Genomic DNA, 56,629 nt, shown 5'->3' on the forward strand with positions numbered 1-56,629 from the left:
GGGAGTGCCGGCGCGCTGGTCGTCGTGGTGGCGGTGGGCTCGACGTCCGTCCCCGACGGTTCTGCGCCCGCAACGCCGGCGACAGCGACGATCAGTGTCGCCCCGAAGAGTGCGGAGAGGATGCGTGAGGGTGCTCGCATGGTGGGTGCCTCCTTCGACGATCGAAAGGTGGGTACCCCGACATGGGTGTGGTCGGCCCCGCCGCCCTGCCCGTTAGCATCGCGAGCGACTCGAGACCGAGCTGTTGCCACTCCGACACCACGAAGTGTCTTGCAGTCGCCCACGATCTTGGGCGCGCCGAAGACGACCCGCGGAGCGGGTGCGGTTGCCTAAACTGGGCGGAGGCAACACGAGGAGCAGGTCGATGTCCGATCGCACCGCATCACGCACCCGGCAGACACCCGTCGCGGAAACGCCGGACGCCATTCGCAACGTCGCGCTGGTCGGATGCAGCGCCACGGGAAAGACGACACTCGCGGAATCGCTGGCCTTCGCATCGGGAGCGATCGGTCGCGCGGGGCGCGTGGTCGACGGCACCACGGTGTCCGACTACGAGGAGATCGAGCAACAGCACCGGCGCTCGGTGCAGCTGGCTGTGCTGCCCCTCGAACGGAAGGGCATCAAGATCAACTTGATCGACACGCCCGGCCACCCCGATTTCGATGCCGATCTCCGCGCTGGGCTGCACGCCGCCGACGCCGCGATCTTCGTCGTCTCGGCCACCGACCCCATCACTGCCGCGACGCGCGCATTGTGGCGCGAATGTGACGAAGAGAAGATTCCACGCGCGATCGTCGTGACCAAACTCGACATCGCACGGCACAGCTACGACGAACTGCTCGAGCAGTGCCACGATGCCTTCGGTCTCGGCCCCGACACGGTGCGCGCGTTGTTCTATCCGGTGTTCGACGGGGATCGTCCGGTCGGGTCGATGGGCCTGCTGACCGGCCGTAGCTACGGTGAACCCGGTCCGTGTCCGGTTTCCGACGCCGCACGCGAAAGCCTGGTCGAGGCGATCTCCGGTCAGGACGACACACTCATGGAACGGTTCGTCTCCGGCGAAGAGCTCGATCCGGATTCCTTGCAAGACGGCCTCACTCGCGAAATTCTCTCGTGCGCAATGCACCCCGCAATTCCCGCAACGGACACTGGCGTGGGCGCCGTCGAGCTGCTCGAATTGATCGTCACTGGATTCCCCGACCCCACCCACCGGCTGCGTGGAGCTCCCCCATGCAATCCCGACGCGCCACTCGTGTCTCAGGTCGTTCGGGTGACCGGAGATTCGTACGTGGGCAGGATCAGCCTGGTCCGCGTCTACGCGGGCACGTTGCGCCCGGACACGACGGCGACGCTGACAGGAAGCGACCACTCGGCTGAACGCATCCCCGCACTGACGAATCCGTTCGGCAAGCAGCAGCGCCCCGTCGGTGAGGCCGTGTCGGGTGATCTCGTGTGCGTGGGCAAGCTCGCGACCGCGCGCCCCGGTGACACGCTCCACGACCCCGATCACCCCGCCGACCTTGCGATGTGGCCGATACCCGAACCACTCCTCCCGCTGGCGATCGAGGCGCATTCACGCACCGACGACGACAAGCTGTCCCAGGCCCTGTCACGGTTGACGGCCGAAGATCCCGCGGTGCGTGTGGAACAGAATCCCGACACCAATCAGGTGGTGTTGTGGTGCACCGGGGAGGCACACGCCGAGCTGGTCGCCGACCGGCTCCGCAACAGACACGGAGTGCAGGTCGATATTGTCGAACATCGTGTTCCACTTCGCGAGACGTTCGCGGCTCCGGCCTCGGGGCACGGGCGCCTGGTGAAGCAGTCGGGAGGACATGGCCAGTACGCGGTGTGCGACCTCGAGATCGAGCCCCTCCCCGTGGGCAGCGGGGTCGTATTCGAGGAACGTGTCGTCGGAGGCGCGGTTCCGCGGCAGTTCATTCCGTCTGTGGAGAAAGGTGTGCGGGCGCAGACCGCCAAGGGGGTGGCGACAGGTAATCCGATGGTGGATGTGCGGGTCACACTCGTCGACGGCAAGGCCCACTCGGTGGATTCGTCCGACGCCGCATTCCAGGCAGCCGCCGGCCTGGCGCTACGCGATGCCGCATCCCACGGTGAGACCCGACTGCTCGAACCGGTCGCTGCGGTGCGGGTGACCGTGCCCGAGGAACATCTCGGGTCGGTGCTGAGCGATCTATCGGCACGCCGGGGCCGGGTGCTGGGAACCGAATCTCCCGGCCCGGGCGTCGCACTGCTGCGCGCGGAGGTGCCCGAGCTCGAACTCGGCCGCTACCCGATCGACCTGCGCGCGATCACTCAGGGCACCGCCGACTTCGCTCGGGGTTATCTGCGGCACGAGCCGATGCCCGCATCGCTCGCCGCACAGTTCCTCGATGGGAAAGCACCGACTCGTTCGTGAGAGGGGTTTCCCGGCGCACCGAGCCGGGTACCGTCGGACGCAAAGACCCGCACGACGAAAGGAAGACCATGTCCGACCCCGATCGACGTGCACACGACAACGATCTGACCGGCGACAACCTGTCTCGGCTCATCGACGACATGGAAGAGAACGTCAAGAAGGAACGAGACGAGGAGGGAGTTCCGGGGAATCCCACCGACCGCGAGCAGACCGAGAAGGTCGAACCCGATGACCAGGCCCCCTCCTGAACCGGATTCCTAGCCCGCCGTGTTCGCGGCCGTCTTCGACGCGAGTTCGATGAGTCCGTCGACGCGGTAGCCGGGCCATCCGTGAAGCATCTGCTTCCATCGTTCCGGCACCGCCGATGCGCCCCAGCGGGCGCCGAGGAGGCCGCCGGCGATTGCGGCGGTGGTGTCCGTGTCGCCACCCGCGCGCACCGCGGACTCGAGTGCGTCGGCGAGGTGATCCGGTCCTGAGTCATCGGTGTGGGTGATGGCCCACCACGCGACCTGCAGTGCGTGCACGACCCAGCCGTTCTTGTCGAATACTTGTGCAGTATCTGCCTTCTCGGCCTCGTCGAGGAGTCCTCCCCAGAAATCGGCCACCTCGTCGGATGCTCCGTCGAGATACAGTCGGGCACCGTCGAAGTTGCCGTGCAGCACGGCGTGACGGATCGCGTACGACCACAGGCGACACGCTTCGATGGCCTGAGGGTCGTTGTGGGTCAGGGCACTGATGTCGCCGGCCGCGGCGACACACGCGTCGACGTCGTGCAGGTAGGCAATGCCGACGGGCGCGGTGCGCATGAGCGACCCATTGCCCGCCTTGCGTCCCGGAAGTTCGAGGGCATACTGCCGCATCGCCGCGGCCGACCTCGGCCGCGCGGAGAGCACGGCCCGCGTCTGGTTGCCGATGTCCTTCGGGTGGGTGTCGTACCAGCGCACGAACTGCGCTGCGACGGCATCGAGCCCTTCGCCGTGCCCGATCGTTCGTCCCGAGGCGGATACCTCGGCAATGGCGAGGGTCATCCAGGTGTCGTCGGTCCACTCCCCCGGCGCAAACGGGCCCAGACCTCCGCCGATCATGTCGATCGCGAGGTCCGTTCGCGGATAGGTGAATTCGTATCCCGCGCCGAGCGCATCGCCTGCCGCTGTTGCCACGAGCACTCCCGCGACACGATCCGTCTGCTGCATATCCAGTTCCACAAGGCCCCCTTTGCTCAGTATTGCGCTAATGAAGTTAGCGCATGTTTGATTTAATGTCTACGTGAGCAAGAATCCCGGGTCACCGAGCAAGCCACTCACCGACTATCCGCGCCCCTCGGTCGCTGTGGACGTGGCCGTACTGACCGTCATCGATGAGACCGTGAAAGTGCTGGTGGTCGATCATCCGCGGGGACGCGCGCTACCCGGGACGTTCCTGCATCCCGGTGAGCGTCTCGCCGACGCCGCACGTCGTGCACTCCACGACAAAGCCGGATTCGACAGCGTGGAGTTCCACCAGATGGCAATGCTCGATGATCCCGAGCGCGACGACCGCGGCTGGGTCCTGTCGATGGCTCACAACGCAGTGGTGCCGTTCGAGCGCTTCCCCACCGGCGCACAGTCGGTAGCGGTGGCAGATACCGGGATACTCGCGTTCGACCACGCCGAGATCGTCACCCTCGCCGTCGACGATCTCCGTCGCCGCTATTCGACGGCGGTCGATCCGTCGGGGTTGATCGGAGACGAGTTCACCATCCTCGAACTGCGCCGCCTGTACGAGGTGATCTACGGGCGCCGATTCCCGAAGGACACCTTCCGACGCCACCTGTCACACGGCCTCGAAGCAACGGGCGAACTCAGCCGCGAAGGGGTGGGCAGACCTGCCGAGCTCTACCGGAAGACACACGCGCCGCTGCTTCCAGGTGCAGCGCCTTTCCTCTGGAACCGGTCCGGCTGATGGGCGAGCGCATCTACGTCGTCACCCATCCCGAGGCGACCCATCACGTCGACGGTCTCGTCGGCGGCTGGTACGACTCCGCACTCACCCGGCGTGGAGTGGTTCACGCGCACGCGATCGCGGCACGACTGTGGGACCTCGTTCCCCTCGGTTCGGTTCCGGCTTTGTACACGTCGGATCTCGCCCGCACGACCGAGACCGCCGGCCCCATCGCGGAAGTATTCGACGTCGAACCCACCCTCCTTTCGGACCTGCGGGAGAAGTCCTACGGAGTTGCGGGTGGGCGTCCGCAGGAGTGGCTCGACGCGCATTTCGTCGCTCCGCCTGCTGTCGGAGAACGCTTGGATCACGACGAAGGAATCGAAGGAGCGGAGACAAAGCTCGAATGTGTCACTCGCGTCTACCGAGCCATGGATCGAATCACCGCCGACAACACGGAACATCGCATTGTCGTCACCCACGGTGGTTCGCTCAGTTGGGTCATTGCCGCCTGGCAGCGACTTCCGATCAGCGCATGCGCGTATGTGGCCTATCGCGCCGGCCCTGGAAGCATCACGGTGCTCGAGCAGGACGACGTCTTCCACAACCGCACGCTGCACACTCTCGGAGATCTCGGCCACCTGACCTGACGCAGGGCAGCGGTGGCTGTCTTTATGATCTGGCGTGAACTAGGCGACCAACTCCGGTCTGTTCCCTGGTATCGGTGTCCGGAACAGATCGATGCTCGCGGGCGGAATGAACTGCGGCCGACGCTCTTCGGTCATCTCGACTTCCCAGTCGGTGTGATGCATCAACCGGTGATGATGTCCGCACAACAACACCAGATTGTCGAGGTCGGTATCACCACCATCGACCCAATGCCGCACATGATGCGCATCCGCCCACGCCGGTGGGGTGGTGCACCCCGGGAAAGCACATCCGCCATCTCTCACAGTCAACGCTCGGCGTTGCGCCCTCGTCGCGGAACGGTGCGTCCGGCCGTGCGCCAACGGCACGCCGTGTTCATCGAGCAGGATCCGAGTGACGTGGCAGTCGCAGGCGAGCATCCGGGCGGTGTCGATCGACAGTGGGCCGGCCCACGGTTCGGTGGCGTAGCCCTGTTCTGGGGAGTTCGCGAAGAGTTCTTTGATGGCGGTGTTCTTGGTCAGATCCGTGATCGACGCGGTGACCGTCACGTGCGGTTTCACACCGCCTTCGACGGGGACGAGTCCGGCGGCTTCGACGCACTGCAAGAGTTGCTCGAACGCATCGGCGGTGCGTTTGGATGCCGGTCGGTCGTCGGTGATGCCGTTCGTTTCGGGCCTCGGTGCCGACAGTGGTGAGAGCAGGTGCCGCAGGCGTGCTCCGGTGACGGCATCGAAGTCGCCTGTGATGACGACCCTGCCGTGCAGGGTGGTGGAGACGAACAGTTCGTTGCGGGTCGAATCTTCACCGGGTGGTGGACCATCGCCGGTGCCGTAGAGGTGTTCGAGGCGGCGGATCAGGGCGCGGACGGTGGCTTTGGTGGCGACTTTCTTGCTGGCGTGGTCGATGAGGATGGTGCGGGCTTTCTCGAAGTCGCAGGGGTTCATGGTGCGTGGGTAGTGCTGGCAGAAGTAGGCGATCTGGCGGGCTTTGTCTGCATCGAGCAGCCCCGAGTGGTATGCCTCACGCACTTCCGGTTCGAGCCGGAGGAGCTTCGCGAGTGATTCGATGCGGTGGCATTCACCGAGTTCGAGGTTCGTTGCTGCGGCGAGCCAGTGTGCGGGGCTGCGGTAGCCGTGGTCTTTGACGGTGTCGCGTTCGTACATCGCGATCATCAGATCCACGCGGTGCACCTGCGACGCATGGATTTCGGCGGAGACGGCGAGCGTCTCGGCCCTCAGTTGCTTGTTGTCGAGTTTCCAGAGTTCCCCACCCATGACCGAATTCTATCGAACTGACATTCGAGTTTCAAGATCAATGCGAATATTTGTTCGATATCTTGCCGAGCGCCGTACACATCAGTGCCGTGACCGTCATCGCCGCGATGCCGATCCATGCCGCAGCGGTGTAGGCGTCGTTTGTGGGAAACAGGTCACCGACAGGGGTGCCAGCGGCGAGCGTCAGGCCGCCTACCGCACACTGCCGAGTGAGAAGCCGATGCTGCGGACGACCTGATTGACGCTCATGGCGCTCGCGGTCTCGCGCTGAGGAGTGACTGCGAGGATGACAGCGGGCATAGCGGCCGAGAAGCTGCCGACACCGAAGCCGAGGATCGCCATCGCGACCAGTAGTTCGACGAAGTTCGAGCGTGCGCCGGCGAAGATTGCGAACGCGGCGAGAACGACGAGGGCGCCGGTCGCCAGGAGGGTCGGCGCACCGAACCATCGGCGCATGCGGGGGGTGGTTTTCCCAGCCACGAAGCCGAGCAGAGAAAACGGAATCAGCACGAGTCCGGCGACAAAGGTCGTCAGACCGAAGCCGTATCCAGCGTCGCCGGGAGTTTGGGCGTAGCGGGTGACGAGGGTGAGCAGCAGGTACATCCCGATACCGCCGACGAGCATGACGGCGTTGGCGCCTGCGACCGCAGGGTGCCGGAGGAGTCGCACATCGACCAGCGGCGCGGTGCAGCGTAGTTCAGTGTGAATCCAGACTGCGAGGAGAAGCACCGCGAGGACGGTAAGGAAGGCTGCCAGGCCCAGATGCCGGGTCCATAGTCCGGTTTCGCTGACCAGGAGCAGAACGAGGACAAGTCCTCCGGTCAGTAGGAGTGCGCCGGGCAGGTCGACTCGAGCCAATCGACCTGCGGGTGAGGTGGGGACGCTGCGCCAAGCCGCCAGAAACGCCATCGCGGTCACGACAGCGCCGAGACCGTAGGCAGTGCGGATGCCCCCGAGTTCGGTGAGCAGCCCGGCCAGTGGGTAGCCGATACCGATACCGATGGTTGACGCGACGGACAGCAGTGCGATGGTGGCTGCCGCGCGGCCTTCGGGCAGATGATCGCGCGCGACGCCCATCATCAGTGCGGTCAGGCCCAGGCCGATGCCTTGAGCGGCGCGGCCGACGAGTAGCCACGCGAACGGCAGTGGTGCCGCGGTGAGCAGGCTGCCGGCGGTGACGACCGCGAGTGTGGCGAGGACAGTGCTCCGTCGGTGGGCGCCCGCTCCGAGACGCCCGAGGATCGGGGTGGCAACAGCGCCCGCCAGCAGGGTGATCGTCAGGGTCCACTGCGCGCTGGCAAGGGAGACATCCAGTGTGGTGGCGACGCTGGTGATCAAGGGCGCACCGAGACTGCCGATCGCGGCGACGACGAGCGCGATGAACACCAAAGACGGGACCAGCAGTCGCGACTCGTGCGTCTCGGCCGCGCTCGCCGGTGTGTTCATTTGTTGTTCTCGTCGGTGATGTGGTCGAAGAGTCCGGCGTGGATATGGGTCGTGATCCCGGCGGCCCAGGGCGCGTCGACCTCGTGGGCTTGTAGAGCCGCTCCCGTGTTGAGGAGCATGCCGAAGGCGACGAACGACTTGACCGTGACCGGGTCGAGGCCGGTGGTGTCGGTCACGACCGACCACATCCGGGCGACGCTGGCACGGACAGCGTCGCGGACGTCTGGGTCGCCGCAGGCGGCGAAGCCCTGAAGTTGGAGCAGGAGGGATGTTCGGTCGGTGAGCATGTCGTTGTAACGGCTGCCCATGCGGGCGAGTGCCTCGCGTCCGGTCTCTTCTCCAGCGGCTTCCCTCATTCCGTCTGTCAGTCGGTCGAATGCTGTGACCATCACTTCTTCGAACAAGGCCTTCTTTGTCCCGAAGATTCGGAAGACGTAGGCCTGGGTGATCTCGGCTCGGCGAGCGATGTTATCCACCGAGGCCCCGTGCAGGCCTCCGCCTGCGAACTCGTCTGCGGCGATCCGAAGGATCTGCTGCCTGCGGTCTGGTCCGCTCATTCGTTGACGTCGAGTCATGGACATCAAGTTACTAGTAACTAACTACGTACTTAAGGGGGTCGGTCGGGCGCTGTGCGTCATGCAACGCGCAGGCTTGAGTGCGGTGCACATACTGAGCGCCGTCGACCGGTCGTTCCGGCGCCGGAGGCGACCTCCTTCCGTCAGGGTGTAGAGACGAGGGCTGTCGCGATCTCCGCAGCAACCTCGACATTCCCCAGATACACCGCAACGTTCGTGTCGAGCGTGGCGCCCCCTGTCCCGCGGTGCATGTGGTCGAGCAGGAACGGCGTCAGGCCTTTCCCTCTGACACCCGCGTCCGATGCTTCCCGCTCCGCGTCGGCCAGCACACGATCATGCAGGGCAGGATCCACCTGCTTGTCGACCGCGACCGGATTCGCGATGAGCACCGCCGACCGCAACGCCAGACCGTCGCGGGCACGAGCCACCGCAGCTGCTTCCTGTGGCGAGTCCACTGCGTCGACGACGCAGCCGCTGTCGCGCACATAGAAGCCCGGGAATCGGGTGGTGCGATATCCCAGCACGATCACGCCGAGCGTCTCGAGGCGTTCGAGGGTCGCGGGCACATCGAGGATGGATTTCACTCCTGCGCTCACGACGAGAACCGGAATAGACGACAGCGCAACAAGATCTGCACTCTCGTCGAAGGTCGACGATGCACCGCGATGGACTCCGCCGAGACCACCGGTCGCGAACACCCCGATCCCCGCACGATGCGCGAGCAAGGCAGTCGACGCCACCGTCGTTCCGCCGTGCAGCCTCTTCACCGCCGCTACGGGCAGGTCGCGGATCCCGGTCTTGACCGTCCCCGCATCCGCAGCCTCGATGATCTCGATCTGATCGTGCGACAAGCCCACGGTGGGGACGCCCGCGACCACGCCGATCGTCGCAGGGGTGACGCCCGCATCTCGCAGCAACCGTTCGGCGTCGAACGCCACCTCGAGATTGCGCGGACGAGTCAGCCCGTGTGTGAAGATCGTCGATTCGAGCGCCACCACGGGCCGCCCCGAAGCGACGGCAGCGCGCACCTCGTCGGCGATGGCGATCCGCTCGGTCATAGGCCGACGATAGGCGTCATCCGTCTACTCGACGTCCCAATCGAGCCAGGATCCGCGACTGCCGGTCGTCGGACGCGGCTTCCACCCCGGACTTGCAGACACCGTCCATGTAGAGGGAGTCGCCGAAGCTGTCCGCTCCGCCTTCCATCCGGTCCAGTTCGGCATCGGTGAAGGTCACCGGGATCCCTGCGCTCTGCCCGATGTCCCACCGATGTACGAGCAGATCGAAGATGTAGAACTGTTCGAACGTGGCCCCGAGTGTCGTGGGTCCGAAGTACCCCTCGTAGGGTGCACGGACGAGCTCGTCATCGGCCAGCACGGCTGCGACGCGAGCGGTGTGTTCGTGCCATGCGATGGCAGGATCGTCGAGATCAGGACGGTCGCCGACGTCGACTCCGCGACCGGCGAGGAAGTCGCGCTGGGTGTCGACGATGTGGGCGACGACGTCGCGCGTCGTCCATCCCTCGCACGGCGACTTCGCCTCCCAGGCGGTCGATTCGACCGCGTCGATCACGGCGGCGAGCGGATCGGTCGCTTCTTCGTGTCGGAGTGCTGTTGTATTGGTAGGGGCTGTAGTCATGACTTGACGGTATTTCTACGGAAGGGGCGGGGTATTGATGAAACCCGACACCGATCCGGTCGACGGCTCGGACCGTCAGCCGATCGAACGCGCCCATCTGAACGACCCGACGGACACCTCGAGCCGAGTCTTCCGATATCCCGCCTCGTCTGACCTTGCAGCATTGATGCGCCGATACTGGATTCCTGTGTGGTCGGTGCCCGAAGGCCAAGACTCCGTACAACGCGTTCTGCAGTACCCGGTGTGTCTGGCTGTCGTCGCGGAAGACTACGCACGCTTCTACGGCATCACCTCGGGACTGTCCCGCACCACTCTCGCAGGCGACGGATGGGCCGTCGGGGTGATGTTCACCCCGGCTGCAGGCCACCTGCTCACACGTACACCGGTCGCGGCGTTCACCGATCGGTTCGTCGACCTCAGCGAAGTCTTCGGCGATAGCAGCACACGCCTCGCCGGCAGCGTCCGCGCCGCGATGGCCGACGCCCCCCGATCCCCCGAGTCGCATCGTGTCTCCATGGATTTGTTCGACGACATGCTCCGTCCGTTCGCCACGATCGACGACGAAGGTCATCTGATCAACGAGGTGGTGGCCTTCGTCGAGGACAATCCCGACGTCCTGCGCGTCGAGCAGGTCCGCGACGAATTCGGATTGTCGGAGCGGGCGCTGCAGCGCCTCGTGCATCGACGGATCGGTTTGACGCCGAAGTGGTTGATCCAGCGTCGCCGGCTCCAGGAGGCGGCCGGCCGATTGCGCGAGCGCGCGACACCGCTCGCCGAGATGGCCGCGCTCCTCGGGTATGCCGATCAGCCGCATTTCGTGCGCGACTTCGCGAAGGTCGTCGGCATGACACCCGCGGTCTTCGCGCAGCGCTACGGACTCTGACGGTGCTGGTGGTCAGGCGGGTTCGCCGGTCGGGTCGTGCCCGGGCGCGCCCTGTTCGGTTCTTTCGTGTTCGGCGATCGCCTTCGCGCGGACATGGTCCGGATACCAATCGGTGAACTTGATCGCGCACACCATCGCTCCGGTCTGCAACACCCACCCGGTCCAGATGTTGTTGTTGTCGTCGAGAATCGCATCGCCGTACCAGCCTGCGGCCGCCGCAACAGCGAACGCCACCGCCCACGCCCCGGTGATGATGTAGTTGGTCTTCACGAACACTGGGGTATTCCAGTATTCCGGTTCGACCATGTCGCGCGCGTACTGAAGCGTGAAGGGCACCCGAAACAGGATCGATCCGATTGCAATGAGAACCAGAGTGATGTTCGCGATCTCACCGACCCACTTCTCCAACCACACTTGCCCGTCGACGGTCAAGAAGAAATGCAGAATGAACAGGCCCGCGAAGAAGAGGACGTCGACGGCCCCGAGTATCTTCAGCTGCTTGCCTCGGATCCTGTCGTACACGACGAAGAACAATGAGATGGCCAGCGCCACGGCGGAGACCCAGCCGGTACTTCCGGGCCCTTCGAATATTGCGAGAAAGATCCAGGGTGCAAGGCCTGTCAACGGTCCGTCGAATATCTTGTCGAGGGTCGACGCCGCCCGCCCCTGTCCCGGAGATCGAGCGGCCTTGTTCACGGAATTGTCAGCCATGGCTGCCTCATGTGTAGCGACATTGGGAACCCGACCCACACTCAGGGTAAACCTGTCATGATGGCCGAATGTCTCATTCGGTCACTTCGACTGCATGACGGTCATATTCGGTCCAAGTATCCTGACGCCATGGCAGCTGATGAGTCCACGCTCGAAGCCCTGTTCGGAGACACCGGAGTCGCCGCGCTTGTCACCCTCAAACGCGCGGGGAGACCACAGCTCTCGAACATCCTCTACCACTACGATCACCGAACCCACACGTTCTCCATCTCGATCACCGACACCCGCGCGAAGACGAGAAACATGCGCCGCGACTCCCGAGTGAGTCTGTTCAAGGACTCCGACGACGGCTGGTCTTACGCCGTCGCGGAAGGCAACGCCGAACTGTCCGACGTGGCGCGCACTCCGAACGATGACGCGACCGAACAACTCGTCGTGCTGTACCGGCAGGTCCAGGGTGAGCATCCTGATTGGGACGAGTTCCGCGCGGCGATGGTCGACGAACAACGATTGGTTCTGCGAGTGCGTGTCGATCGGTTCTACGGCGTCGCCAGGTAGCTACCCGGTTTCCACCATCTCCACCCGCACCCCCACCAGCCGCACCTGCCGCTCGTGATCGAAGCGTTCGAGCAGCGACACCGCTGCCGTCGAGATCACCGAAGGATCCAGTGTCGGATCCGGCAGCGCGCGGCTGGTGGTGCGCGTGAAGAACGGTGCATACCGGAGTTTGACTTCGACCCGTACGCCGGGCCGCTTCTCGGCCCGGATGTCTTCGGTTACCCGCTCGGCCAACCGCCGTACGTGCTCGGCGACCTCGCCCCAGTCGGTGACGTTGTGCTGGAACGTCGTTTCCCTGCTGTGCGACCGCGCCACCCACGGTTCGTCCGACACCTCCGCGCTCCCCGCGCCCATACCGAGGCCTACGAGCCACGGCCCGATCTTCGGTCCGAACCTGGCCGCCATGTCCTCGACCGACGACGCAGCCAACTCTCGAACCGTACGAATTTCCAAGGCCTCCAATTTCTTCGCGGTCTTCGACCCGATCCCCCACAGCGCGATCGGGCGCAGATCTCCCATCACCGCAAACCAGTTGTCCTGGGTCAAGGTGAATTGGCCCTGAGGTTTACCGAATCCGGTCGCGATCTTCGCGCGCAGCCTGTTGTCGCCGATCCCCACCGAACAATGCAGGCCCGTCGAGTCCAGCACCGCTTGCCGTACGACCGTCGCGAATGTCTCGGGATCGTCGGAATCCACCCCGAGAAACGCTTCGTCCCACCCCAGCACTTCCACCGTGACATCCAACTCTCGCAGGGTATCCATAACCCGTTGCGACATTTCGTTGTAGACGTCCGCGTCGACAGGCAGGAACACTGCGTCGGGGATCTTGCGGGCCGCGATACGCAGCGGCATTCCCGACCGCACTCCGAACTTGCGGGCCGCGTACGAGGCTGTCGACACCACGCCTCGTTCGGTTGGGTCGCCACGCCCACCGACCACCACCGGCTTTCCGGCAAGGTCGGGGTGACGAAGTACTTCGACGGCAGCAAGGAACTCGTCGAGGTCGACGTGCAGGACCCAACGCACATCGTTCACGCTACCGTCGGAATCGGACCTACGAACCCGATATTGTCACCAGCGTGACCGACCACGATCAACTCTGGAGGCTGGTGCACGCCGAACGGTCGGCGCTGGCGGACGACCTCGCAGAACTCGATTCCGCCCAGTGGGCGTGTCGGTCACTGTGCGGTGAGTGGACGGTCGAGCAGGTCGTTGCACATCTCACCGCGGTCGCAAGTGTGGGACCTCTGCGGTGGGTCGCAAGTGTCCTCGGCGCCCGCTTCGATACCGACCTCCACAACGCACGACGACTTGCAGAGCACCTCGGCACCACACCCGACGACACCTTCGCGAACTTTCGACGGGTGCTCACCAGCACCACAGCTCCGCTCGGCCCGACCGCGGCATGGCTGGGTGAGGTGGTCGTGCACGCACAGGACATTCGTCGCCCCCTCGGCATCCCCCGCGCACCGGCCATCGAGGTAACCACAGAAGTCGCACGCTTCTATGCGCGAAAAGACTTCGCGGTGAACAGCGGAACCGCGGCCGACGGGCTGCGACTGACCGCAACGGACAGTGACTACACCACGGGTTCAGGGCTCGAAGTCAGCGGTCCGACACTGTCGTTGACCATGGCAATCGCAGGTCGCGGCGCCTACTGCGACGACCTCACCGGGCCCGGTGCGGAAATGCTTCGCGCGCGCTGTTCGTAACAGCTCACCCCAGAAGCCCCACCGCGATACACGCGGCGACCAAGACGATCACCACAACCAGATCACCCATCCCGAGTCGGGGCCATGTCCGCGCAACGGGTCGAGGGCCCCGCACCGACAGAGCGTCCCCGAGATCACGCACCTGCCGCATCGACACCGACGCCACCGCGCCCACCGCGTCGATGACCTCGTTCCACGAACCACGCGGCGACGGTATGCCGGCCCGCCCCCGCAGGCGTCGCGCCGCGAACAACATGCGCAGCTCCCCGCGGATCGACGGCAGCACCCGCAGCGCCAACGCGCAGGTGGTCACCCATTCGTCGACCGGGATACGCACCAGGCGCAGGGGCGCCAGGAGGACCGGGAGGGCGTCGACGAGCTCCGACAACCGCGTCGTCCACCCCACCAGCGACGCAAGAACCAACAGTGCGATGCCCAGCAGCGTCGCGCGGATGTACGTGTCGATACCTCCACCGATCGCATTGATGACCCCGAAGAAGACGAGGAACGCGAACACCCACCATGGGATGGTCGGCACCACCCCGCGCGGTATCCGCGCGACGAGCAGACCCGCGAGGAGCACGGCGACGATGACGCCGAGTCCGGCCCACGACGGCTGGAAGCTCACCACCACCGACAGCACCGCGGCAGCAATCACTTTCGTGCCCGCCCACACGCGGTGCAGGGGTGTCTCGCGCGGAACCGGTCGCAGCAGGATCAGGGGGCGACGCTGACGTTGCTTCTTCATCACGCGACCGCCTTCGTTCCGTCATCGACGACGGTGCCGTCCTCGAGTACCACGGTGCGCGAGCACACCTCTTCCATGCCGTGCAGGTCGTGGGAGATGACGATGATCGTGACGTGTTCGACGGTCCGCAGGTACACCAGGATCGAGATCAGTTCGTGTCGGCCCGCGGTGTCGAGGCCCGCGAGGGGCTCGTCGAGCACCAGCACACGCGGTGCCCGCGACAGTTGCGCGGCGATCGCGACGCGTCGCATCTCGCCGCCGCTGAGCTGATCGATGGGTCGAACCGCGAGGTCGACGCTCAATCCCACCCGCTTCAGGACAGCAGCGACATACCGGTGGTCGGTGCGGTCCAGACCCGCGACCTCGGAGATCTCGCGCGCCACGGTGGGGCGTTGAAGCTGTAGCCGTGCCTGCTGGAACACGAGTCCGACCTCGCCGCGCACGTTCGCGGTGGGAGTGTCGTGCACGGTGCATGTGCCGCTCGTGGGTCGCAGCAGACCCGCGATGGTCCATGCCAGGGTGGTCTTGCCCGACCCGTTGGCGCCGACTACCAGGACCCCCTCCCCCCGACCGACGGTCAGCGATACATTGCGCAATGCGGTGTGCGCCCACGGCGTGCGCGCCGCATACGTGTGGGTGACCTCGCGGAGTTCGAGGGCCGGGAGCCATTGCGCCGGCGGGGCGGCAGGGATCGCCTCGCGCCGCGGTGTGGGAGCGGACGGGCCGACGATGCGTCCCCGTTCCAGATGTACGACGCGGTCGGCCCGTGCGGTTTCGTCGTCGAGGTGGGTGATGAGCACGACGGTGGTGCCGCCGGCGGCGATCTCCCCGAGCAGGCCGATCAGCGCGGTGCGGCTGTCGGCGTCCACCATCGCGGTGATCTCGTCGGCGATGAGCAGTTTCGGTGAGCGCGCGAGTGCGGCGGCCAATGCCAGTCGCTGTTGCTGCCCGCCGGAGAGATCTTCGGTGGCGCGGTCGGTCATGCCCTCGAGTCCGACGCGGACGAGCAGGGCGTCGATGTCGATGTCGCTGCTCGTTCCCCAGCGCAGGTCCTCACCGACCGTGCGGCCGAGCACCTGGGCCTCCGGATGCTGGAAGACCAGCACTGTCCCGTCCGGCGCGCCGAGCCCCACGGGGCCGGGCCGATCGACGAAACCCGATGTGGGGTCGAGGCCTGCCAGGATGCGGGCCAGTGTCGATTTGCCGGAGCCGTTGGCGCCGACAACCGCGACGAACTCGCCTTCGGTGATCGTCAGGTCGACGGCGCACAGCGCGTCGACGGTCGCATTCGGGTAGCGGTAGGAGACCGAGTTCAGTTTCACGGGCAGCGGGCCGGGTTCACGTTCGGTGGTCCGTTCCGGCCATCCCGCCTGTTGACGAGGCCAGGTGCTGCGCCGTGCGACGGATGCGAAGACCCCGAATGCCAGCAGTGCTGTCCCGACCACTCCGAGGACGACGGCGCTGCCGATCCACAGCCACCAGTAGGTCACGAGGAAGTCGATGGTCTCGTTCACCACGCGGCTCAGCTCCGGATCGGACCCGGCTGCCTCGAACGTGGTCAGCACGCCGCGCATGGTGTTGACCAGTGCCTCCAGCAGCAGGATACGGGTCTGTTCGAAGACGACCAGCAGCCCGACGACCGCCGCGGCCACTGCCACACCCATCGGTACCGAACAGGCGAAGATGACGAATACCGCCGATCGTCCCCAGCGGCGTTGTGCGAACCCCACAAGCGTGCCGATCGATGCGAGCAGCACCACTGCCGCGACCGCGAACGGCCCACCTGCGATCAGCGCCACGACACCCGCTGCAGTGGTGGCAGCGATGACGGTGCGCACGCGACCTGTGATGGCGAGGAACGCGACGGGCAGCGCGACCAGCACCTGCGCGATCCCCACCGGAATCAACCCCGCGACCACCGACAACACCGCAGTGAGCGCTCCGAACACTGCCGCGGCGGCAAGCTCGGGCGGTCGAAGTGGTCCTCTGGTTCTGGGTCTGGTCGCCGCGTTCACTGGGCCCAGTCTGCCAGCCCTACGCAGTGCTACTCGAAAGCTCGCTCCAGAGCGTCGAGTTCGGCGTCGAGACGATCGAGCAGAGGTTCGAGCCTCGGTACGGCGCGACTGCAGGATGTCAGACCGAACGCGATATCGTCGTCGGTGCTCGTACACGTGATGTTCAGGGCCTGCCCATCGACGGGCACCGACAGCGGATACACCGCGTCGACGCGCGCGCCGTTCCAATACAGCGGGTGAGCAGGACCGGACACATTCGACACGATGATGTTGAACGGCGGCCGCGGCAGCGCACGGTTCCCCGTGACCATGCCCACCGCGAGCGGCGCGACACCGAGTGCACTGGTCGCCAGCCGCGACACCGATGGCATGCCGCGCATCGCATCTTTGCCCTGGGTCGTGGATTCGCGGATCGTCGTCAGTCGCTCGACCGGATCCACGGTGTCGGTGGCGAGGTTGCACATGAGCACGCCCACCTGGTTTTCGGAACACTGTTTGTCCGGTCGCAGACTCACCGGGACCATCGCCACGAGCGACCTGTCGGGCAGGGCGTGCTGGTCGAGCAGGAATGAACGCAACGCTCCTGAGGACATCGCGAGCACGACATCGTTGACGGTGGCACCGGCTGCGGTAGCGACCGCGCGGAGTCTTTTCAGAGGCCATGACCGTCCCGCGCATCGGCGTGCACCGCTGATAGGGACGTTGACGACGGTGTTCGGTGCCGCGAGCGACAGGGACCCGCCCCGGCCGCGCACTGCTCTGTCGACCGTCCCGGTCAGCGCGGGCACGAGGCCTAATGCCTCGGAGGCCACGGTCCGTGCCGCCGCGATCACGGACTCCTGCAGCGCACGCGAAGCCCCCTCGGGTCGAGTCGGCACCAGTGCGTCCATCGGTGCCCACGGGGCGGGCATGTCGGTACGCTCCGAATCGGCGCTCATCGCGCGACGGAGCAGTTTCATTGCACCCACGCCGTCGGCCAGCGCGTGGTGGATCTTGGTATAGACCGCGTATCGACCGTCCGCGAGACCTTCGATGAGGTGCATCTCCCACAGCGGCCGGTCACGGTTCAGCAGGGTGCCGTGCAGTCTCGACACGAGATTCCACAGTTCGTCGAGGCCACCGGGTGTGGGCAAGGCGTCGTAGCGCACGTGGTGGGACAGATCGAAGTGCTCGTCTTCTTCCCACGCCCACTGCCCGAGAGTCGCAAGGGAGCGCACAGGACGCCGACTCCACAGTGGGTCGGCGTCGGGTTCACCCAACGCCCTGTCGAATGCCGCACGCATATCAGGTGCGTCGCCGCCGTCCGGTGGTGTGAAGAGGATGAGTCCACCCACGTGCATGGGGTGTTCGCGTGACTCTCCGAGGAGGAACATCGAGTCGGTCGGCGACATCGGCAGTCGAACGTGCACGCTTACCTCCGCTCGCATTCGCGAGCATGCTGTTGGCGGGCCCCCTGCGACCCGACCGTGATCGTTTCTCCACGGCGCCCCCGCGCACGATATGTGAAACGTCACTATTACTACGCCGTTCCGTGACCTGGCGCCAGAGTGCCGAAGGGCCTCATTCGGACAGTCGCTCAGCCTTTTGCCCGGTTTGCCCTCTACGGGACACATCGAGGTCCATATGTCCCGTAGCCCGCGCCCCTCCACCGCCACCGCTCCCCCGATATGTTCCGCGTGACCGCCCTATCGTGGGTTCGCCGCGAGCCTGGGCAGCTTCACTCTGTTCGGGGCGCTCGGCTGGACCGCACTCGGATCGGAGGTCGGGGCACTCGGCCAGTACTCACTCGGACCCTGTACTCACTCGGACGTTGCCTACGCCGTCGTGCGACGCATGCGGTCGACGGCAGAGCACAGCACAGCACAGCACAGCACAGACGAGTAATGGAGCGCTCCAGCTCGGTAATGCGCAGGTAATAGCACGAAAGCCCCTCCCACAGAGGTGGCCGATGGGTGTATGTTCTTGTCCGCGCGACTCAGTGAGGGTCGGCTCACCTCAGTACGGGAGTTGCTCCATGTCCGCTCTGGCTGCAGGCTCCGATGCACCGTCCATTGCCACTCAGCTGGTGGGGTCCGGGCTCATCGGCCTCCGCGAAGGGCTCGAAGCCGGCATCGTCGTCATGATCCTCGTAGCGTTCATCGTCAAATCCGAACGACGCGATGCCCTCAAATGGGTGTGGCTCGGCGTCGGGATCGCTGTCGCGTTGGTCGCTGCCACGTTCCTGATCATCCATTTCGGGACGAACACGCTCGACGGTCTGGCCGCCGAGATCGCGGCGGGCATCGCCTCACTCATCGCGGTCGTGATCGTCACGACCATGGTGCTGTGGATGCGTAAGGCTGCCCGGACGATCTCCGGCAACCTGAAGTCCGGCATGGAGAAGGCGCTGGTCGTCGGACCGGTCGCAGTGCTGTCCCTGTCGTTCTTCGCGGTCGGCCGTGAAGGTCTCGAAACCGCGTTGCTGATGGTCGGCTACGCCGAGAACACCGCCGGTAGCCCGTGGCCGCTCATCGGGCTCCTGCTCGGAATCGCCGCCGCCGCCGGCATCACCGTGTTGATGTATCTCGGCGCGATCCGAATCGACATGGCGAAGTTCTTCATCTTCACCGGAGCGTTCCTCGTGGTCGTGGCGGCAGGGATCCTCGGCTACGGCGTGCGTGCACTGCAGATCGGCGGGGTACTGCCCGGTGGCACGTCCCTTGCCTTCGATGTGTCCGACACCTACGACGCCGGCAGCTGGTACGGAACGGTCCTCGGCGGCATCTTCAACCTCCGCCCCGATCCGACGGTCCTGCAGTTCACCGCGTGGCTCCTGTACCTGGTCGTCGTCCTGTTCCTGTTCCTGAGGCCGCTCACGGTCGAGGAGCAGATCCGCCCGTCGCAGGCCGCCGCCACCCCCTGATTTCGCCCGTCCGCGATCCGTGTGCGCTCGCTCGAAAGGTACGAATATGCGTCGTTCCCTCTACTGCGTCAGGGCTGCCGCCCTGCTGCCGTTGGTCCTTGCCGGATGCACGGAAAAAGCGTCGCCCGACACCGATGCGATCACGGTGACGGCCACCGACACGTCCTGCGACGTATCGACGGCAGAGGGCGTCACCGGCCATTCGACCTTCGCCATCACCAACAACGGCACCAAGGTCACCGAGTTCTACGTGTTCGCCACGGGCGACCGCGCGCTCGGTGAGGTCGAGAACATCGGCCCGGGCCTGACTCGGCAGCTCATCGTCAGTATCCCCGAAGCCGGTGAGTACGAGCTCTCATGCAGGCCGGGCATGGTGGGCGACGGTGTCCGCCAGCCGATCACCGTCACCGGAGACTCCCAGGCGGCAACCGACGCCGACGGGAAACTCGCCGAGGCCGCCGACGGCTACCGCCGCTACATCCGAAGCCAGACCGAGGCGTTGGTGACCACCACCGGCGAGTTCGTTGCCGCGGTCAAGGCCGGCAATGTCGACGAAGCCAAGCGGATGTTCCCCTTGACCCGCACATATTACGAACGCATCGAGCCCGAGGCCGAAAGCTTCGGCGACCTCGATCCGCGCCTCGACCTGCGCGAGGCCGACCTCGAACCCGGTCAGGAATGGACGGGCTTCCACCGCATCGAGAAGGACCTGTGGGTCGACGGGCCCCAGCCCGACACGAACGCCATTGCCGATCAGCTCGTGGTCGACATCCAGGAGCTCGCGGACCTGGTGAATGCAGAGGACTACATGATCGATCCCACCCGCATCGCGGGCGACGCACAGGGCCTCCTCGACGAGATCTCCACCTCGAAGATCACCGGCGAGGAGGACATTTTCTCTCACACCGATCTCTATGATTTCCAGGCCAATGTCGACGGTTCGCAGGCTGCGATCGCCGCTCTGCGTCCGGTCCTCGACGAGCAGGATCCAGAACTCGGACCGGTGATCGACAGTCGGTTCGCCGACCTCGATGCAGCCCTGCAGCAGTATCGGGAAGGCGAAGGGTTCGTCTCCTACGACACGGTGACCGCACCGCAGCGTCAAGAACTGTCCCGCTTGCTCGACGCACTGTCCGCTGAAGTCAGCAAGGTTCAGGGTGTTGTTGCGGAGGCATCGGGGCAATGACCGAGAACCCGGGGATTACCCGCCGCCGACTGTTCGGCGTGGTGGGGGCCGGGGCGGTGATCGCAGGAGCGGGTGCGGTGATCGGCAGAGCCACCGCACCCGAATCCGACACGACCGACGGTGTCGTCGCGTTTCGAGGGGCACATCAGGCCGGGGTGGTCACTCCGGCGCAGGACCGCTTGCATTTCGTCGCGTTCGATGTCACCACCGACAACCGTGACGCGTTGATCGCGCTGTTGAAGACGTGGACCGAGATGGCCGACCGGATGACCGCCGGCCTCGAGGCCACGGAGGACGGTGCGACAGGCGACGGCGCCTATCGTCCACCGAGCGATACCGGTGAAGCACTCGACCTCGGCGCATCGCACCTCACACTCACCATCGGATTCGGTCCGTCCCTGTTCGACGACCGATTCGGGCTCGCCCACCTCAGACCCACAGCACTCGAAGACCTCCCGCACTTCCCGGCCGACAATCTCGACCCGACGCGTGGCGGCGGTGACATCGCCGTCCAGGCGTGCGCCGACGACCCGCAGGTCGCGGTGCACGCAATCCGCAATCTCGCACGCGTCGCGTTCGGAACCGCATCGGTGCGCTGGTCGCAACTCGGTTTCGGGCGGACCTCGTCGACGTCGACATCGCAGACGACGCCGCGGAACCTGTTCGGATTCAAGGACGGAACGAACAACCTCAAAGCCGAGGATCCTGCCGCACTCGACCGGTCGGTATGGATCGCACCCGCAGATGATCAGCCCTGGCTCGGCGGCGGCACGTATCTCGTGGCGCGACGCATCCGGATGCTCATCGAACAGTGGGATCGTGCGGTGCTCGGCGAGCAGGAAGCGGTCATCGGGCGAGACAAGAGAGAGGGCGCACCGCTCGGGAAGACCCACGAGTTCGACGAACTCGATCTCGAATCCAACGGTCCCGACGGGCCGTTCATCCCCACCACCGCGCACGTCCGGCTCGCGTCGGCGCAACATCTCGGTGGCATCGAGATCCTGCGTCGCGGTTACAACTTCACCGACGGGTCCGACGGCTTCGGCCATCTCGATGCTGGTTTGTTCTTCATCGCCTTCTGTCGCGACCCACTGACCCAGTTCGTGCCGATGCAACTCGCGCTTGCCCGGTCCGACGCTCTCAACGAATACATCCAGCACGTCGGATCGGCGGTGTTCGCGTGCCCGCCCGGTCCCGGCGAGAACGAGTACTGGGGCCAGACTCTCTTCGAGGCCTGACCTGAGGCCAGGACATTCCCCGAGTCCTGGCCCAGGCACAAATTTCGTCCGAGCGCAATGTAACGAAAAGAACACACTGGACGACACTCCTATCGAGGCATGCAGAACAAAGGGGTTCACCGTGGCACACGAGCAGTTGCTGTTCATCGGACGTCCGGACGCAAATGAGATCGCGCACTGGAGCACGCTGCGCGAACTTGCTCCGCAGCGAGGCTGGGTCTCCACCCGTAAGTTCGACCCGGGCAAGGTCGTGTGGGCGGTTGCAGCCAGCAGCGTCCTGGCCGACGAGGCGGAGGTGGTCGCCGAGGTTCGCAAGGCTCACATCCCCTGCACTAGCGCGCTCGACGCGATCAAGGACGCCTACTCGGCTGCGCATCTCTCCTCATAGAGTGCATGGTGTGGATCCGAGCCCGGGGATTCCGGGCGCGGATCCACCTCCTCGACCGACGGGCGCACCCGCCCCCTCAACGACGAGGGCTCGGCGCGCGTACGCCCGCACATCGGCATCGACATCGTCGAGGGCGCCGGTCAATGCGTCTCTCGCCTCCGGTGTCGCCGACCACTGCATCAACGACAACACAGCCGCTTTGCGCACGTCGAGATGAACATCCTCGAGCGCTCCTGCCAGCACGTCGACAGCAAGATCCGGATCGGCCCCGGCCAGCCCGCGCGCAGCGCCCTGACGCACCTGCCACGCTGATTCCCGTAGCCCCTTCACGAGCGTGCCTGCATCCTGCTCTCCACATCCGAGCGACGCGAACGCGGTCAGCGCGGCCGCCCGCACCAGCGGGTCGGTATCCTCGGCGAGCGCGCGAACGGACTCTGCGCCTCCCCTCCCGATGGTGGCGAGTCCGTGGGCGACGACGACACGGACTTCACGATTGGGGTCCGCAGACGCGTCGGCGACCGCTTTCCACTCGTCCAATGAGACCAATGCGCGGATCGCCTCGACCCGCACGCGATGATCGGGATCCGCGACCGCCTCCAGGAACTGTTCGCGCCGCCCGGCATGCCGGGAACGCAGCACGTCGACGGCCGTCGCACGAACCAGCGGATCGGCCGAGCGGAGGTATGCGGCGATCCTCTCCACCTCCGGCAGGACTTCCACGAGTTCCCGCACACCCTCGGCCGCGGTGCGGCGCACCGCCGGGCCTGGGTCTCCCAGCGCCTCGATCAGCGCCACGGAGAATCCCTCCGGTGTGTTCTCCGTCAGCACCGACACCGCGGTTGCCCGCACCTGCGGATCATCGCTCTGCAGATACGCCTGCAGGTCGGTGAGCGTGGGCTCGTCCAGGTTCAACAGTGCCACGATCTGCGGCGACACCGCCTGCTCCAGCGACACCGCCTGCTCCGGCTGCGCCGTCGCCCGCTCACGTTCGACGCTCGGGGCGCGACCGACCCGGATCTCGGGTGCCGCGATCGGAATCACCGACCGATCGACCGGCGGGAGGTGATCGTATTCGGGGACCGGCACCAGGTAGGGCGCGACCGGACGCTTGAGAAATTCCATCGACCCATCGGCTCCGCGCCGGAGGTTCAGGTGATAGCCCCATGTGCTGTCGTTCTGTTCCGGGATATCGGCGCGCTCATGATAGAGCCCCCATCGGCTCTCCGTGCGCACCAGCGAACTGCGCGCGGCCATCTCGGCGCAGTCCCTGATGAAAGCGACCTCGGCGCACCGCATCAGCTCGTGCGGTGTGCGTGCGCCCATCTCTGCGATCTCGTGGGTCATGCGATCGAACGTCTCCACCGCGATGGACAGTTTCGCGCCGGTCTTCGGCGGTGCGACGTAATCGTTGACGAACCGACGCAGCTTGTATTCGACCTGGGGCTGCGGCGGGCCATCGGGATGTCGCAGCGGCCGGTAGATCAGCTCGTGGGCCTCCGCGAGCTGGTCGGCGGGCAGATCCGTCGGCGGCGGCACGTCGTCGAGGGTGCCGGTTGCGTGTGCTCCGGCGAGGTCGCCATAGACGAATGCCCCGATCATGTAGTTGTGCGGCACGCATGCCAGATCGCCCGCGGCGTAGAGCCCCGGCACGCTGGTCGCGCCGTGTTCGTCCACCCACACACCCGACGCCGAATGCCCACTGCACAGGCCGATTTCGGAGACGTGCATCTCGATGTCGTGCGTGCGGTAGTCGTGTCCACGGTTCTCGTGGAATGTCCCGCGCGTGGGTCGCTCTGTGGTGTGCAGGATCGACTCGAGCGAATCGAGGGTTTCCTCCGGAAGGTGACTGACCTTCAGATAGATCGGTCCCCGCGCCGATTCGATCTCGCGTTGCACCTCCGAAATCATCTGCCCGGACCAGTAGTCCGAGTCGACGAATCGCTCCCCCAGCGCGTTCACCTGGTATCCGCCGAACGGGTTCGCAACGTACGCGCAGGCGGGGCCGTTGTAGTCCTTGATCAGCGGGTTGATCTGGAAGCATTCGATGCCGCTCAGTTCTGCACCCGCGTGGTAGGCCATCGAGTACCCGTCGCCGGCGTTGGTGGGGTTCTCGTATGTCCCGTACAGGTATCCGGACGCGGGGAGTCCGAGCCGGCCGCACGGTCCGGTCGCGAGGATCACCGCTTTGGCGCCCACCGCGACGAACTCCCCGGTCCGGGTGTTCAGCGCGGCCGCACCGACGGCGCGTCGACCCTGCGGGGTGTCTGCGGTGAGGACGCGCACGGGCATGAGCCGGTTCTCGATACGGATCTTCTCCCGCATGTTCCGGCGCCGAAGCACCCGGTAGAGGGCTTTCTTGACGTCCTTGCCCTCCGGCATCGGCAACACGTACGACCCCGAGCGATGCACGCGTCGCACCGCGTACTCGCCGTATTCGTCCTTCTCGAACTTCACGCCGTACTTCTCGAGTCGCTGCACCATCGCGAAGCCACGGGTGGCGGTCTGATAGACGGTGCGCTGGTCGACGATGCCGTCGTTGGCGCGGGTGATTTCGGCGACGTAGTCCTCGGGCACCGCCTTACCGGGAATGACGGCGTTGTTGACCCCGTCCATCCCCATCGCGAGGGCACCCGAGTGCCTCACGTGCGCCTTCTCGAGCAACAGCACGTTCGCGCCGTTCTCGGCGGCGGTGAGCGCGGCCATCGTTCCGGCGGTGCCGCCTCCGATCACCAGCACATCGCAGTCGAGCCGCACAGCATCATCAAGATCCGGTATGTCCATCGGTGTTCTCCTCAGTGCTCGAGCGCGGCGAGCAGTGCGCTGCGCACGGCGCGTGTGTCGGGACGGTCCGCTGCGTCGGCCACGCGCGGGTGCGGGACGTCGAGGAGTTCGCGTAGCTCTCCGCCTCGTCCCAGCACGGCCGCGCGGTCGCCGAGCAGCACCGCCTCGTCGACGTCGTGAGTGACGAAGACGACGGTGGTCGGGTGGGTGCGCCATGTGTCGATGAGCAGGCGCTGCATGGCGCCGCGTGTCTGGCTGTCGAGGGCTCCGAACGGTTCGTCCATCATCACCGCGCGTGGCGCTCCGGCCAGCCCCCGTGCGAGTTGGACGCGTTGACGCATGCCGCCGGACAATGATTTCGGTAGGTAGTCGCCGAATCCGGTGAGACCGACTTCCTCGATCCACCTGTCGGCTGCCTCGCGTCGACCCGCTCGCGGTTCGCCGCGCAGCGACAGTGCGAGTTCTATGTTGCTGCGGACGGTGCGCCATGGCAGCAGTGCGTTGTCCTGGAAGACGACGGCGCGGTCGCGGTCGGTTCCGGTGACGGGCATTCCGTCCGCGCGCACTTCTCCGGAGTCCGGGACGAGCAGACCTGCGAGTGCACGCAGGACCGTCGATTTACCGCAGCCGGACGCTCCGGTGAGCACGAGGATCTCGCCTGGTCGTACCTCGAGGGACAGCCGCCGAACGACGGGCGTGCCCGTGTAGGAGAGGGTGACGTCGTCCAGGTCGAGGGTCATTCCGCTGATCACACTGTTGACGTCCTCCCGGCCGTGAACAACCGGGATTCCTCCTGAGGCGCTGCGCGCCACTCCGGTGGGTTCCTGTTTCACAGGGGCTCGCTTCCCGCTAGACGGAAAGACTGACAGCCCCTCCGCAGGCGTTTAACCACTCCGCACGTCCTGCGGCGTGGATGTTCTTCGCAGCGTTGACGTCGCGGTCGTGGACCGCACCACACGCCGCGCACTGCCACTCCCGAACCGAGAGTGGTTTCGGCCCGTCGAGTACCCCGCACGTCGAGCAGATCTGACTCGACGGGTAGAAACGGTCCACCTTCACGAAGACGCGCCCATACCGGGCGGCCTTCTCCTCCACCATCCGAGTGAACATGCCCCACCCGGCATCGTGCACCGACTTCGCCAACCTCGTTCGCGCCAGCCCGGTGACACACAAGTCCTCGACGAACACCGCTTGGTTCTCGCGGACGATCGCCGTGGACTGCTTGTGCGCCCAATCCTTGCGGGCATCGGTGACCTTCGCGTAAGCCTTGGCGACGCGGATACGTGCCTTGGCCCGATTCTTGCTGCCCTTGTCCTTGCGGGACAAGGCTTGCTGCGCCTTCTTCAACCGCCGTTCGGCCTGGCGGAAGAACTTCGGGGACTCGATGACCTTCCCATCCGAGAGCACCGCGAACGTCGTCAAACCCAGGTCGATCCCCACCTCCGCATCGCATTCCGGTAACGGATCGTCGGTCGTTTCGACCACGAACGACGCGAAATAACGACCCGCCGCGTCCTTGATGATCGACACACTCGACGGTACCGACGGCAACTCCCGCGACCACGCCACCTCCACCTCGCCGACCTTGGCGATATACAACTTCCGGTTGCCTCGGATACTGAAGCCGTTGCGGGTGAGCCGGATCGCCTGCCGAGTGTCCTTGCGGGACCGGAACCGCGGCGCCCCGACCTTGCGCCCCTTCCGCTTCCCGGTCAGTGAATCGAACCAGTTCCGGTACGCACGCCGCGCATCCTGGCAGGCTTGGATCAACACCACCGACGCCACCTCGGAAAGCCATACCCGCTGCGGGGTCTTCTTCGCTGCGGTGACGACCTGCTTCTGCACGTCGGTGTCCGAGAGTGTCACCCCGGCCGCATACGCGTCCTGGCGGGCGCGCAGCGCATCGTTGAATACCACCCGCGCGCACCCGAACGACCGGGCCAGCATGTTCTGCTGGCCGGGCGTCGGGTAGACGCGGTACTGGTATCGAAGTTGCACAGCGGGACCATAACCACGAGCACCGACATGATTGATGCGCTATCCCGGCCTTGAAGGACCAGGCTTGCGCGCTACGTTCTCCGGTCATCGCTGTTCTTCTCCTCGTGGCAGCCACCGGGTGACTCGGCGGCCGAGCAGTTCGACCGCGCCGGACGTGACGAAGCCGAGCACTCCGATGGTGATCATCCCGACGAACACTCCGGGGTAGTCGACGATCGTGTACGCCTGCCACGTGCGGTAGCCGACGCCGAGACGTCCGGAGATCATCTCTGCGGAGATCACGCAGATCCACGCCACTCCGAGCCCCACGGACAGTCCGGAGAACACACCCGGGAGGATTCCGGGGAGCACCACACGTGCCAGCACATCCCACCGGCTTCCGCCGAGTGTGCGCACCGAGTCCTCCCACAGGGTCGGCAGTGCACGCACCGCATGCCGGGTGCTGACCATGATCGGGAAGAACGCGGCGACGAAGGTGATGAACACGATGCCGGCTTCGTCACTGGGAAACAGCAGGATCGCGACGGGCACCACCGCGATCGCCGGGATCGGGCGGGCCAATTCCGCAAGCGGTCCGATGGTGTCTGCGGCGATGGCCGAACGCCCCAGTGCCACACCGACGATCACTCCGATAATGGCGGCGAGACCGAATCCCGTGAGGATGCGGAGGAGTGATTGAGCCAGATCGAGGTAGAACAGGTCGCCGCGCAGTTGCGCGCCGAAGGCTGCGAGGACGTCCGTGACGGTCGGCAACGTATCGAACCGCAGCCAGACACGGACGTCGTGTGCGGTGAGGAGCTGCCACACTCCGACCGCGGCCAGCACGGACACACCGCGCAACAGGCGTGAGCGCCATCGGCTCGTCGTCGGTGTGTCGACGGCCTCCTGTTCTGCGAGGCCGGTGGGTGTATCGACGACAGCGGTCACGGTCGCACCTCGTTCACGGCGGTGTCGTAATCGACGACGGTGGCGGTCGGGTTGGTCGCGAGATACCGATCGACCGCGGCGTGAGTGATGAACGGGAAGTAGGTTTCCCCGTCGCGGACCCACAGCGCTTTGTCAGCAAACCAGCGGGTGCCCAGTTCCGCGTCCGGAACGTATGCGGCGCGGATCGTCTCACCGGCTGCTCGCGCGTGCTTGACCGCACGCAGCAGGCACGTCGGGTCGGCCGCGACCTGGGTCGTGTCGGCACCGTCGAACCAGATCTCTCCTGCCAAGGCCGGGTCGGTCGCATCGGAACCGCACACCGGGTCCGCGCCGGTGACTTCGGCGGGATTGCCCGTCTGCGCGAGGGTGGCGTCGTAGTCGAGTCCTTCGGCCTCGAATGCGGTGCGCAACGGGCCGTCGTCGACGAATCCGTCGATCGACAGTTCCTCGAATTCGCCGATCGACTTCAGGTACGGCACATCGCGTTTCAGTGCGTCGACCAGATGCGGTTTGAGGGTGGTGTCGAACGACGTGCCACCCGGGCCGTTGTACAGGTACACGACTTCCTGCGGCAGGCCCGAGTCCTCGGCGACTATTCGTGAGGCTTCCAACGGTTCCGTCTGGATGAACCGGGTCGCGTCGAGCTGTGCGCGCAGGAAGGCATCGAGCACTTCGGGATGGTCGGCTGCGTAGTATTCGCGCACCACCACACCGTGCAGCGTCGGGACGTTCAGCTCTGCTCCGTCGTACAACAGCTGCGCTTTGTCCTGGAACACCAACAGCCCGGGCCAGGCCACGAACTGCGACAACGCCGCCACCTGTCCGGATTCGAGCGCCGAGGAGCCGACCTGGGGCTGCTGATTGAGGACCTCGACATCGGTGTTCGGATCGACTCCGGCACGATCGAGCGCCTGGACCAGGGTCCCGTGACCCGCAGACCCGACGCTGGCCGAGATCTTCTGCCCGGCCAGGTCGGTGAGGCTTCTCACGGGCGACTCCGGTGGCACGACCACCATATTGAGGGCGCCCTTGGGGTTGTATCCGGTGACCGAGACGATCTCGGTTCCCGCATTCGGATTCGATTGTGTCCGAGACCCGTTGATGAGCATCGGATAGTCGCCCATCGACCCGATGTCGATCTTCTCGGCAACCATCTGCGCGGTGATGGGGGCGCCGGTGTCGTAGTCCTGCCATTCCACCGTGTACTCGACCCCGGTCGAGTCCGTGATCGTCTGCAGCCTCTGTTCGAGATAGCCCTGGGCGCGCAGCAATGTGCCTGCAGTGACGGTGTTGATGGTCTTCGACTGGTACCCGACGACGACCCGGACGGTGTCGTCGGATGCACCCGTGTTCTCGAGGGAGCAGGCGGCGGTCGTCGAGACGGCAGCAACGAGCGCGAACGCCGTAACAGTGCGCTTCATGTGGTTCATCCGTTCGGATCAGCGGAGGAGATAGGGCATGTTCACGGTGACCGCGCCGGTGGGGCAGCGCGCGGCGCACGGACCGCAGTACCAGCACTCGTCGACGTGCATGAATGCCTTCCCGTTCTCCGGGTTGATGGCGAGTGAGTCGAGAGGGCAGATCTCGACGCACAGCGTGCATCCTGTGATGCACAGTGACTCGTCGATGGTGACGGGTACGTCGGCGCGCTGATTGATCAAACTCATGTGGTGATCTCCCACCCTGTCGGTTCCGGCCTGCGGGCAAGACTGCCGCGCATCGTGATTCGATCTCCGCGCATGCGGATGTACTCGAGGTCTACGGGACGCCCGTCGTCCAGCGCTGTGAGGCGTTCGAGCAGCAGGAGCGCCGCGTGCTCGGAGGTCTGCAGGAGCGCAGCGGAATGGGCATCCGCGGTGACCGCTTCGAGCCCGAGGTCCGCTCCCCCGAGTGGCCGGTCGCAGATCTCCTCGATGAGCGCGAACACGTCATTGCATTCGAGGTCGCGTTCGAGCAGTTCGGTTCCGATCTCGGGCTCGAGGTAGGTCTGGTCGAGACTCAGGGGCAGATCACCGAGATAGCGGAGTCGTTCGACGTAGACGACGGGACTGCCCGGGTCCAGTTGCAGGCGACGGGCAACAGCCGGGGGCGCGGTGATGACCGATGCGGCCCTCACCTCGTTGCGGACCTCACCGTAGCCGCGCAACGTCTCCTTCAGACCGAGCAGTGCGTCGAGCCCGTGTTCGTACTTGCGCCCGACGACGTGGGTTCCCACTTTCGGCGCCCGATCGATCAGACCCTCGTCCTTGAGCAGGGACAGTGCGGCGCGGATTGTGTTGCGGGATGCCCCGAACTCGTGCGCGAGGTCCTGTTCGCCAGGCAATGCCGATTCGTACGCGCCGCCGTGGATCTGCCGGCGCAACACGTCGGACACCTGTCGCGCCCGGTCGGAGCGTGGTTGGCGCAGCCGCGCGACGTCACTCATAATCTGTTCCCCCGAGAAGTTCGATTCGGACGAAACAGGACGATATCGCCGACGGCATCGAGCCCGGATCCGACGGCAAGTGACCGTATCGAGCCGCGGGACATTGCGCCGGTAAGGGTTCCGGATCGATAGAGGTACCCGGACTCACAGTCCGGTATTACGCCACCTCGCCATGCATTCCGCGAGTTCGAATCACGCTGATCCGAATTCGTCGAGTGCCGAGAGAGATCGCCCCCACTTCCGGAACGAGAGGTTTTTCGATCCGTAGCACGCGGGAAACCACTGTGGCCGTAGTTCGAATCGTCACGATTTCAACTGTGGACCTCGGTAGCCGACCTGCCCGAGGATGGTGCGGTTGAACATCTCGAAGGTACGGCCCGGATCGTCCGGCCAGGAGGTTCCGGTATGAGTTTCACCGCGCAGACGCCTGTGCAGGAAACGGACAAGGTGACGCCCGACATGGGCGACGCACCTCAGCATCGCCGATCCGGGCAACTACGCCGTATCGGCGGGCGTGTGCTCGCGCTGGTCGTGTTCCTGCTCGCATGGTGGGCAGTCACTGCCGCCGGCCTGATCAAACCCCTGTTCCTGCCCTCCCCGGGCGCGGTGTGGGACGCATTCGTCCAGGCCAACACATGGCACCGGGTCGCGCCGGGGGTCGATCGCCTCGTTCAAGGCGAGCAGGGCTACTTCCTGTGGGAACACCTACTCGCAAGCTGTCAGCGCATTTTCGCCGGTGTAGGTGCAGCCATCATCGTCGGCCCGCTCCTCGGGTTCGCGATGGGCATGTGGCGGCCACTGAATACGCTGCTCGAGCCCTATCTGAACTTCCTGCGCGCACTGCCGCCGCTCGGCTATATCGGCCTGCTGATCGTGTGGTTCGGCATCGGCGACACATCGAAGATCTGGTTGCTGTTCCTCGCAGCATTCCCCGCGATCACGATCGCGACCATCAACGGAGTCCATTCGGTCCCCCGCGATTACATCAATGCGGTCCGGTCACTCGGCGCCAACCGGCTCCAGGTCCTCGCCCACGTCGTGCTCCCGTCGACCGCGCCGGAGGTTCTCACCGGGATCCGCATCGCCGTCGGGTTCGCGTGGACCACCGTGGTCGCAGCCGAACTGAACAACGGAATCCCCGGTATCGGTGGTCTCGCCTATCTTTCCGGTACACAGCTCGACACGCCACTGACGATCGCGTGCATCGTCGTCATCGGCATCACCGCTCTGGTTCTCGACGCACTCATCAAATGGATCGGCGTGCTGGCCGTGCCGTGGAAAGGAAAATCGTGAAACGCACAGTCCTGTACGTCTCAGCGGCCATCGCGGCCACTGCCCTCCTGTCGGGTTGCGTATCGTCCGATCGTGAGACCTCGCCCAGCGGCGACACGTCCTCCGACTCGCAGGCCTGCCCGTTCGAGGTCGACGAATCCGTCACCACCGACGCGCGCATCGCGTTCCAGGACATCCCCAACGGCGACCTGCTCGTCAAGGATACCGGCATTCTCGAGGCCTGCCTCCCCAACGCCACGATTTCGTGGAACCGTTTCGCATCGGGCGGCGACGTGGTGCAGGCGTTCGGTTCGGGCAGTGTCGATCTCGGGCTGCTCGGGTCCAGTCCAGCCACGAAGGCATTGTCGGCGCCGCTGAACATCGGCATGCAGGTCATCTGGATCCACGACGTGATCGGCGCCGCCGAATCATTGGTCGTCCGCGACCCCGCGATCACCTCGGTCGAACAGCTCGCCGGTAAGACGATCGCGACGCCGTTCGCGTCGACCGCGCACTACAGTCTTCTCGCCGCTCTGGATCGGGCGGGCATCACCGACCAGGTCACGCTCGTCAATCTCGCCCCGGATGCGACGGTCGCAGCGTGGCAGAGCGGGGAGATCGACGGCACCTGGATCTGGGAGCCCACCCTGTCGCAGCTCACCGACGGACACGTGCTGCTCACCAGCGCCGACACCGCCGCCGAGGGTGTTCCCACCTTCGACCTCGCCGGTGCGACCCGCGATTTCGTCGAGAGCAACCCCGAGTTCATGGAGACCTGGACGCGCGCGCAGGACTGGGCCGTCGAGCAGCTGCTCACTGATCCCCAGGAAGCGTCCGTCGCACTCGCGGTGCAGCTGGGCATCACCCCCGACGAGGCAACTCAGCAGCTCGAGGGGCTCGAGTTCCTTCGCGCCTCCGACCAGGCTTCACCCGAGTACCTCGGCGGCGCGATGGCAACCAACCTGCAGTCCACCGCGGAGTTCCTGCTCAGCCAGGGCGAGATCACCGAGGTCAGCGCACCCGAAACATACAGCAACGGTGTGTACGTCGACGCAGTGAACGCGGTCGCGGAACAGTGACCGGCACACGGACGGCCCCCGGCCGAGTCGAATTCTCCGGGGTCTCGAAGGCGTACGGCGACGGAGCCACCGCGGTGCGCGCGGTCGACACCACCGACCTGACGATCGAGCCCGGCGAATTCGTGTGTCTGGTCGGGCCGTCCGGGTGCGGAAAGACGACCGTGCTCCAGATGCTCGCCGGTTTCGAGCAGCCCACGAGCGGATCGATCCGCATCGGTGACGACGTCGTCACCGGCCCCGGACCCGAACGTGGGGTCGTGTTCCAGAAACCCAATCTCTTCCCGTGGAAGTCCGTGCGCGCCAACGTCGAACTCGGACCGCGCCTGCGCGGGGCGTCGAAGGAGGATCGTCGCGCGCGGGCCGAGGACATTCTCGAGATGGTCGGGCTGGCCGATTTCGCTGATCGCCGCACCTACGAACTGTCGGGTGGTATGCAGCAACGCGCCCAGATTGCACGGGTGCTCGTCAACGATCCCCGCATCATCCTGATGGACGAGCCGTTCGGCGCGCTCGACGCGTTGACCCGCGAGAAACTGCAGCTCGAGTTGCTCAGCATCTGGCGCGAGCACCACCGCACGGTCCTGTTCGTGACGCACAGCGTCGACGAGGCCGTGCTTCTCGGCACCCGGGTGCTCGTGATGAGCGCCCGCCCCGGCCGGATCATGCAGGACATCCCGATCGAACTTCCCGAGGACTCCACGGACGAGCGACGGTCGGCCACCGTGCGCACGTCCACGGAGTTCGCCGCATACAAGGAGACGATCGCAAGCGCGATCTACCACGCGCACAGCTGATCACACCACGAAACCCGGCCGCGTCCTCGCTCGAGGACACGGCCGGGTTCGAGTCTCGATCAGAGGGCGAACGCAGGCTTGCGGTCGGCACCGACTCGATCCGGATGCGTCCACAGTCCTCTGCTCTCGAGGATCGGCAGCACACCTTCGCCGAACCAATATGCCTCTTCGAGATGCGGCACGCCCGACAGCACGAATTCGTCGACGCCCGCCGCCCGGTATTCCTCGATCAGCGACGCCACCTCGGTGTGGCTGCCGACCAGTGAGGTCCCGGCGCCACCGCGCACCAATCCGACTCCGCTCCACAGACCCGGGTGGATCTCGAGGGTGCGGGCACCACCGTCGTGGCGTCGTGCGCTGCCGTGCAGTTCGCTCATGCGACGCTGGCCTTCGGATTCACTGGCCGCGAGGCCGGCCTGTGCGAGCGCGATGTCGTCGGGGTTCATGTCGTCGAGCAATCGTTGAGCTTCGTCCCACGCCTGCTCGGAGGTGTCGCGGCTGATCGTGTGCAGGCGGACGCCGAAACGCAGCGTACGGCCGAACTCGGCTGCCGCGGCCCTGACCCGTGCGATCTTCTCCGCAACCTGGGCCGGTGGCTCACCCCACGTCAGGTATACATCGGCGTGCCGGCCGGCCACCGGAAGCGCCGCGGGCGACGACCCCCCGAAGTACACGGTCGGTGTCACGGCCGGGGTCTTGTCGAGCCGTGCGCCCTCGACGTGAACGTGCTTGCCCTCCAACGACACCAGATCGCCGCGCCAAAGCCCCCTCACCACGCTGAGGAACTCGTCGGTGCGCCGATACCGTTCGTTCTTCGGCTGGAAATCGCCGTACGCACGCTGTTCGCTGCTCTCACCACCGGTGACGATGTTGATCAGCAGTCGCCCGTCGGAGTGCTCCTGGTATGTCGTGGCCATCTGCGCGGCCAGCGTCGGCGACAACGCGTCGGGACGGAACGCCACGAGGAACTTCAGTCGCCGGGTCTGCGGCACCAGCATCGCCGTGGTGACCCACGCATCCACGCACTGCAGGCCCGTCGGGGTCAGCGCGGCCTCGAATCCGAGCTGCTCGGCGGTACGGGCGACCTGGCCGAGATAGTCGAGGGTCGCGGGACGGTCGCCGGCGTTCGCGCGCAGGTCGGCGCCGTGCCCACCGCCGACGATCGAGCGGCTGTCGCCGGAGGTGGGCAGGAACCAGTGGAAGGACAGAGACATGAGAGGAATCCTCGAGGTGTGGGAACCGAGCAGGCATCGTCTTGCCCGATCACCACGGTGATCGAGCGGAGCCTACGTTCGACAGCGCTCGGTGCCGGTGCGACACAGGTCCACATAGAGCCGCCAGCTGTGCCAGACCGTGCGCAGCGACGCGGGCTGCGGTCGATCGGTGGCGGACATGGCTGTGACCTCTGTGTTGTGCTGCACGGACGATCACGACGATACCAGGCGCGGTGGGGGCGCACCACGCGGAAGCTCGGGCCCCACCGCGACACGAGATCCCGCGACCCGTCCACTCCCCCAACCGATCTGCGCCCGATATTGCCCGATCTGATCGCCGTCATTGCCCTGCGCCTCACGTGGTGTCGACTGCGGATGCACGAACAGCGCGTCGGTCGGGCAATACGCCTCGCACATGAAGCAAGTCTGGCAATCATGCTGCCGCGCGATCGTCGGGATTCCCGACTCGGTGCGATCGAATACGTCGGTCGGGCACACGTCGACGCACTTGTCGCAGCCGATGCACGCATCGGCCAGCAGGATCTCGATCACGATGCCACCAACACCGAATTGCGCACCGGAGCGGTCCGCGTCCACACCTCGTCGAGGCCCCCGGTGAGAATGTGATGATGCTGGGCCGGATCGAGATCCGGATGATCCGCGCGTTTGCTCATACCGCGAGTCTCGGTGCGGGCCGATGCGGAGTGGTAGGCCCAACGGCCGACGGCCGTGATCGCCGCAGCCTGTCTCGCCCGGATACGGTCCGTGCCAACGCCCGGAGTAAGGCCGAATGCGAGTGCCGTCCACAGTGATTCGAGCTCGTCGATCGATTCTTGCAGTCCCACGCCGTTCCGAAAGAGGTTCTTCTCGTACGGAATCAGCTCGGCGCGCGCCGCCGCGAGCACTGCAGCGGCGTCGAGCTCGGTGCGCTGGGCCGGTCGCAGCCCAGCGCGACCGGCCCCGTGCAGGTCACGAGCCCGCACCCCGGCGACGTGTCGCGCGAACTGGGCCGCCCCCCGCCCGGCCCAGCTTCCCGACGACATCGCCCACGCCGCGTTGTGGCTACCACCCCCGGTGAAGCCACCGCAGATGCGTTCGCGGGTCGCGGCGTCCCCCGCTGCATACAACCCGGGTACCGAGGTCGCGCACGTATCGTCGACGACGTCGATGCCGCCCGTACCACGCACGGTCCCCTCGGCGAGCATCGTCACCTCGAACTTGTCGGTGAACGGGTTGATTCCTCGCCGGTCGAACTGCAGGAAGAAGTTCGGCTGGCCGAGCCGCATCTGTCGCTGCACCTCGGCGTCCGCCCTATCGAGCTGAGCCGATACCGGCTCGCTCTGCAACGTCTTCGCGATGATCGAACGCCCCTTGCTGGATCCCGCGCCCTCGAGCACGCTGCCGTCTGCGTGGAAGAAGGTCGCGTAGCCGTAGTACGCGGTCTTGGTGATCGTCGAACCCGCTGCCGCAATCCCGTAGGCGTTGGCGAATTCCATACCGGAGAAGGAGGCGCCCACCTCGGCGGCCATGAGGGCGCCGTCGCCGGTGTCGACATTGGTACCCAACGCACCGGACAGAAACGCGCAACCTCCACTGGCGATCACCACCGCCCCCGCCGTGATCCGGTAGTCGCGATCGGCCTGCCGCTGGTATCCGGCGGCGCCGCGCACGACCCCGTCGCGGTCGACCAACAGCTCCAGCGCCGGTGAGTGATCGAGGATGCGGACCCCGAGCCGCTGGACCCACGCCCGCATGCGCCGCATGTATTCGGGGCCCTGTACACCGGTGCGGATCCGGTGTCCTGTGTCGGGGTCGACCGGGAACGGATAGCGCCCCTCGTCGCCGAGAAGGTGCATGTTCTCGTAGGTGCGGTCGAGCACGCGGTCCATCCACGCGTGGTCGGCCAGATACCCGCCGAGCGCTTCCCTGCTCGCTTTGGCTTTCGCCCGCTGCTCCGGGTCAGGTGCGATGTACCAGACTCCGGTTCCGGACGGTGCTGTGGCGCCGCTGGTTCCGCAGTATCCCTTGTCGACGAGGATCACGTCGGCACCGGCCTTGCGCGCATTCAGTGCGGCCCAGGTGCCGGCGGGCCCGCCTCCGATGACGAGGACGTCGGTGGCCAGATCGAGAGGTTCGGTCATGACGAAGATCATTCCGATCCCGCGCCCGGCCCACCACGTCTGAAATCAGCGTGATGCTAAAGACCTCACACCGTGATGTGATGTCGCCCGACCGGCAGCACCATCGGCTTACCGGAGACAGGGTCGGGGATCACACGGCTGTCGAGCCCGAACACCGCGGCGACGGTCTCGCTGGTGAGCACGTCCGCCGGATCACCCAGCGCATAGATGCTTCCGTCTGCAATCGCGACGAGATGATCGGCGTATCGGGCGGCGAGGTTCAGATCGTGCAGCACCATCACGATCGTCGTGCCGCGGTCCCGGTTGAGGTCGGTGAGCAGGTCGAGTACCTCCACCTGGTGACTCACGTCGAGGAAGGTGGTGGGTTCGTCGAGCAGCAGCACGTCGGTCTGCTGGGCCAGCGCCATCGCGATCCAGACCCGCTGGCGCTGCCCACCCGACAGTTCGTCGACCGAGCGCTCGGCGAGTTCGGTGATCTGGGTCGCGGCCAGCGCATCTGCGACTGCCGCATCGTCCTCGCGACTCCACCGCGACAGGACGCGCTGGTGCGGATGCCTGCCCCGACCGACGAGGTCGGCGACGACGATCCCCTCCGGCGCGATCGGTGACTGCGGCAGCAACCCGAGGGTGCGGGCGAGCTGTTTCGCGGGCAGCTTGTGCACGTCCTTGCCGTCGAGCAGCACGTGCCCGCCGCGAGGGGTCAGGAGACGCGACATCGACCGCAGCAACGTCGATTTGCCGCACGCGTTGGCTCCGACGATGCATGTGATCTTCCCCGGCGGAACGTCGAGATCGAGGGAGTCGACGACAGTGCGATTCCCGTAGCCGAGTTTCAGGTTCTCGACCGTCAGAGTGTGCGATGCGGTCACAGCGAGCCTCCCGCTCGGTTGGAGCGAATGATCAGGTAGACGAGGTACGGCGCTCCGAGCGCACCGGTCACGACACCCACCGGGTAGCGGGTGCCGAAGGCGTACTGGCCGATGAAGTCGGCGACGAGCACCAGCAGAGCGCCGACGAGCGCGGCCGGGACGAACAGCGACGTGCCCTGCCCGATGATGCGCGCGGCGATCGGACCCGAGAGGAACGCGACGAATGCGATAGGTCCTGCAGCTGCGGTGGCGAACGCAATGAGTCCGACGGCCGCGATGATGGCCACGAGTCGGGTGCGCTCGACGCGCACGCCGAGTGCCTGAGCGGCGTCGTCGCCGAGTTGGATCATCGACAGGTTTCGGGTCTGCCCCAACAGAATGGGACCGAGAATCGCCAGGGCGGCGATCACGGGCAGGGTCGCGCCCCACGTGGCGCCGTTGAGGCTGCCGGTGAGCCATCGCATGGTCTCCTGCAGGTCCCATGCAGCTGCGGTGCTCAGCAGGTACGAAGTGACGCTCTCGAGCATGGCCGCGATGCCGATCCCGATGAGGATCAGCCGCGTACCGGCGACCCCACCGCGATACGACAGTGCATAGATCAACAGCGCCACACCCAGCCCCGCGACGATCGCGAAGATCGACACCTGTGTGCTCCCGAGCCCGAGCACAATGATCCCGAATGCGGCCGCGGCACTCGCTCCGGCGCTGATTCCGATGATGTCGGGGCTCGCGAGCGGGTTACGTAGCATCGTCTGGAACGTGATGCCGCCCAGGCCGAAGCAGACTCCCGCGACCACAGCAAGCACAGCGCGTGGCAGGCGGAGTCGACCGACGGTGAACGTCGCGCCCGACACGTTCTCGCCGAGGATCACACGGATGATGTCGGACGGCGGATAGAAGGTCTTCCCGAACATCAGGCTCACGACGAATGCGGCGACGACGAGTGCCCCGAGGATCCCGATCACGATGCGACGACGTCGCCCGCGACGCACACGGCTCGCTGCGACTTCGTCGACGTCGGGCTTGATGGTGATGAGTGTCGCTGTCACAGTTCTCGGAGTTTCTGCCGTCGGACGATGTACACGAAGAACGGTGCGCCGATGAGCGCGGTGATGATGCCGACGTCGATCTCGCTGGGTCGGGCGACGATGCGGCCGACCACGTCGGCAGCCGTGAGCAACCCGGCTCCCACCAGCGCGGAGAACGGCAGCAGCCACCTGTTGTCCACGCCGATCAACAGCCGGCACAGGTGCGGTACGACCAGTCCGACGAAGGCGATCGGCCCCGCGATCGCGGTGGCCGCACCGCACAGCAGCACGGCCCCGAGCGCCGCGAGACCGCGCGCGAGCGCGACACGCTCACCGAGTCCGGCAGCCAGTTCGTCGCCCAAAGCGAGAGAGTTGAGGCTGCGCGCCGACAGCAAGCAGATGGCGAAGCCCACGATGAGGAAGGGCAGCGCCTGCCCGATGACGTCGAAGTTCGCGCCTCCCACACCGCCGATCTGCCACGACCGCACATTCCCGGCGATGTCGTTCCGCGGCAGGATGATCGCGGTGATGAACGACGACAGTGCTGCCGCGGTGGCTGCGCCGGCGAGCGCAAGCCTGAGTGGCGTGGCCCCACCGCGACCGAGCGAACCGATCATGTAGACGAACACCGCGGTGATCCCGGCGCCGAAAATTGCGACCCACAGCATCGCGGTCTGTGTCCACAACCCGAACCACGCCATGCCCACGACCACCGCGAGCGACGCACCCATGTTGACGCCGAGGATGCCGGGGTCGGCCAGCGGATTCCTGGTGATGCCCTGCATCACCGCACCCGCCAGACCCAACGCTGCTCCGACGAGTAGCGCGAGCACGGTTCTGGGGATGCGTTTCGCGATGGCGCCCTGACCGATGTTGTCGGTCGACCCACCGAGCGCGGCGATGATGTCGGCCCATTCCACATCGCGCGACCCGATGGTCACCGACGCAATGACGAGGAGCACGAGCACCCCGAGTAGAACCATGAGCCACGCAGAGTTACCGAGAGCCGAGCGTCGCGGAAGTGCGGCGCCCGGCGTCGGGGGTTGTTGTACTGAGGTCACTCCGCGTTCGTCTTGCCTGCTGCTTCGGCGAGCATGTCGGCGTAGTCCGAGAGCACCCACGAGATGGCGAGCGGAGTCGGGTTCGCGGCCGTACCGAGCGGGCCGGATCCGTCGAGGAAGACGATCGCGCCGTTGGCGACGGCGGGCATCTGCGACAGCAGCGGGTCGGCCTTCAGGGAGTCGACGAGCGCCTGGTCGCCGTAGGTCACGATGATCTGGACGTCGTCGAACACGTCGACCTGCTCGGCGCTGACCTTCTGTGAGAACTCGTCGCCGGTAGAGGCGTCGGCGACGCTCTTCGGTGTGGACATGCCGAGGTCCTCGAAGAACGCGGCGCGCGTGTCGTTCGCGGTGTAGAAGCTGACCTGGCTCAGGTCGGCGGTATCGACGTGGGTGAGGAACATCGTCGCCTTACCGTCGAGCTCCGGATGCGCGGCCGCGGTGTCGGCGATTTCCTGTTCGAGGCTCGCAATGAGCTCCTGGCCTTCCTCTGCCATGCCCATGCCCTCGCTGTTGATCGCGATCATGTCGCGCCACGCTGTCGCCCACGGGGCTTCCGGGTATGCGACGACGGGAGCGATCTCGCTGAGGGTGTCGTAGTCCTCCTGTGTCAGTCCGGAGTAGCCGGCGAGGATGACGTCGGGGTTCGTATCGGACACGGCTTCGAAGTCGATGCCGTCGGTCTCGTCGAACAACACGGGGGTCTCGCCGCCGAGTTCTTCGAGCTTCTCCTCGACCCACGGCAGCATGCCGTTGCCGTCGTCGTCGCCGAAGTTGGCGGCGGCCATACCGACGGGCACGACTCCGAGTGCGAGCGGCACCTCGTGGTTGGCCCACGCGACGGTGGCGACGCGCTCCGGCTTCGCGTCGAGCGTGGTGGTGCCGAGGGCATGCTCGATGGTGACCGGGTATTCGCCGGACGCGGTGGCGGTGTCGGTGGTCTCCGAGTCGGAGCTACATGCCGACATGCCGAGTGTGACTGCGACCGCGGTCGCGGCCACCGCCAGGAAGCGCTTTGAACGCATGGAGACGAACTCGCTTTCGTGCAGGTGATGCCCACATCCGGACTCGGATATTAGGCGAGGTTTGCCTAAATCTAATGTTTACCGTCCCGAGACGCAATCGCGTGATCGGGCCACCAGATGTTGCGATCGGGTCACACCCTTCGAAGATCAGCCCGCCCGGAACGTCGCGGGAGTCGCACCGGTGACTCTCCGGAACGCCGCACCGAACGCGCTCACCGACCGGTAGCCCATCCGCTCGGCGACCTCACCCAGTTCGAGACCGTGCCCCAGAAGGATCACCGCACGCTGCGCGCGCACCGCCGCCACCCATCGCCCGAAGCTCAGCCCCGTCTCCGCACGGAACGCGCGGGTGACGGTGCGACGGCTGACACCCAGTTCCTCTGCCCAATCCGACAACGTTCGCGGGTCACTGGGGTCCTCGCCGACCACCTCGACAATGGGTCGCAGCAGGGGTGACGTCGGCACCTGCACCAGCAGCTCGTGTTCAGCGGGCGCGAGCACGTCGATCACCATCTTCTCCGTCAACGACCTCGACGCTCCGTCCAGCGACTCGTCGGTCAGGCGATCGAGCAGCAGACGCAGCAGCGGTGTCATCTCGACGGCCACCGCGCCGTCGGACAGCAGCGGTGCATGATCGATACCGAAATGCGCAGTGCGATACCACGTTCCCGTCGGCATGATGCCCCAATGCAGCCGGCCCGCCGGGATCCACAGGCCGATGCTCGGTGTGATCGTCCAAGTCTGGGAGCCGATAGTTGCACTCGATGCGCCGCGCTCGTTCCACAACAACTCGTGGGTCGGATGTGAATGCTCCTCGAACCGAGTGTCGCGTCCGATGAGCTCGTCCATCCCCGCGATCACGAACGGCACATCGATCGCCCCGGCAGCATAGATCGGCAGGGATCGACTCTCCATGGTTCCTCCTCGATCCAGGGTGTTCGGCGATCAGTATGTCGCGCGCGACGAACGGTCCGCGTTCGGACCCGTGCGACGACCTGCGGCGCGACAATGGATCGGACCCCCTTCGCTACGAAAGGCGCACCCGTGTCCGAACACAGCGAAACATCCGTCCTGATCGTCGGCGCCGGCCCGGTCGGGCTGACGGCAGCTCTCGAGCTTCGCCGCCGCGGAATCGACGTCGTCGTCATCGATCGCCTGCCCACACCCGCGCATTACGCGAAGGCCGTGGGCATCCAGCCACGAACGCTCGAAGTGTGGGATGCAATGGGAGTGGTGCGGCCCGCCCTCGACCGCTCGACACCGATGCACGGGCAGATCGTGTTCGTCAACGGAGCCGAGGTGATGCGCCTCGACCTCGAACTCCCCGACGACGTGCCGTACCGGTTCACGTGTATGCCGCAGTACGCCACCGAACACGTTCTGCGACGAGCCTTGGCCGAACACGGCACGGCGGTACGCCGCGGTGTCGAGCTCACCGGTTACGAGCAGAACACCGACGGCGTCATCGCGACTCTCCGCGATGGCGACGAGACGACGCGACTCACCGCCCGATACCTCGTCGGCTGCGACGGCGCACACAGCGCCGTCCGCAAAGGCCTGGGAGTGTCGTTCGAGGGCGACGCGTTCCCCGAGGAGTACATGCTCGCCGACGTCGAACTGGACTGGTCGCTACCGTCGGGGTACGGAGTGCGCGCGATGACACAGGAGGACGGTACGACCTCCGACCTGATGGTCTGCATCCCCTTGCCCGGCGACGGCCGCTATCGTGTGTCGTCGTTCGTCGCCCCCGACCTGGCCACCACCGCCGAGGCCGGCGCCGTCACCCACGGCCTCGAAGGAAAGCACCCTCCCACCCTCGGGCACATCCAGGCCGTGGTGGACCGACTCGCTCCGGAACCGACCACGGCTCGAAACATGCTCTGGTCGTCGGTGTTCCGGATCAGCCACCGCATCGCCGGCAGCTACGGAACCGAGCGCGTGTTCCTCGCCGGCGATGCCGCACACATTCATCCACCCACCGGCGCGCAGGGCATGAACACCGGCATCCAGGATGCCTACAACCTCGGCTGGAAGCTCGCGCTCGCCGTGAGCGGACACGCCGCCGACGGTCTGCTCGACAGCTACGACGCCGAACGTCGTCCCATCGGCGAAGAAGTGGTGGGCCGCACGGTGCGTCACGCGCGCGAGGGCATCGGCCACGGCGAGAGCGACGCCGAGACGATCATCATGCGGGAGGCCCAGCTGCTGCTCGGCTACCGCGACAGTGCGATCGTAGACGGCCGATCCGACTCGAGTCCGGCTCCCGGCGACCGCGCACCCGATGCCCGCGACCTGCGGCAGGACACAGTTGCCACCCCGCTGCGGCTGCACGACCTGCTTCGTCATCCCGGGCACACGGTGTTGTTGTGGGCCCCGACCGCGGCAGCCGTGCCCGCTCTCGCCTCACTCGCCGACACGACAGTCGAGCGCTTCGGCGACGTGGTGCGCGCCTATACCGTCTCCCCCGACGCCGACCCCGCCGACGGACGAGTGGTGCGTGACGAAAATGGCAATGTCACACGGCTGTACGGTTTCGCTGCCGCGCCCGAAGCCGTCATCGTGCGACCCGATGGATACGTGGGTTTCCGCACGAGCGAACCGAGCATGGACCGTCTCGCCGGCTACTTCGAGAACATCGTGCGCATCGGATCGTGAGCTATCCGCCGGGTTCGACTATCGGCACGATGAATTTCCGCGCGATCGCCGCGAGCTGGTCGTCGTCGTCGAGGTCGACGAGGGCGGTGGGGACCATCAGGAACGACGCCGAAATCCGCACCATCATCTCGGCGGTGAGATCGATGTCGACCGTGTCCGCGATCGCCCCGACCTTCTGCTCACGACGAAGTTGCCGTGCGACGAACTGTCGCGCGATGACGAGCATACGGCCGTCGCTGACCATCGAACCCGCGAACAAGGTCGGTTCTGCATCGAGAAGACCGCCGATCAACGGGTTGGTCCGGATGGCACGCAATGAACTCACGAATCCCAGCACGATGCGCTCACTGACGGTCCGGGCCGATCGGATCTCGACGAGGAAGCTGTCGAAGTAGCGACGGAACTCGCGAAGCAGCACCTGCTCGACGAGCGCGTCCTTGGATTCGAATTTCCGGTAAAGCGTGACCCGGGACAGATCGGCCCGTCGGGCCACTTCCTCCATAGATGAACGTTGGATACCCGACCGGCAGAACTGCTCGTAGGCAGCGTCCAACAGGCGTGCGCGCACCGTGTCGACTTCGTCTGCGCGTTCGACAGCCTCGAGCAACGCGCGCTCGAGCAGGGACTCCGAAGTCGACATCCGGGCGTGTGGCCGAGAATCCACGATCACCTCCTGGGCATCCGAGATTACACGCCGCGCGATACTGCAATTTCACAAAACTGCACACGTGCGTCATCACACCGTGCTAGAAAATGATACGCAGTAACGAATCTTGTAACCCTGTTTCTCTGCATCTCACCGGGGGTAGATGGCATGGCAGACTTCAGTCGACGAAAGATCCTGCAGGCGGGTGGGGCGCTGAGTGCGCTCAGCGCGATCGCCCTCGCGTCGCCCGCCAACGCACAGCCCTGGAGGTGGTCGCCGGCGGGCTCGATTCCGGGCACCGGCAGCGGCGCAGACCCGAGAACCGTCTGGGACACCGAAGCCGACCCGCTGGTCGCGTCGCTTCTCGACCGCGGCGACGTACCCAGGGTCAACCAACTTCTCCGGACGTGGACGAAGAACGGGCAGCCGCTGCCCGATGGACTCCCGCCCGACCTGAAGGACTTCATGGAACGCCACCGGCAGCTGCCGGAGTGGGCAGATCGGAACAAACTCGCCACTGCCGTGCGGTTCAACGAGAAGCGAGGTCTCTATCTCGGTGTGCTGTACGGTTTCGCCAGCGGCATGATGAGCACCGTCATCCCGAAAGAAGCCCTCGCCGTGTACTACTCGAAGGGCGGCGCCAACATGAAGCGCCGCATCTCGAAGACTGCGAAACTGGGCTACGACATCGGTTCGCGCAACGCATATCTCGACGACGGTGAAATGATCGTGACGGGTCTGAAGACCCGGCTGGTACACGCCGGTGTACGACACCTGCTCCCGCAGTCACCACATTGGGATCAGGCTGCGCCGGAGAACATCCCGATCAGCCAGCACGACATGATGGTCACCTGGCACAGCCTGCCCACCACCGTCATGCGCACACTGAAGCAGTGGAAGGTGCCCATCCCTGCCGACGAGTCCGAGGGTTTCCTCCACTCCTGGCAGATCAGCGCGCACATGCTCGGGATCGAAGACCAGTACATCCCCGCGACGTGGGACGATGCCGACGCCCAAGCCCGAGAATCGCTGGATCCGGTTCTTGCTCCCACCACCGAGGGACTCAAACTTGCAGACATGCTCCTCGATCTCGGTGCAGGGCTCGATCTCACGCTTCTCAGCCGGCCCATCCTGGGCGCCCTCACGCGTTTCATGCTCGGCGACGAGATCGCCAACTGGCTGAACATCCCCCGGGAATTGTTGTGGGACAACCTGCTCAATGTGGCGTGGGGGCCTTTCATTGCGGTGCGGGAAGGATTGCTTCCCCTGCCGCTGGCACCGGAAGCGTACTGGACGTTCGACGAACTGCTCCGCCAGTTCGTTCTGCTCTACATGTCCGAACTACAGACGATCAGCATCGAGATCCCGGAGTTCAACAACCCGAACTACCCCTGACCGATTCCCGAGCATCACTCGGAGGTGTGCACGAACTTCCCCCCACGTCCACAGCTTTCCACTGGTTCGAAACCCGTGGAATGCCGTGCGTGGGGAGGAAAGTTCAGCCCAGCAGGGATGATGGACGCATGCCTTTTGCTGATGAGCTCATCGGGCCACACGTCGCCGAACAGCTGACGACGTCGATCCAGGACGCCGCACCTGAACAGCCGTTACGGGAGCTTCCGCGCGCCGCCCACGAACTCGACGGATTGTCCCTGCGCGAGCGCGCCGATCTTCTGCGCGACGCACTGCTGGCGGACGTCCCCGGAGACTATGCCACCCTCGCCGCAGTCGTCCGCGGCGCCTACCACCACACGCCGGATTTCGGTGGATGGTTGCTCTGGCCGGTCACCAGCGCTGTCGCCACCAGGGCCGTACACGACAACAGCGACGCGGCATTCAGCGATGCAATGGCGCTACTGGCGGAGTTGACCGGCCGCCTGACCTCCGAATTCGCCATCCGGACACTGCTACGTCACGACCTCGACCGAGCACTCATCATCGTTGCGGAGTGGACAACGTCGACCGATGAACACGTCAGACGGTTGGCCACCGAAGGGACCCGGCCCTACCTTCCCTGGGCAGTGCGGGTTCCGGAGATCGTGTCGCGGGGCGGCATCACCGTCCCGATCCTGGACGCCCTCTACCGGGATGACAGTGAGTACGTGCGTCGCTCGGTGGCCAATCACCTGAACGACCTCAGCCGCGACGATCCCGATCTCGTCGTCGACACCGCACGCAGGTGGCTCGGCGACCCGACCGACACGACGACGGCGCTCGTTCGTCACGGCTTGCGGACGCTCGTCAAACGCGGCAATGTCGGAGCACTTGCCCTGCTCGGCTTCGCGCCGGCATCGGTCGATGTCGACGGTCCTCACATCGTCGCCGCGCGAGTGCCCTGGAGCGGCACGGTCCAATTCACTGCGGCTCTCCGCAACACGGGTACGGAGCCGGCGCGCCTGGCGATCGACTACGTCATCCATCACCGCAAGGCCAACGGCGCCTCGAGCACGAAGGTCTTCAAACTCACCACCCGCGAACTGGACCCCGGGGAGCAATTCACAATCGACAGGGAACACTCTTTCCGGCCGATCACCACCCGCCGCTACTACCCCGGCGAGCACGCCGTCGCCCTCCAGATCAACGGCGTCGCGACGGCCCCGGCCCCCTTCGAACTGCTCCCGGAAAACGGGATTTCCGCACGGTGAGCGATGCTGCCGAGGTCAGCCCGCGAGCACATCACAGCGTTCACGACACCTCCGTCGTTCAACGAGGATTGGGGCCTTCCACCAGGGGCAGCGACTCGTCGGCGGTCCACGCGTTCAGAGACCCGTCGTACACCGCAACGTCGGAACGCCCCGCCACCGCAAGCGCATGTGCAAGACCTGCTGCGGCGATCCCGCCACCGCAGTACGTCACCGGGTGCACCTTCGGATCGAGAACACCCGCCTTCTCGAACACTGCACGCAACTCGTCGGTCGGCTTCAGACGTCCGGTCGCCGGATCGACGAGATCGCCGAACGGGATGTTGATGCTGCCCGGAATGTGGCCGCGACGAGGGTACGACGGGCTCTCGCCCCGATAGGTCGCGGGGTCGAGGGCATTGATGATGAGTGTGTTCTCGTCGTCGAGAGCACCCGCGACCTCATCGGTGGAACGCACCAACTCGGGACGGCGGTTCGTCGTCAGGGTCGTCGCATGCGGGATCACCTGTTCATCCGACACCGGGAACCCTGCCGCCTGCCAGGCGGGCAGTCCACCGTCGAGGACAGCGACGTCGTCGAAACCTTCGAATCTCAACTGCCACCACAGGCGCGCCGCCCAGACTCCGGACGACTGGTCGTACACCACGACCCGACGCCCCTGTCCGATCCCCACCGCACCCGCGGCTGCCGCGAAGCGTTCGGAGGACGCTGCGGTGAACGGCAGCGGAGCCAGGTGCTCCGAGAAGTCCGTGAACAGGTCCGCGTACACCGCACCCGGGATGTGGGCTTCGAGGTACGTCGCGAGACCGGGCTCGATGTGCACGGACCCGTCCGGCGGCATGGTCAGGTGGGTGGTCGCGTCGACGACGACCAGGTCTTCGTCACCGACCTGTTCGTACAACCACTCCGGGGAGACGGTGTGCGGCTTGTGTTCGCTCATCGAACCCTCCTCTGCTCTCGGTGTCTGCTCCAGTCGAAGCTTTCTCCAGTAGAGCACTCTCCGAGCTCATGCTCTGACCGCATAGCCCATGTAGGAGATCCCGGTGAACCTCGTTCGTCCGAAGTCGAGCCGGCGACTCATCTCTCCCCACGGGAGACGGCCTCGCGCAGCCCGCGTCATGTCGAGTAACCGCAGCGGATTCGTCGACCGCGGGCCGAGACCCACGATGTCGCCGGCCTGCAGGCCGTGGCGTCCCATGACTTCCACGAGCTCGCCTGGCCTCACGCACATCGACCAATCGTGGATGGCGGTGTCGAACAGCCGGGTCCACCGCCATTCCTGCATCATCTTGATCGCGACGAGTTTGCTGGTCGTGGTCCGGTTGATTGTGTCGAACAGGAATAGTCCTCCGGGTTTGAGGGCCCGTGCGATCTCATCGATCACCGCATCCAGGTCGGTCACGTGCTCGAGCACATCACAGCAGTACACGACGTCGAATTCGGTGCCGCGCACCGGTAGCTTCTCACCGATGCCGAGCAGGTATTCGATCTCGAGTTCGCCCTCGGCCGCGTGGGCGCGTGCCGTGGCCAGCGATACCGCCGACGGGTCGACGCCCACTACACAGAATCCGACCTTCGCGAACTCTTCCGCCAGGAATCCACCACCCGATCCGACATCGAGCGCACGCATCCCCGCGTACTCGCGGCCTACCCGATCTGTGAGCACCTCCCGGAAGTACGCGAACCGACCCGGCGTCAGGCTTCCGTGCAGCAAGTTGAGCGGATTGTCTTCGTCCCACCACGTGGCGCCCACTCGGTTGTACACATCGTTGTCGATGGGCACGGGAGTCACCTGCGCATCCTCGAGAAGGTCGTCTCCTGGACCTGTCCCTGCCAAGCTACCTCCCGGTGCCGGGATTCCCACCGGTTCTGCACCGACGGGAGCCCTGACAAATTAAGGAAACTGCAGGTCGGTGCTCCACTTCCCACAGTGTGGTTACGTGGTGTGATCGTGAAGGTGCGGAACGTACACCAATTGCTGGGTGCGCCCGTCGAAGGTTCGTGCCTCGATGAGTTCGAGATCGAAGTCCGCGGCGCCGGCCCAGATCGGATCGAGCCCGCTCGCGCCGGTGATCACCGGGAAGACGACGACCTCGATTCGGTCGACGAGACCAGCAGCCATGAGCGCACGATTCATCGTCATGCTTCCGTGCGAGCGCAACGGCAGGTCGGATTCGGCCTTCAAACGAGGGACCGCGGTGAGTGCATCCTCAGCGATGAGGGTTGTGTTCGGCCACTTCAGAGGCCCTTCGAGCGTGGTCGAGAGAACGACCTTCTGCATCGCATAGAGCCAGTCGAAGCTCGGATCGTCGATCATTTCCGACAGCTTCGACCACGTCCGGTAGGTCGTCGCGCCGAGCACGAGGATCTTGTCCGGTGAGAAGACCTTCTCGCGATCCGCGACCAGTTCGGGGCCTTCTTTGCCCCAGTAACCGGGCCAGACTTCCGACGATCCGTATCCGTCGAGTGTGGAGAACACATCGAATGTGTAGGTAGCCATATCGGTCACGCCTCCGCCCAGGAGATCGATACGTTGAACAGCTCCGTTCACATTGTGACACCACGGACTCCTCGGTAGCCCGCGGATCAGTTCAGATAAACGACGTCGTCGTCACCGCCGACGCAGGTGACCACGGGGCTACCCGAGCATTTCATGGTCTGGGTCCGGCCCATCGCCGGGTTGCGCGCATCGACCGTCACCAGCCCGTACCGCATGGGCTGCTTCAGATAGGAACCTCGCACCTCTTCGGCGAATTCACAGGACGTGGCCGGGCTTGCGACCGCGGAACTCGTCACGTCCGGGCTGCCGAATGTACTGGGGCACGACGTCGCATCCTCCGGCACACGCTTCAGACCCTCCAGTCCCGCGACAGGAACGCGGTCGGTGGTTTCGGATACCGCGACGGCGGCGGTCGACGTCGCCGTCGTCGCTTCGCTGTCGTTGTCGAGCTGCGGCCAGATCAGAAAGAGTCCGATTGCGGCGAGTCCGACGAAGACGACTGCCGCAGCAATCAACGGCATCGTGGAATTCGAGTTCTTCTCCATTTACTTCTCGGGCCTTTCACACCACCGACCTGCACATACAAGCCGTCGAGCTCATTACGGCAAGCACCGCACAAGGTCAGCCGACGTAGCCGACAGTCTGTACGTTGCACGGTTCGGACGGCTGACGGTGTCCATCGTTCGAACTACATGAGCATGGATCGCCACACATTCGGGCCGATTCCGTGGTGGTGATCACCAGGCTCGCCGGGTCACGCGTGAGGGTCGGTGATCTCACGGAGCAGGGTGAGCGAATCCCGCAGCTCGCGCATGCGGGGACCGCCGAGGTGTTTCGTCCACTCTTCATCGATCCGCGCCTCTTCAGCGCGCGCAACCGCGATCACCTCCGCGCCACGCGGCGACATGCGGACGAGGCGGGCGCGAGCGTCGCTAGGGTCGACGACACGTTCGACATACCCCGCCCTTTCCAGCTGGTCGACGAGGTGCGTTGCAGTCTGCTTCGACACCAGGGCTTGCTCGGCGAGCTCGGAGAGCCGTGTCCCATCGGGGCCGATGCGCGCCGCGATGCGAGCCTGGGCCAGGGTGATCCCCGCAAACCCGGCATTGCGAACGGCGTCGAACACGCGCCTCTCTGCACTGCGGTGTGCGGTGAACATCAAGACGGCGATGTGCGGTTCGTCCACGACGACCCTCCCCTTGCCATTGATTCGAAGTTGGGACTAATATTAGTCCCAACTTCGAACTGATATTACCGGGATCGACCATGAACATCGACGACGTCTGGGTAGCGATCGACGACCACCGCACCCGTACCGCTGATCTACTCGAGATGCTCCGCGACGAGGAGTGGCAACAGAATTCACTGTGCGACGGATGGACGGTGCGCGACGTTGCGGCGCATCTGACGTTGCAGCAGATCGACGTTCGCCAAGCGATCACCATGCTTCCCTTCGTGCTCCGACACCCGGGGGGCATGAACGCGGTGATCCACTATTCCGCGAAACGGAAAGCAGCAACACCGACCGACCGACTTGTCCGCGAGATTCGCGCGATGATCGGATCCCGGAAGCACAACATCGGACTCACTCCCCGCGAACCTCTCATCGACATCCTCGTCCACGGACAGGACATCGCGATTCCACTCGGCCGAACGCTGCGAATATCACCCGAGGCCGCCGCTGAAGCCGCGACCTACGTCCTGTCCTATGGCAAAGGTTGGAAGTCGAGGGTATTCCAGCAAAGCCGATTCAGCGGATCGCACCTGCGCGCGACCGACGTCGACTGGTCGACGGGCACCGGGCCGGAGATCCGCGCCCCGATGGCGACCCTGCTCCTGATTCTGGCCGGCCGAGACATCGGCCTCGGTCAACTCTCCGGCGACGGGCTCGCAGCAATTCCCCAGGCGACCTCGAATCCGCCACAGACACCCCCTGAGTGAGTTTCACACCAGATCACGCCGCAGCGGAGCCACGATCGCCGCCGCCGAGGCCACGGCCGCGTACGTCACCAGAACGAGCGCGCCGAGCATCGGGGTCAGCAAAGTCGTGGCCCCCAACGACATCTCCCCCGACACCGTGTCGCTGAGGAACGTGAAGTCCGTCAACGCCGCCGTCGCCCCTCCCGGCATGAACGGGTAGAGCGTGTTCAAGCCGGGCAGGATCATGAGCACGGGTTCGAGGAAGTAGAAGTATCCGAGCACAATCCCGACAGCGACGAGTTGACTGCGCACGAGCGCGCCGATCCCGACACCCAGCAACGTGTAGATCGCCGCAGCCAGGGCCACGCGGGAGAGAATCGTCGCAAGGTCGCCCGCCGACGCACCGAGCTCGATTCCCCTCACAGCCGTGACAGACCACAGAGCAAGCGCCGACGACAACGCCATCAACAGTCCGTAGAAGAGACCGAAGACGCTGTAGACGAACAGTTTTGCCCCGAGCACTGCACCTCGCCGCGGTACCGCGAGGAACGTCGTGCCGATCGTCTTGTGGCGGTACTCGCCCGTGACTGCAATCGTCCCGAACAGCGCGGGCACGAACAGCAACAGACCGGTGAGTCCCACGGCGATCGCGACGCCCTGCGGCGTATCGAGGCCGGGCATCGGCGGCGACGCGTTCTCCGGTCCGACCAGGCCGAGAACGCCGGTGAGTCCGGCACCGGACAGCACTGCCGCGACGATCGCCCACACGGGCAGGCGCGTGGAGAACAGTCGGATGAATTCACCACGGACTGCGTTCTTCATTTCACACCTACACGGGTCGTGAGACTGAGGAAGGCCTCTTCGAGGGTGTTCCCGGTGGCGACGAGTTCGGAGAGTTCGCCCGTCCAAGCGATGCGTCCGCGGTCCAGGAGCACCACGTCGTCGATCGTGTTCTGCAGTTCGGAGAGCGCGTGACTGGAGATCAACACCGTTCCGCCACTCGCCGCGAACTCGCGAAGAAAGCTGCGCAGCCACACGATTCCCGAGGGATCGAGCCCATTCGACGGTTCGTCGAGGACCAACGTCTCGGGGTTGCCGAGAAGCGCGGTGGCCAGGGCGAGGCGCTGTCGCATCCCCGTCGAGTAGCCGCCGACGCGACGGTCGGCGAACCGGTCGAGTTCTACCAGTTCGATCACCTTGCCGACTCGTTCCGGCGGGTGACCGCCGAGCGCACAGCAGGTGCGCAGGTGCGCGCGGGCCGTGGTCGCGGGGTGCGCCGCTGCGATGTCGAGAACAGCACCGACCGTGCCGGCAGGAAACGCCAGACCCCTGTACGGAACCCCGTCGAACAGGGCAGTGCCCGCATCGGGTCTGATCAGACCGAGGAGCATACGTAGGGTTGTGGATTTGCCGGCGCCGTTGGGGCCGAGGAATCCTGTCACGCGGCCGGGACCGGCAGTGAAAGTCGCGCCGACAACAGCATCGAGCGCGCCGAACCGTTTGGTGAGGTTCTCGACGTGGATGGCGACGCCGGTCATGACTGCTGTACCTGCTGGAGCACCCCGCCGATGTCGTTCGCGTTCGAGGCGCTGATGAGCAGCTCGTCGAATTCATCGCCAGCCGTCTGCCCTCGAAGCACGATGCGCAGCAACGGTTCTCCTCGTCTCATGACGACGAGACGTGTGATGCCACGAGGATGCGTGAATGTGCCGACCTTGAGGAACTTCGAGATGACGAGGCCATTTCGAAAGCCGAGTATCTCGGATGTCCATCCCGGTAGCACATCGACGCGGGCGATCGAAGACCGAGGAATCACCAACTCGGTACGACGGACCAGCAGAGCTTCCCACCAGGTGAAGGTCACGTTCAGATCAGTTTCACTGCGCTTCAACTCGGCCACGGCGTCAGCCCTTCCGTCAGCGGTAGTATCAATTCGATAGTGAGAACATTATCAGAGTGAGAACAATGGAGGAAGGGGCCCATGGACAGCGAACCGTCGATTGCCGACATCGTGCTGCATCCGGTCCGACTACGGATCGTCCAACAGCTCGGCGGTCGACAGCTGACCACCGCAGCGCTCCGCGAGGAACTGCCGGACATCACCCAGGCCACGCTGTACCGGCATATAGCCGCCCTGATCGCGGCGCAGATCGTCACCGTCGTGGACGAACGACGAGTGCGCGGCACCATCGAACGAACCCTCGCTCTCGGTGAGCGCATGGCCCACGTCGGGCAGGACGACCTCGACGCGATGAGCGATGCGGAACTCCGCAACGCTTTTCTGTCATTTCTCGGCACCGTCGGCGAAGGATTCGACAAGTTCATCGACGCGGGAGATCGGCACCTCAGGAACTACCTGGGATTCGGCACGACACCGCTCTACGTCACCACCGAAGATCTCATGGAAATCCAGACGAAACTCGCCGAACTCCTCGAGCCTTATCGGACGGATCGCGACAACGGCTCCGTGCGCATTACGCTGACCACTGCAGTGATCCCTTCTCCCCCAGCTGATTCGGATACGTGAATACGGCTCCGGGCGCGATGCATCGTCCGGGTCACGCAATGCAGATCTGGTTGGTTCGACGTCGTTATGTGCAGTCGAACCAACCACATCTGCATGATCTACGAGTCGACGGCCTGTAGAAGACCCGCCACCTCGCGCTGCAACTCCGGAGTCTGCACACCGACATTGTTGATCGTGTAGCGGGTTGCGATATCACCCAAGCGGCCGAACAGCATATTCGCCGCCTCGGCCGGAGCGCCCTCCGCCGCGAACAACGCAAGGATGCCGTCGTCGATCAGGTCGGCCATGGTAGCCCACTTGCCGTCGTCTGCGGTCTTGGAGAGCCGGTTGAGTTCGTCGCCCAGATCGCCGAGTCCGTGCAGGTCGAGAACGGGGCGGTAGGCGGGCGTCGAGCCGTAGAACGCGATCTGCCGCCGCACCGCCGCCTTGGACGTCGCGAGTTCCTCGTCCGTGTTTCCGGTGACGATGAATCCGGATGCAATGATCTCGGGGTCACCTTCCGGCGCACCGGACGCAGTGCGACCCCGGGCCAGCGCCGGCAACGTCACCTCCCGCACGTATTGCTCGGTAGTGAAGGGATGCAACAGGATTCCGTCAGCGACACGACCGGCCGTCTCCGTCATCTTCTCGCCGACCGCAGCGAGGAGAACTTCGGGTGCAGGCTGCTCGCTCAGCGGCGTGAACATGGGGGTCATGAGGGTGTGCGTGTAGAAGTCGCCGCGGAAGTCCAGCTTCGCGCCGGTGGCCCATGAATCCCAGATCGCTCGCATCGCGGAGACGAACTCGGCCATCCGTGCCGCCGGCGCGCTCCACGGCATCGAGAAGCGCTTCTCGATGTGCGGTTTGATCTGACTGCCGAGACCGAGGGTCAGTCGACCGCCGCTGTAGTCCTGCAGAGCCCGCCCCTGCACCGCAAGCGTCATCGGAGACCGCGCGAATGCCACGACGATGTTCGTCAGCAGGTCCACACGCTCGGTCGCGCCGGCAGCGATCGTCAGATGCAGGATCGGATCCGAGACGACCTCGCTGAACGACACCCCGTCGAAGCCGCTCTCCTCGGCCTGGCGTGCCATGTCTGCAACGTCGGCGAGCGCGCCGGTCCGGGAAGCCAACGGTAGTACGACCTTCATGCACACTCCTGCGATCACACCATCACGGCCAGAACTTCGGACGAGTATAGCGATCGCTAAGGGCACCGACCCGGAACCTTCCCGAAGTCGATAACGAAGAACCGTTTCGCTCCCCTCAGCAGCACTCGGTGTTTCGGTATTGACCGCACCCCGAACCGCGCCCAGCATCGTAGTGGCGGATGAACTCCCCTACCGACCGGGAGCCGAACATGGAACCTTCCACCGATCGTCGCTCGGACAAGCTCGACCGCGACGTCATCGTCACCGGGCTCGTCGTCGTGTCCGGCATGATCATGGTGGTTCTCGACACCACCATCGTGAACGTGGCCCTCGACTCGTTGAGCAGGGAGCTCGACGCGCCGTTGTCCACCACCCAATGGGTCGTCACCGGCTACCTGCTCGCCGTGGCCCTGGTCATCCCACTCTCCGGCTGGGCCATGGATCGGTTCGGGCCGAAACCGACCTGGATTACAGCAGTGGGTCTGTTCATGGCCGGTTCCGCCCTGTGCGCGGCCGCGTGGTCGATCGACAGCCTGATCGCCTTCCGCGTGATCCAGGGGTTGGGCGGCGGCATGCTGCTTCCCGCCGGTCAGGCCATCATCACGAGGGCCGCGGGCCCGGAACGCCTCGGACGCGCGATGAGCATCCTCGGCGTTCCTATGCTGTTGGGTCCGGTGTTCGGGCCAGTGATCGGCGGCCTGCTCGTCGAATACGCGAGTTGGCACTGGATCTTCCTCGTCAACGTCCCCGTCGGCGCCCTCGCGCTCACACTCGCGGTGTGGAAGCTACCGAGCGGCGGTGCCCTGCCCGAATTCGGGCGTCTCGACCTGCGCGGTCTCGTCCTGCTCTCCGGAAGCCTGGTGTGTCTGCTCTACGGGCTCTCCCGTGCAAGTTCCCACGGCGGATTCAGTGAGTGGAACGTGCTCGGATGGCTCATCGGGGGCGCTGCCGGCTTGGCTCTCTACACCTGGCACAGTCTGAACAAAGGCACCGGGTCGATCATCGACGTTCGTCTGCTCACCAACCGGCTGTTCGCCAGCGGAACCGTCGCGGTCTTCCTCGTCGCCATCGGAATGTTCGGCGGCATGCTGCTGCTTCCGCTGTACTACCAGACCGTCCGCGGTGAAGGCGCACTCAACGCCGGTCTGCTGCTCGCACCCCAGGGCCTCGGCGCCATCGTCGCAATCGTCATCGGAGGCAGGCTCACCGACCGCATCGGCGCGGGCTACGTCGTCCCCGTCGGCGTCGTGCTCGCGCTTCTCGGCACCGTGCCGTTCACCCAAGTGGGAGTCGACTCCTCCTACCTCTGGCTCAGCGCAGCCCTGTTCGTTCGCGGCATGGGTCTCGGAGCAGTGATGATGCCGACGATCTCCGCCGCCTACACCGAGCTGGACAAGGACGTGATATCGCGGGCAGCACCGACGTTGTCGGCTATTCAGCAGGTCGGGGCGTCGCTGGGAAGCGCCTTGCTCGTGACGGCGCTGACGCAGCGGCTCACCGACCAGCTGAGCTCCCAAGGCGTCGAGACGACGGGCAACGGGGCCGACCAGATCAGTTCGCTCCCACCCGAAGCCATGGCGGTGGTCGGCCCGGCCCTGTCCGATTCGTTCGGATATGCGTTCTGGATCGCCTTCGCGCTCACGGCCCTGATCCTCATCCCCGCATCCTTCCTGCCCCGCCACGCAGCTCGTGACCGCCGAGAAGCGCCGCAGACGGTAGGCAAGAAGGAATAGA

The 56,629-nt window shown here is 65.4% G+C and carries 57 protein-coding genes (1 of these 57 running past the window's edge); 20 read left to right on the top strand and 37 right to left on the bottom strand.

Going from position 1 to position 56,629, the window contains the following annotated elements:
• A protein-coding gene (locus EV641_RS06275) for a prealbumin-like fold domain-containing protein (protein ID WP_054712808.1) crosses the window boundary here: on the bottom strand, window positions 1–140 show its beginning. It extends 1,060 nt beyond the left edge of the window; only the first 140 of its 1,200 coding nucleotides appear in the window; it begins with the start codon at window positions 138–140; the stop codon falls past the left edge of the window.
• A 224-nt stretch (window positions 141–364) separates the two neighbouring features.
• Here EV641_RS06275 and EV641_RS06280 point away from each other — a divergent pair, with 224 nt between their 5' ends.
• Both EV641_RS06280 and EV641_RS06285 read left to right on the top strand, forming a co-directional pair.
• Window positions 365–2,419, top strand: coding sequence for an elongation factor G-like protein EF-G2 (locus EV641_RS06280; protein ID WP_132471179.1), 2,055 nt, complete (start codon window positions 365–367; stop codon window positions 2,417–2,419).
• 68 nt (window positions 2,420–2,487) lie between these two features.
• A complete protein-coding gene (locus EV641_RS06285) occupies window positions 2,488–2,667 on the top strand; it encodes a hypothetical protein (RefSeq protein ID WP_054712836.1) in 180 nt (59 codons plus the stop codon).
• Between the two features lie 9 nt (window positions 2,668–2,676).
• On the opposite strand, the gene EV641_RS06290 is transcribed toward EV641_RS06285, so the two are convergent.
• A complete protein-coding gene (locus EV641_RS06290) occupies window positions 2,677–3,612 on the bottom strand; it encodes an ADP-ribosylglycohydrolase family protein (protein WP_054712839.1) in 936 nt (311 codons plus the stop codon).
• Window positions 3,613–3,685: 73 nt separating this feature from the next.
• Here EV641_RS06290 and EV641_RS06295 point away from each other — a divergent pair, with 73 nt between their 5' ends.
• Together EV641_RS06295 and EV641_RS06300 are read left to right on the top strand one after the other, a co-directional pair.
• On the top strand, window positions 3,686–4,360 hold the full coding sequence (locus tag EV641_RS06295) for an NUDIX domain-containing protein (RefSeq protein ID WP_132471180.1): 675 nt from the start codon (window positions 3,686–3,688) through the stop codon (window positions 4,358–4,360).
• Complete coding sequence (locus EV641_RS06300; RefSeq protein WP_054712814.1) at window positions 4,360–4,989, top strand: histidine phosphatase family protein; 630 nt, start codon at window positions 4,360–4,362, stop codon at window positions 4,987–4,989. The genes EV641_RS06295 and EV641_RS06300 overlap by 1 nt, the downstream gene beginning before the upstream one ends.
• A 39-nt stretch (window positions 4,990–5,028) precedes the next feature.
• On the opposite strand, the gene EV641_RS06305 is transcribed toward EV641_RS06300, so the two are convergent.
• From EV641_RS06305 to EV641_RS06325, 5 genes are all read right to left on the bottom strand, one after another.
• Window positions 5,029–6,261 carry an HNH endonuclease signature motif containing protein gene (locus tag EV641_RS06305; protein WP_132471181.1) on the bottom strand — a complete coding sequence of 411 codons (1,233 nt, stop codon included), beginning with the start codon at window positions 6,259–6,261 and terminating at the stop codon, window positions 5,029–5,031.
• 192 nt (window positions 6,262–6,453) lie between these two features.
• Window positions 6,454–7,707, bottom strand: a complete 1,254-nt coding sequence (locus tag EV641_RS06310) for an MFS transporter (protein ID WP_199233160.1) — start codon at window positions 7,705–7,707, stop codon at window positions 6,454–6,456.
• The gene (locus EV641_RS06315) at window positions 7,704–8,264 is read right to left on the bottom strand and encodes a TetR/AcrR family transcriptional regulator (RefSeq protein WP_054712817.1); all 561 of its coding nucleotides are present in this window, start codon (window positions 8,262–8,264) and stop codon (window positions 7,704–7,706) included. The genes EV641_RS06310 and EV641_RS06315 overlap by 4 nt, the downstream gene beginning before the upstream one ends.
• A gap of 161 nt (window positions 8,265–8,425) precedes the next feature.
• Window positions 8,426–9,340 (bottom strand): pseudouridine-5'-phosphate glycosidase, encoded by a 915-nt coding sequence (locus EV641_RS06320; RefSeq protein WP_132471182.1) that lies wholly within the window; start codon window positions 9,338–9,340, stop codon window positions 8,426–8,428.
• Between the two features lie 16 nt (window positions 9,341–9,356).
• A complete protein-coding gene (locus tag EV641_RS06325) occupies window positions 9,357–9,920 on the bottom strand; it encodes a maleylpyruvate isomerase family mycothiol-dependent enzyme (RefSeq protein WP_054712819.1) in 564 nt (187 codons plus the stop codon).
• A gap of 37 nt (window positions 9,921–9,957) precedes the next feature.
• Between EV641_RS06325 and EV641_RS06330 the strand changes: the two genes are divergently transcribed.
• Window positions 9,958–10,803 (top strand): AraC family transcriptional regulator, encoded by an 846-nt coding sequence (locus EV641_RS06330; protein WP_132471183.1) that lies wholly within the window; start codon window positions 9,958–9,960, stop codon window positions 10,801–10,803.
• Between the two features lie 12 nt (window positions 10,804–10,815).
• On the opposite strand, the gene EV641_RS06335 is transcribed toward EV641_RS06330, so the two are convergent.
• Window positions 10,816–11,514, bottom strand: coding sequence for a hypothetical protein (locus EV641_RS06335; RefSeq protein WP_132471184.1), 699 nt, complete (start codon window positions 11,512–11,514; stop codon window positions 10,816–10,818).
• A gap of 129 nt (window positions 11,515–11,643) precedes the next feature.
• On the opposite strand from EV641_RS06335, the gene EV641_RS06340 reads away from it, so the two are divergent.
• Window positions 11,644–12,072, top strand: a complete 429-nt coding sequence (locus tag EV641_RS06340) for a PPOX class F420-dependent oxidoreductase (protein WP_054807233.1) — start codon at window positions 11,644–11,646, stop codon at window positions 12,070–12,072.
• On the opposite strand, the gene EV641_RS06345 is transcribed toward EV641_RS06340, so the two are convergent.
• Window positions 12,073–13,107, bottom strand: a complete 1,035-nt coding sequence (locus EV641_RS06345) for a DNA polymerase IV (protein ID WP_132471185.1) — start codon at window positions 13,105–13,107, stop codon at window positions 12,073–12,075.
• Between the two features lie 44 nt (window positions 13,108–13,151).
• Between EV641_RS06345 and EV641_RS06350 the strand changes: the two genes are divergently transcribed.
• On the top strand, window positions 13,152–13,784 hold the full coding sequence (locus EV641_RS06350) for a maleylpyruvate isomerase family mycothiol-dependent enzyme (protein ID WP_054712829.1): 633 nt from the start codon (window positions 13,152–13,154) through the stop codon (window positions 13,782–13,784).
• Between the two features lie 4 nt (window positions 13,785–13,788).
• Here EV641_RS06350 and EV641_RS06355 read toward each other — a convergent pair whose 3' ends face one another.
• The 3 genes from EV641_RS06355 to EV641_RS06365 are packed head-to-tail and all read right to left on the bottom strand — an operon-like array spanning window position 13,789 to window position 17,938.
• On the bottom strand, window positions 13,789–14,532 hold the full coding sequence (locus EV641_RS06355; RefSeq protein ID WP_054810015.1) for an energy-coupling factor transporter transmembrane protein EcfT: 744 nt from the start codon (window positions 14,530–14,532) through the stop codon (window positions 13,789–13,791).
• Window positions 14,532–16,547 carry a DUF2232 domain-containing protein gene (locus tag EV641_RS06360; RefSeq protein ID WP_199233161.1) on the bottom strand — a complete coding sequence of 672 codons (2,016 nt, stop codon included), beginning with the start codon at window positions 16,545–16,547 and terminating at the stop codon, window positions 14,532–14,534. The genes EV641_RS06355 and EV641_RS06360 overlap by 1 nt, the downstream gene beginning before the upstream one ends.
• A 29-nt stretch (window positions 16,548–16,576) precedes the next feature.
• Window positions 16,577–17,938: a wax ester/triacylglycerol synthase family O-acyltransferase gene (locus EV641_RS06365; protein WP_132471362.1), complete on the bottom strand. Its 1,362-nt coding sequence runs from the start codon at window positions 17,936–17,938 to the stop codon at window positions 16,577–16,579.
• A 623-nt stretch (window positions 17,939–18,561) separates the two neighbouring features.
• Between EV641_RS06365 and efeU the strand changes: the two genes are divergently transcribed.
• From efeU to EV641_RS06390, 4 genes are all read left to right on the top strand, one after another.
• Window positions 18,562–19,449 carry an iron uptake transporter permease EfeU gene (efeU, locus tag EV641_RS06375; RefSeq protein WP_132471186.1) on the top strand — a complete coding sequence of 296 codons (888 nt, stop codon included), beginning with the start codon at window positions 18,562–18,564 and terminating at the stop codon, window positions 19,447–19,449.
• Between the two features lie 46 nt (window positions 19,450–19,495).
• The gene (gene efeO / locus EV641_RS06380; protein ID WP_132471187.1) at window positions 19,496–20,635 is read left to right on the top strand and encodes an iron uptake system protein EfeO; all 1,140 of its coding nucleotides are present in this window, start codon (window positions 19,496–19,498) and stop codon (window positions 20,633–20,635) included.
• The gene (gene efeB, locus EV641_RS06385) at window positions 20,632–21,873 is read left to right on the top strand and encodes an iron uptake transporter deferrochelatase/peroxidase subunit (protein ID WP_132471188.1); all 1,242 of its coding nucleotides are present in this window, start codon (window positions 20,632–20,634) and stop codon (window positions 21,871–21,873) included. The genes efeO and efeB overlap by 4 nt, the downstream gene beginning before the upstream one ends.
• A 121-nt stretch (window positions 21,874–21,994) precedes the next feature.
• Complete coding sequence (locus EV641_RS06390; protein ID WP_054715804.1) at window positions 21,995–22,261, top strand: hypothetical protein; 267 nt, start codon at window positions 21,995–21,997, stop codon at window positions 22,259–22,261.
• Here the strand turns inward: EV641_RS06390 and EV641_RS06395 are convergent.
• The 7 genes from EV641_RS06395 to EV641_RS06425 all read right to left on the bottom strand — a co-directional run bounded on the left by EV641_RS06395 (window position 22,256) and on the right by EV641_RS06425 (window position 30,392).
• A complete protein-coding gene (locus EV641_RS06395) occupies window positions 22,256–25,042 on the bottom strand; it encodes a fumarate reductase/succinate dehydrogenase flavoprotein subunit (protein WP_132471189.1) in 2,787 nt (928 codons plus the stop codon). The genes EV641_RS06390 and EV641_RS06395 overlap by 6 nt on opposite strands.
• A gap of 11 nt (window positions 25,043–25,053) precedes the next feature.
• Window positions 25,054–25,782, bottom strand: a complete 729-nt coding sequence (locus EV641_RS06400; RefSeq protein ID WP_132471363.1) for an ABC transporter ATP-binding protein — start codon at window positions 25,780–25,782, stop codon at window positions 25,054–25,056.
• A 109-nt stretch (window positions 25,783–25,891) separates the two neighbouring features.
• Complete coding sequence (locus EV641_RS06405; protein ID WP_132471190.1) at window positions 25,892–27,040, bottom strand: RNA-guided endonuclease TnpB family protein; 1,149 nt, start codon at window positions 27,038–27,040, stop codon at window positions 25,892–25,894.
• An 84-nt stretch (window positions 27,041–27,124) separates the two neighbouring features.
• Window positions 27,125–27,967 (bottom strand): ABC transporter permease, encoded by an 843-nt coding sequence (locus tag EV641_RS06410; RefSeq protein ID WP_132471191.1) that lies wholly within the window; start codon window positions 27,965–27,967, stop codon window positions 27,125–27,127.
• Window positions 27,964–29,388: an ABC transporter substrate-binding protein gene (locus EV641_RS06415; protein ID WP_132471192.1), complete on the bottom strand. Its 1,425-nt coding sequence runs from the start codon at window positions 29,386–29,388 to the stop codon at window positions 27,964–27,966. The genes EV641_RS06410 and EV641_RS06415 overlap by 4 nt, the downstream gene beginning before the upstream one ends.
• Before the next feature lie 18 nt (window positions 29,389–29,406).
• Complete coding sequence (locus EV641_RS06420) at window positions 29,407–29,634, bottom strand: ferredoxin family protein (RefSeq protein WP_054715267.1); 228 nt, start codon at window positions 29,632–29,634, stop codon at window positions 29,407–29,409.
• Window positions 29,631–30,392: a GntR family transcriptional regulator gene (locus EV641_RS06425; RefSeq protein WP_054715269.1), complete on the bottom strand. Its 762-nt coding sequence runs from the start codon at window positions 30,390–30,392 to the stop codon at window positions 29,631–29,633. The genes EV641_RS06420 and EV641_RS06425 overlap by 4 nt, the downstream gene beginning before the upstream one ends.
• Window positions 30,393–30,851: 459 nt before the next feature.
• Here EV641_RS06425 and EV641_RS06430 point away from each other — a divergent pair, with 459 nt between their 5' ends.
• From EV641_RS06430 to EV641_RS06440, 3 genes are all read left to right on the top strand, one after another.
• On the top strand, window positions 30,852–31,685 hold the full coding sequence (locus tag EV641_RS06430) for an ABC transporter permease (protein ID WP_054715288.1): 834 nt from the start codon (window positions 30,852–30,854) through the stop codon (window positions 31,683–31,685).
• Entirely contained in the window at window positions 31,682–32,743 is a 1,062-nt protein-coding gene (locus EV641_RS06435) for an ABC transporter substrate-binding protein (protein WP_158289125.1), read from the top strand. Before EV641_RS06430 ends, EV641_RS06435 begins: the two co-directional genes overlap by 4 nt.
• Window positions 32,744–32,817: 74 nt before the next feature.
• Window positions 32,818–33,537: an ABC transporter ATP-binding protein gene (locus tag EV641_RS06440; protein WP_241996906.1), complete on the top strand. Its 720-nt coding sequence runs from the start codon at window positions 32,818–32,820 to the stop codon at window positions 33,535–33,537.
• Between the two features lie 59 nt (window positions 33,538–33,596).
• Here EV641_RS06440 and EV641_RS06445 read toward each other — a convergent pair whose 3' ends face one another.
• From EV641_RS06445 to EV641_RS06480, 8 genes are all read right to left on the bottom strand, one after another.
• A complete protein-coding gene (locus tag EV641_RS06445) occupies window positions 33,597–34,751 on the bottom strand; it encodes an LLM class flavin-dependent oxidoreductase (protein WP_132471196.1) in 1,155 nt (384 codons plus the stop codon).
• A 213-nt stretch (window positions 34,752–34,964) separates the two neighbouring features.
• Window positions 34,965–35,303, bottom strand: coding sequence for a ferredoxin family protein (locus tag EV641_RS06450; protein WP_132471364.1), 339 nt, complete (start codon window positions 35,301–35,303; stop codon window positions 34,965–34,967).
• Window positions 35,300–36,892 (bottom strand): FAD-binding protein, encoded by a 1,593-nt coding sequence (locus EV641_RS06455; RefSeq protein ID WP_132471197.1) that lies wholly within the window; start codon window positions 36,890–36,892, stop codon window positions 35,300–35,302. The genes EV641_RS06450 and EV641_RS06455 overlap by 4 nt, the downstream gene beginning before the upstream one ends.
• Window positions 36,893–36,957: 65 nt before the next feature.
• Window positions 36,958–37,761 (bottom strand): ABC transporter ATP-binding protein, encoded by an 804-nt coding sequence (locus EV641_RS06460; protein ID WP_132471198.1) that lies wholly within the window; start codon window positions 37,759–37,761, stop codon window positions 36,958–36,960.
• On the bottom strand, window positions 37,758–38,810 hold the full coding sequence (locus EV641_RS06465; RefSeq protein ID WP_054719748.1) for an iron chelate uptake ABC transporter family permease subunit: 1,053 nt from the start codon (window positions 38,808–38,810) through the stop codon (window positions 37,758–37,760). The genes EV641_RS06460 and EV641_RS06465 overlap by 4 nt, the downstream gene beginning before the upstream one ends.
• Entirely contained in the window at window positions 38,807–39,772 is a 966-nt protein-coding gene (locus EV641_RS06470; RefSeq protein WP_132471365.1) for an iron ABC transporter permease, read from the bottom strand. The genes EV641_RS06465 and EV641_RS06470 overlap by 4 nt, the downstream gene beginning before the upstream one ends.
• Window positions 39,773–39,846: 74 nt before the next feature.
• Window positions 39,847–40,875, bottom strand: a complete 1,029-nt coding sequence (locus EV641_RS06475) for an iron-siderophore ABC transporter substrate-binding protein (protein WP_054713145.1) — start codon at window positions 40,873–40,875, stop codon at window positions 39,847–39,849.
• Window positions 40,876–41,022: 147 nt separating this feature from the next.
• Window positions 41,023–41,790, bottom strand: coding sequence for an AraC family transcriptional regulator (locus tag EV641_RS06480; RefSeq protein ID WP_132471199.1), 768 nt, complete (start codon window positions 41,788–41,790; stop codon window positions 41,023–41,025).
• A gap of 129 nt (window positions 41,791–41,919) precedes the next feature.
• Here EV641_RS06480 and EV641_RS06485 point away from each other — a divergent pair, with 129 nt between their 5' ends.
• On the top strand, window positions 41,920–43,530 hold the full coding sequence (locus EV641_RS06485) for an FAD-dependent oxidoreductase (protein ID WP_241996886.1): 1,611 nt from the start codon (window positions 41,920–41,922) through the stop codon (window positions 43,528–43,530).
• Between the two features lies 1 nt (window position 43,531).
• On the opposite strand, the gene EV641_RS06490 is transcribed toward EV641_RS06485, so the two are convergent.
• Window positions 43,532–44,194 (bottom strand): TetR/AcrR family transcriptional regulator, encoded by a 663-nt coding sequence (locus EV641_RS06490; protein ID WP_241996888.1) that lies wholly within the window; start codon window positions 44,192–44,194, stop codon window positions 43,532–43,534.
• Window positions 44,195–44,344: 150 nt separating this feature from the next.
• On the opposite strand from EV641_RS06490, the gene EV641_RS06495 reads away from it, so the two are divergent.
• On the top strand, window positions 44,345–45,571 hold the full coding sequence (locus tag EV641_RS06495; RefSeq protein WP_054805755.1) for an oxygenase MpaB family protein: 1,227 nt from the start codon (window positions 44,345–44,347) through the stop codon (window positions 45,569–45,571).
• A gap of 128 nt (window positions 45,572–45,699) precedes the next feature.
• Entirely contained in the window at window positions 45,700–46,821 is a 1,122-nt protein-coding gene (locus EV641_RS06500; protein WP_132471200.1) for a DNA alkylation repair protein, read from the top strand.
• Window positions 46,822–46,879: 58 nt separating this feature from the next.
• Here EV641_RS06500 and EV641_RS06505 read toward each other — a convergent pair whose 3' ends face one another.
• From EV641_RS06505 to EV641_RS06525, 5 genes are all read right to left on the bottom strand, one after another.
• Window positions 46,880–47,758: a rhodanese-like domain-containing protein gene (locus tag EV641_RS06505; RefSeq protein WP_132471201.1), complete on the bottom strand. Its 879-nt coding sequence runs from the start codon at window positions 47,756–47,758 to the stop codon at window positions 46,880–46,882.
• A 66-nt stretch (window positions 47,759–47,824) separates the two neighbouring features.
• Window positions 47,825–48,610 carry a bifunctional 2-polyprenyl-6-hydroxyphenol methylase/3-demethylubiquinol 3-O-methyltransferase UbiG gene (gene ubiG / locus EV641_RS06510; RefSeq protein ID WP_132471202.1) on the bottom strand — a complete coding sequence of 262 codons (786 nt, stop codon included), beginning with the start codon at window positions 48,608–48,610 and terminating at the stop codon, window positions 47,825–47,827.
• 144 nt (window positions 48,611–48,754) lie between these two features.
• Window positions 48,755–49,318, bottom strand: coding sequence for a dihydrofolate reductase family protein (locus EV641_RS06515; protein ID WP_054805757.1), 564 nt, complete (start codon window positions 49,316–49,318; stop codon window positions 48,755–48,757).
• 86 nt (window positions 49,319–49,404) lie between these two features.
• Complete coding sequence (locus EV641_RS06520) at window positions 49,405–49,839, bottom strand: serine/threonine protein kinase (RefSeq protein ID WP_132471203.1); 435 nt, start codon at window positions 49,837–49,839, stop codon at window positions 49,405–49,407.
• Between the two features lie 233 nt (window positions 49,840–50,072).
• Entirely contained in the window at window positions 50,073–50,477 is a 405-nt protein-coding gene (locus EV641_RS06525) for a MarR family transcriptional regulator (protein WP_054713148.1), read from the bottom strand.
• A 107-nt stretch (window positions 50,478–50,584) separates the two neighbouring features.
• On the opposite strand from EV641_RS06525, the gene EV641_RS06530 reads away from it, so the two are divergent.
• Entirely contained in the window at window positions 50,585–51,259 is a 675-nt protein-coding gene (locus tag EV641_RS06530) for a maleylpyruvate isomerase family mycothiol-dependent enzyme (RefSeq protein WP_132471204.1), read from the top strand.
• Between the two features lie 3 nt (window positions 51,260–51,262).
• Here the strand turns inward: EV641_RS06530 and EV641_RS06535 are convergent, their stop codons facing one another.
• Genes EV641_RS06535 through EV641_RS06545 form a run of 3 tightly spaced genes read right to left on the bottom strand, consistent with a single transcriptional unit; the run spans window position 51,263 to window position 53,138 of the window.
• Window positions 51,263–52,060 carry an ABC transporter permease gene (locus EV641_RS06535; protein WP_132471205.1) on the bottom strand — a complete coding sequence of 266 codons (798 nt, stop codon included), beginning with the start codon at window positions 52,058–52,060 and terminating at the stop codon, window positions 51,263–51,265.
• Entirely contained in the window at window positions 52,057–52,776 is a 720-nt protein-coding gene (locus EV641_RS06540) for an ATP-binding cassette domain-containing protein (RefSeq protein WP_054713138.1), read from the bottom strand. The genes EV641_RS06535 and EV641_RS06540 overlap by 4 nt, the downstream gene beginning before the upstream one ends.
• Window positions 52,773–53,138: a hypothetical protein gene (locus EV641_RS06545; protein ID WP_054713137.1), complete on the bottom strand. Its 366-nt coding sequence runs from the start codon at window positions 53,136–53,138 to the stop codon at window positions 52,773–52,775. The genes EV641_RS06540 and EV641_RS06545 overlap by 4 nt, the downstream gene beginning before the upstream one ends.
• A gap of 81 nt (window positions 53,139–53,219) precedes the next feature.
• Here EV641_RS06545 and EV641_RS06550 point away from each other — a divergent pair, with 81 nt between their 5' ends.
• The gene (locus tag EV641_RS06550; RefSeq protein ID WP_132471206.1) at window positions 53,220–53,765 is read left to right on the top strand and encodes a helix-turn-helix domain-containing protein; all 546 of its coding nucleotides are present in this window, start codon (window positions 53,220–53,222) and stop codon (window positions 53,763–53,765) included.
• Window positions 53,766–53,863: 98 nt separating this feature from the next.
• Here the strand turns inward: EV641_RS06550 and EV641_RS06555 are convergent, their stop codons facing one another.
• The gene (locus EV641_RS06555; RefSeq protein WP_054713147.1) at window positions 53,864–54,895 is read right to left on the bottom strand and encodes a TIGR03617 family F420-dependent LLM class oxidoreductase; all 1,032 of its coding nucleotides are present in this window, start codon (window positions 54,893–54,895) and stop codon (window positions 53,864–53,866) included.
• Between the two features lie 209 nt (window positions 54,896–55,104).
• On the opposite strand from EV641_RS06555, the gene EV641_RS06560 reads away from it, so the two are divergent.
• Window positions 55,105–56,628: an MDR family MFS transporter gene (locus tag EV641_RS06560; RefSeq protein WP_132471207.1), complete on the top strand. Its 1,524-nt coding sequence runs from the start codon at window positions 55,105–55,107 to the stop codon at window positions 56,626–56,628.
• Window position 56,629 lies beyond the last annotated feature (1 nt).

The organism is Rhodococcus sp. SMB37 (assembly GCF_004345605.1).
In the GTDB taxonomy this organism is placed as follows: Bacteria; Actinomycetota; Actinomycetes; order Mycobacteriales; family Mycobacteriaceae; genus Rhodococcus.

What these genes read in the sequence shown, in the direction of transcription:
- EV641_RS06420 (WP_054715267.1), bottom strand. Translation starts at nt 29,634, where the DNA reads ATGAGTTTGATCAATCAGCGCGCCGACGTACCCGTCACCATCGACGAG.
- EV641_RS06330 (WP_132471183.1), top strand. Translation starts at nt 9,958, where the DNA reads ATGAAACCCGACACCGATCCGGTCGACGGCTCGGACCGTCAGCCGATC.
- EV641_RS06300 (WP_054712814.1), top strand. Translation starts at nt 4,360, where the DNA reads ATGGGCGAGCGCATCTACGTCGTCACCCATCCCGAGGCGACCCATCAC.
- EV641_RS06550 (WP_132471206.1), top strand. Translation starts at nt 53,220, where the DNA reads ATGGACAGCGAACCGTCGATTGCCGACATCGTGCTGCATCCGGTCCGA.
- EV641_RS06560 (WP_132471207.1), top strand. Translation starts at nt 55,105, where the DNA reads ATGGAACCTTCCACCGATCGTCGCTCGGACAAGCTCGACCGCGACGTC.
- EV641_RS06310 (WP_199233160.1), bottom strand. Translation starts at nt 7,707, where the DNA reads ATGAACACACCGGCGAGCGCGGCCGAGACGCACGAGTCGCGACTGCTG.
- EV641_RS06395 (WP_132471189.1), bottom strand. Translation starts at nt 25,042, where the DNA reads ATGGACATACCGGATCTTGATGATGCTGTGCGGCTCGACTGCGATGTG.
- EV641_RS06480 (WP_132471199.1), bottom strand. Translation starts at nt 41,790, where the DNA reads ATGGAGAGTCGATCCCTGCCGATCTATGCTGCCGGGGCGATCGATGTG.
- efeB (WP_132471188.1), top strand. Translation starts at nt 20,632, where the DNA reads ATGACCGAGAACCCGGGGATTACCCGCCGCCGACTGTTCGGCGTGGTG.
- EV641_RS06475 (WP_054713145.1), bottom strand. Translation starts at nt 40,875, where the DNA reads ATGCGTTCAAAGCGCTTCCTGGCGGTGGCCGCGACCGCGGTCGCAGTC.
- EV641_RS06500 (WP_132471200.1), top strand. Translation starts at nt 45,700, where the DNA reads ATGCCTTTTGCTGATGAGCTCATCGGGCCACACGTCGCCGAACAGCTG.
- efeU (WP_132471186.1), top strand. Translation starts at nt 18,562, where the DNA reads ATGTCCGCTCTGGCTGCAGGCTCCGATGCACCGTCCATTGCCACTCAG.
- EV641_RS06365 (WP_132471362.1), bottom strand. Translation starts at nt 17,938, where the DNA reads ATGTCGCCGACCGACTCGATGTTCCTCCTCGGAGAGTCACGCGAACAC.
- EV641_RS06305 (WP_132471181.1), bottom strand. Translation starts at nt 6,261, where the DNA reads ATGGGTGGGGAACTCTGGAAACTCGACAACAAGCAACTGAGGGCCGAG.
- EV641_RS06290 (WP_054712839.1), bottom strand. Translation starts at nt 3,612, where the DNA reads ATGCAGCAGACGGATCGTGTCGCGGGAGTGCTCGTGGCAACAGCGGCA.
- EV641_RS06470 (WP_132471365.1), bottom strand. Translation starts at nt 39,772, where the DNA reads ATGGTTCTACTCGGGGTGCTCGTGCTCCTCGTCATTGCGTCGGTGACC.
- EV641_RS06280 (WP_132471179.1), top strand. Translation starts at nt 365, where the DNA reads ATGTCCGATCGCACCGCATCACGCACCCGGCAGACACCCGTCGCGGAA.
- EV641_RS06285 (WP_054712836.1), top strand. Translation starts at nt 2,488, where the DNA reads ATGTCCGACCCCGATCGACGTGCACACGACAACGATCTGACCGGCGAC.
- EV641_RS06335 (WP_132471184.1), bottom strand. Translation starts at nt 11,514, where the DNA reads ATGGCTGACAATTCCGTGAACAAGGCCGCTCGATCTCCGGGACAGGGG.
- EV641_RS06555 (WP_054713147.1), bottom strand. Translation starts at nt 54,895, where the DNA reads ATGAAGGTCGTACTACCGTTGGCTTCCCGGACCGGCGCGCTCGCCGAC.
- efeO (WP_132471187.1), top strand. Translation starts at nt 19,496, where the DNA reads ATGCGTCGTTCCCTCTACTGCGTCAGGGCTGCCGCCCTGCTGCCGTTG.
- EV641_RS06535 (WP_132471205.1), bottom strand. Translation starts at nt 52,060, where the DNA reads ATGAAGAACGCAGTCCGTGGTGAATTCATCCGACTGTTCTCCACGCGC.
- EV641_RS06525 (WP_054713148.1), bottom strand. Translation starts at nt 50,477, where the DNA reads ATGTTCACCGCACACCGCAGTGCAGAGAGGCGCGTGTTCGACGCCGTT.
- EV641_RS06515 (WP_054805757.1), bottom strand. Translation starts at nt 49,318, where the DNA reads ATGGCTACCTACACATTCGATGTGTTCTCCACACTCGACGGATACGGA.
- EV641_RS06530 (WP_132471204.1), top strand. Translation starts at nt 50,585, where the DNA reads ATGAACATCGACGACGTCTGGGTAGCGATCGACGACCACCGCACCCGT.
- EV641_RS06495 (WP_054805755.1), top strand. Translation starts at nt 44,345, where the DNA reads ATGGCAGACTTCAGTCGACGAAAGATCCTGCAGGCGGGTGGGGCGCTG.
- EV641_RS06415 (WP_132471192.1), bottom strand. Translation starts at nt 29,388, where the DNA reads ATGAAGCGCACTGTTACGGCGTTCGCGCTCGTTGCTGCCGTCTCGACG.
- EV641_RS06505 (WP_132471201.1), bottom strand. Translation starts at nt 47,758, where the DNA reads ATGAGCGAACACAAGCCGCACACCGTCTCCCCGGAGTGGTTGTACGAA.
- EV641_RS06400 (WP_132471363.1), bottom strand. Translation starts at nt 25,782, where the DNA reads ATGACCCTCGACCTGGACGACGTCACCCTCTCCTACACGGGCACGCCC.
- EV641_RS06540 (WP_054713138.1), bottom strand. Translation starts at nt 52,776, where the DNA reads ATGACCGGCGTCGCCATCCACGTCGAGAACCTCACCAAACGGTTCGGC.
- EV641_RS06315 (WP_054712817.1), bottom strand. Translation starts at nt 8,264, where the DNA reads ATGAGCGGACCAGACCGCAGGCAGCAGATCCTTCGGATCGCCGCAGAC.
- EV641_RS06445 (WP_132471196.1), bottom strand. Translation starts at nt 34,751, where the DNA reads ATGTCTCTGTCCTTCCACTGGTTCCTGCCCACCTCCGGCGACAGCCGC.
- EV641_RS06340 (WP_054807233.1), top strand. Translation starts at nt 11,644, where the DNA reads ATGGCAGCTGATGAGTCCACGCTCGAAGCCCTGTTCGGAGACACCGGA.
- EV641_RS06425 (WP_054715269.1), bottom strand. Translation starts at nt 30,392, where the DNA reads ATGAGTGACGTCGCGCGGCTGCGCCAACCACGCTCCGACCGGGCGCGA.
- EV641_RS06325 (WP_054712819.1), bottom strand. Translation starts at nt 9,920, where the DNA reads ATGACTACAGCCCCTACCAATACAACAGCACTCCGACACGAAGAAGCG.
- EV641_RS06520 (WP_132471203.1), bottom strand. Translation starts at nt 49,839, where the DNA reads ATGCCGTTGATTGCTGCGGCAGTCGTCTTCGTCGGACTCGCCGCAATC.
- EV641_RS06455 (WP_132471197.1), bottom strand. Translation starts at nt 36,892, where the DNA reads ATGACCGAACCTCTCGATCTGGCCACCGACGTCCTCGTCATCGGAGGC.
- EV641_RS06355 (WP_054810015.1), bottom strand. Translation starts at nt 14,532, where the DNA reads ATGAAGAAGCAACGTCAGCGTCGCCCCCTGATCCTGCTGCGACCGGTT.
- EV641_RS06430 (WP_054715288.1), top strand. Translation starts at nt 30,852, where the DNA reads ATGGGCGACGCACCTCAGCATCGCCGATCCGGGCAACTACGCCGTATC.
- EV641_RS06320 (WP_132471182.1), bottom strand. Translation starts at nt 9,340, where the DNA reads ATGACCGAGCGGATCGCCATCGCCGACGAGGTGCGCGCTGCCGTCGCT.